Source organism: Natronincola peptidivorans (assembly GCF_900111615.1).
Taxonomy (GTDB): Bacteria; Bacillota; Clostridia; order Peptostreptococcales; family Natronincolaceae; genus Natronincola_A; species Natronincola_A peptidivorans.
The window spans coordinates 115,344-161,808 of sequence record NZ_FOHU01000008.1; the positions used below are offsets into that span (position 1 = coordinate 115,344).

Below are 46,465 nucleotides of genomic sequence, written 5' to 3' on the forward strand. Positions count from 1 at the left end.
GGGCTGTGCCGCTGATTTCGATTCTACTGTTACTCTCCCTAATATAAACACCACTCCCGAATGTGCCAAAAGCTACTCCCATGGCACTGATGGTGCCGCCGCTGATGCTAACTGTGCTGCCGTTGCTAACATGAACACCTTGACCTCCACTTCCAGTGGATTCAATGACACCGCCGCTGATGGTGGCTGTGCCACCTAAAGAACGAACACCTATACCATTCATTCCCATTGCTATGATGTTGCCACCGGTGATTTCCGCTGTACCACCGCTTCTAACATCAACACCAGCACCAGTTAATTCCTTCGCTTTAATATTACCACCACTGATGTTGACTGTCCCGCCGTCTTGAACCTGAACACCAATACCTCCACTTCCAATCGCTTCAATGACACCACCGCTAATGTTGGCTGTGCCACTGCCTGAAACATCAAGAGCTCGTATTCTCGCTTCAATGATACCGCCACTGATGGTGGCTGTACCTCCCCCTTCAATAACAACACTCCATCCAGCAGGTCCCGTTGCTTCAATGGCACCACCATTGATTTTGAGAGTGCCTCCATCCACTTTGACGATTGGACTAGTTTGGCCACCTCTGCCGGTCACCTTGATATCTCCACTGATGGTGACATTCCCGTCATTGTCTATGATGATGGAATGATTGTCTACATTGATGGCAGAAGCTGTAGTTGAGGTGATTTCTACTTTTCTGTCAATGGTTACATTGTTTGTCAGGTCAAAATCACCAGCGACGTTTATGATGTCAACAGTTGGATTTCCAATGGCCGATGTAAACTCTGCCTCATCATAAACGGAAGCGGTGACGGTTTCATCCGCCGCCAGAGCTGTACTCCCTACAAAACACATCATGCCAAGGACTACAATCATTCCTGCCATCAGCATTAGAATTTTCTTGCTTATTTTCATAATTTTTTACCTCCTTTTTTTCTCCAACAGTATATTTGATGCTATTTCTTTCCAAAGCTACCACCAAAGGAAAGCATTGTATAGATGTCATCATTCATTATAGCAAAGGATTCTAACAGGATTCTGACAAATTCCATGTTTTTCTTTGTCCATCTATCAATTTTGTGTTTCTTTAGGAAAAAGGACCCCAAAATAGTTCTGGAGTCCTATAGCTTCAGTTGTTTTTATTTTTCTATACTAATCTCCCTCGTTGCTTCATCATACTCCACTGTTGCTCCCAACACCTCACTGACAAATCGTAGGGGTACAAAGGTTCTGCCCGGTGGCATAATTCTTGGCTCTGTATCGATCAAGATGATTTCTCCATTCACCAGTACCTCTTTAGAGCCGATGGTCAACAGGATTTCTGTATCTCCTTCTGTAATCAGCACCTGTCTTGTCTCAGATAGCCATTTCACATCTGCTCCTAAAGCTTGGCTGATAAATTTCAATGGTACTAGGGTTCTGTTGGTTTCTCCATCAATAAAAGGCATGGCATCCAGCTGTTGGGTTTCATCATCTAGCGTGATATCGGGTTTTCCTATGGTGAGTCGTATTTTCTTTTTAGGAGGACTTGTTTCTTGTGTGCCTTCCCAGCCTTCTATTTCTTCAGTTTCTTCTATTTCCTCTGTCTCCTCTTGTTCTTCTTGACTATCTCCTGATGTAGGTCTGCTGGAGCCTCCACCGCCTCCACCTGAGCTACCGCCGCTTGAGCCGCCATTGGTGGCCGCTGCTCTGGTAATCACGATGTTATAAACCTTTTCTGTAGCATCCTCTGCTGTCACCTTCACCTCTATGGGATTGGTACCTACCGCTAGACTTTTGGTACCGATTCCTGTCACCTCTGCCTTAGCATCCTCCGCCTCTGCTGTCACAACGATGCTATTTACTTGGTTTTCTACTGCTGCTGTATAGCTTAAGGTATCTTTGTTAAAGGCTGGGGTTAAGGTGCCTTGGCTGAGGCTCAAACTCTTTAAATTAGCGTTATTTGATATAGGTACTACGGCTACTTTTCTTGTGATGGTTATGATGTAGATCTTTTCTGTAGTACCATCCTCCGCTGTGGCGGTTACTTCTATGGTGTTTTCTCCTAGCCCCAAAGCCTTTGTACCGATTCCTACTACCTCTGCCTTGTCATCCTCCGCCTCCGCTGTCACAACAATGCTATTTACTTGGTTTTCCACTTCTGCTGTATAGCTTAGGTTTTCTTTATTAAAGGCAGGGGTTAAGGTACCTTGGCTGAGGCTCAAACTCTTTAAATTAGCGTTATTTGATATAGGTACTATGGCTACTTTTCTTGTGATGGTTATGATGTAGATCTTTTCTGTAGTACCATCCTCCGCCGTGGCGGTTACTTCTACGGTGTTTTCTCCTAGCCCCAAAGCCTTTGTACCGATTCCTACTACCTGTGCCTTGTCATCCTCCGCCTCCGCTGTCACAACAATGCTATTTACTTGGTTTTCCACTTCTGCTGTATAGCTTAGGTTTTCTTTATTAAAGGCAGGGGTTAAGGTACCTTCACTGATGCTTAAGCTTTTTAAATCTGCATTGCTTGATTGATTAGCTGGTGGTTCCTTTCCGAATACCAATTCTCCTGAAATATATGCCGTCACTTTGTCCCAGTCCACATAAGTAGTTGCAGATGGATTAAAGGAATAGTCATTTGTTTGTGTATAATTGCTCCAATCAGCTTTTGCTATCCTAGATTGTATCTCAAGAGCACTATTTGGTGCAAGCTGGCCTGGGTTGTCTCTAAATCCTATTTCCAAATAATAATCTGCTGTAGCCATTAATTCTGATATCTTAACAAAATTACCATAGACTTTACTTGTAACAGATGTGTAAGTAGGACTCACGATTATTGCATGATCACACCAAAATTGCTGTGGTTTTTCACCATCAATTGTGTAATAATATCTAAGCTTCACATCTGCAAGATTAATACTCTCACCCCCTGTATTGGTTATTTTAAATCTTGGATCAAGGGCATTTACACTTTCAGATCTACTATCATTAAACATTTCCAAACTTAGTCTTGTGTTTGCAAAGGAAGCTTCTGCAGCATATAATGTGAAAAATAAAACAGTTAGTACCAATAAAAGAAACGTCGCCTTTCTCATCCTATCACCTCATATCAATTTTTTTTATATTTCTCACAGTTTTTTTAAAAATACAAAATATTTTATTGTTTATATTATACTAAAGTCCTCTGACAGGATTCTGACAAATAGTGACTATAGATTGACAAAATATTTATTCTTCCCTTATAAAAACCTATTTCCTTAATAGGAGGAGTGTAGTTCTTGTTGTAGGGCCTTTATCCTTTGTGAGGGGGCTGTATCATATTCCTCAAGTAATGTTTTTTCCAGCCATTGATAGTGGTTAAAGGCGGCTATATTGTTTTTTGTCTTTTGATAAATCTCCATCAGCATATAGTTGAAGCTTTCCTCAAAGGGAGCTAGTTTTGTGATGGCCTTCAACAGTCTTATGGTTTCCTCTTTACGGTTTTTCTCTCTATAGGTCTTCATGATTTCTATTAGGGCTTCCAGTAGTTTTTCTCTTAGTTGTTGGTCCTTTTCCATGCTCCATAGGTAGCCTTCTTCTGTCAAAAATCCATTGCCGAAGACTATACTGGCCTTCTCAACTGCATCATAGGTGGAGGGGTCCTCTTTTTTATAGTTGGATAAAACTGCCTCCACCTGAAAATAGTCGCATTCTCCCTCTTCTATAATAAGGCAGTACCCGTTGCTGCTGTACTCCAGCCTTAGGATGTTTTTTATTTGGGAAAAAAGGTTTCTGATCTTGCATACGGAGGTTTGTAGAATTTGTAAAGCTTTTTCTGGTTCATACTCCGGCAACAGATTTTCTATAATCCTTTCTTTATGGACATAGCTGCCATGATGCATCAGCAGGTAGGCAAAAAGCTCCTTTGCCTTTATCCGCTGCCATTTTACAGGAAGCTCTCCAATGGTAACAGATAGTTCCTCAAAGGTTTTGATTTTTAGGGTTTCTGCTGTGTGTTGTTTTCTCATATTGATTTCATTTTTGATCCTTTCCACCATCCGGTTGAAGCGTTCCTCTTTGATTGGCTTTAGGATATAATCAATAGCGTTTAAGTCAAAGGCCTGTACTGCATATTGGTTGTAGCTGGTGATAAAAACAATCATCATGGCAGAATTCTGCTCTAATAATTTTTCTGCTAAAGTAATACCGTCCATCTCTGGCAGATCAATATCAATAAATGCCACCTGAGGTTGGATAGCTTTCACTGCCTCTAATGCCTTTAGGGGATTTTGATATTTTCCTGCCACCTGAAAGGAGCCAGTTTTATCAATAAGTTCACTGGTTTCTTCTAGGTTATACCATTCATCGTCTATCACTATCGCTTTGATCATCTTGGTCCTCACCTCCATCTATATCATCATCCATTATATCAAGGTCCGCTGACAGGATTCTGACAAATTATCCCGTCAATGTAGGAGATTGATATGGAATAGAAAATATGACGGATGTTCCCGCCGCTTCTTTGCTTTCTATCTTTAAGCCCTCTCCATAGTGCTTTAATAGCCTTCTATGTATATTATAGATTCCTATTCCTTGGTCTTCTTTTTCTTCCTTCGTTAAGCCTTGAAGTTTATCTCTAGGTATTCCCACCCCATCATCCTTTATTTCAAAAGAAATCTTCCTATCATCTTGAGAAATGGTTAACCACACATTTCCTCCCTCTGCCTTTCTTAATATACCATGCCGGATGGAGTTTTCTACTAGGGGCTGGAGAATCAGTCTTGGAATATGGACTTTGGGTGTATCTTTGCATACAATATGGAAATTTAGTCTATCTCCAAATCTTGTTTTTTCAATAGCCACATAGGTGTTTACTGCCTCAAGCTCATCCTCTAACAAAACCATAGGGTTGGTATGATCAAAGTAACAACTGTTGGTTAGGTATTCTCCTAGATTACCGATAAGCTCTCTAGCTCCATCGGGGTCTCTTTTAATCATGGCGCCAATAACGCTAAGGGTATTGTTAAGAAAATGCGGATTGATTTGTGCCTGTAAAAAGGATATCTCACTGGTTTCTGCTTTGTCTATGGCTGTAGATGCAATGTATTCTAAGGTTTTTTGATTTTCTACAAACAGGGTAATATCGGTGATGGTTAGGATTTTGCCAATCTCTAGGCTATCCTCTCCAGAAATTTTTGTGATTTGGGCTGAGTAATATCTTTCTTCTCCATTTTGCGGCAGTTTGAATTCAGTTATTGGATTTTCTTCTGAGATTCCCTTTAATTCAGGATGGGATTCTAAGAAGGAGGTAAAAGTATAGTCATAGGAAGGTGCCTTTAGGACAGGATAAAGCTTTGTGACGGCATCATTGACATCAATAATATGGTCCCTTAGATCTATCAGGATGATTCCTTCCCTTGATTGTTTAAATACAGTTTCTGTTGCAATGGGAATGGTATTGAAGATTCTGAAATAGAAAATTCCAAATACATATAAAAACCCTGATAGGACTGATACCACTGGAAAATAGTCAATGCCAAGGTAGCTGTTATTTGTAGCATTTAAGTACACTGTAATCCATGGGAAAATAGAGGCTATAATCATAATGAAGTAGCCGTATCTGTGGAATTTGGATGTCCTTAATAATCCTCGTATGTAAAAAAACATAGATATTATACCTAAGGATGTGCCTGAGGCAACCAACAAGAAAAATAATGGTTCCTTTGTTGATATGATTACAGAAAAGTATCCATTGCTTTCAAAGCTATAGGAAGAAATATAGAGATGATGGAGATGGTTGGTATAATATATTAGCATATATAAGATTGGATGATATAAGCCTGCATATTTGGCTATCTTTAAATGTTTTTTCGAGACTCTGGCATATTCTAAGCTCATCACCATCCATAGATAATGCTGGATGGGTATGGGGATATGCTGTAGATGAAACCAAAACATGGCGGTAGAAAAGTCATTTGCGTTGATTTCGCCGATATATGCACCGCTATATACAATGGCTGCCATTAACAGCATAATAAAGTAATTTGCCCCGGGCATCCCACGCCTTTTATAAGCATACAAAATCAGTGCAATGGCACAAAATATTGTCCCTAATAGCACCAAGGTAAATGTTAATTGAACCATATTCATGGGATCATCCTCCATTTTCTAGCTTTATGGGTCAATTTTATCATAATATTACAAAATATAACATTAGTATGCAAATAATTTCATGCATTTCAGCTTAGTTTTTTTACAGCTACAGGCTTAAATCTATTTCTTTATGAAAACATCCCTCAAAACTATAGTTTTGAGGGATGACAAAAGGGCATAGACTATGGAGATTTATTTTTTTATCTTCCTATTTACTATTCTCCATTAAAGGCTCTAGCAGCACTTTTGGTTGCAATCGTGATTGTGATAACGGAAGCAATGCTTCCTACAAGAAAGCCATATAGAATATATGCTGACCTCCAGCCTTCGATTAATAAAGCTCTCATGCCTTCAAATATATAAGTGGTAGGATTAATTATGGCTGCTATACGTAACCAGCCTGTTTCAATCAAGTCTAAAGGTACAAAGGTGGTACTCAAAAATAGCATGGGGAAAAAAATCATCGTGCTCATCTGTACTGCGTGAGAGCTTTTTGTCACTAGGGCTACAGTGGCTGCATAGCCAGTAAAGGCTAGTCCTAAGCCAGTAACCAGTACAAGAATGATGATGAACCCACCTATCCCCCTATAAATCCTAACCCCCATCAGTATTGCAACCATCGTCAATAGGATTGTTTGCACCACCAACTGCAGCATACCTGTGATAATTGGGCCCAATACAATGGCTAATCTAGAGGTGGGGGTAAGAAGTAATCTTGCAAAGTACCCACTTTCTAAGTCTTTGACTAGAGTTTGCACTGCACCTGTTGCGGCACCAATGGCGGCAGATACTACAGAAACTGGCAAGATAAAAGCTGTGTAGTTAACACCTTCTAGGGTTGGTAAATCTGTTACTGCCCCTATCCCAGCTGTATATACAAAGAGAAAAAATAAGCTTATGATGAAATTGGGGATATAGGCATAGGGATTTCGAATAGCTGCAATCAGACTTCGCTTTGTCAGTAGCATAATATCCTTGATTAATACTTTATTTTTCATGGTTATACACCTCTATTCTCGTTGGTGCTTTTTTTATCTCTGATAATCTGTAAAAACACATCATCCAAGGTGGGTGAAGCTATCTGAATATCTATTGGAAATACATGAACTGCTGCCAATTTGCCAAGAATCACTGGCAGATATTCTCGGTTTTTCTGTAGGTGGAGGATTATCTGATTGTCTAAGGATTCTAGGTTTGAGGTGATTTCCATCATAGCTTTTTGGGCCTTTTCCTTTTCTTGGATAGATCTAAAGAATAGCTTTATTTTATCCAGCATCAGGGAGCTTTTTAATGCTTCTGGCTTTTCCAAAGCTACAATTTCACCATCGTTAATAATACCTACCCTATCCGCCACTTCATCTGCTTCCTCTAAATATTGTGTGGTTAAAAATATGGTGGTGCCATATTCTTTGTTTAGCTTTTTAATTTCCTGCCACAGATCCATTCGACTGGCCGGATCTAGTCCCACAGTAGGTTCATCTAAAAAGAGGACCTTAGGGCGATGGACCAGTGTCATGGCTAGGTCCAGCCTTCTTTGCATCCCGCCGGAGTACTTTCCACATTGTTTATCGGCGTCTTTGGTTAATCCCACTAATTCCAGTAATTCCTTAGCTCTTTTTATAGCCTCTGCCTTTGAAAACCCAAAGAGTCGTCCTTGTAATATAATCAGCTCTCTTCCTGTTAAGGCTGGATCAATTGCTGTGTTTTGTAAAGCTACTCCGATTTGCAAACGTATTTTCTCCGGCTTCTGCAGCAAATCATATCCTGCAATTTTCCCCTCTCCAAAGGTGGGTTTCATTAGTGTTGTCAGCATTTTAATGGTGGTGGATTTTCCAGCTCCATTAGGGCCAAGAAAGGCAAAAAATTCTCCTTCCTTCACACTAAAGCTAATATTTTTAACTGCCTCTGTTCCTTCTTTATAGGTTTTGGAAAGCTGTGATACTTCTATAATCCTATTAGACATTATAAAGCCTCCTATCACTTAAGGTAGTATAGGTATACGCCTTTAACGCTAAATTTTAATATACACGGTCTACTGTTTCGCCCAAACCCATGGGCTGCAAATGTAGTCCTTAGTATATTAAAGTTTAGAGGCGTATGTCTGCAAAAAACCGTACTGATATCGCAGGGGATATCCTTATCCTTTCTTAGTATAAAGCTGGTGCTCTACTCTAGGGATGGATTTATAAGATGCCTTTTAAAAAATGGTTTGAGACTTTTTGGGCCATCTCTTCAACAGTGGTTTTATCGTCCCTAAAAAATATTTTTATATTACTTTCTCTACATTCTGCTTCTATTTGCTGGTTCATTGATTCATTGATGGATAAAAACTTCTTCCATTTATCCTGGGGACAGGGCAGTTGAAGAATCATTTCCTTCATTGGCTGTCTTTCTGGACTTTCCTCCCAGATTTTATTGCTAAGCTGGTTATCAATTTTGATGCAGCATATTTGTTGAGGAGACAGGACTTTTGCAAGTATGGCTGGGTTTGTTATACCTCCATCTACTAGTATGCTTTGATGCTGATCTGTTTTTTTAATGTCTTCACTAAATAGATGTAAGTGCTCTGCTGTTGCAGCAATATAAAAGTCATTATTTTCTTCCCATGTGGGGAAGGAAAGTGCCCAATCCATGGGATTATCTGCTGTAAACCAAGCTGTATTTGCTGGATACAATTCTTCTGAATACCTGCTGATATACTTGCCATAAATGTATTCATCCATGTCATAAAGTAATAGTCCATATTTTTCAGAAATCCTTTTGCTAATTGTACTTTTCCCTGCACAGCCACCACCAAGTATCCAATAGATGTTTTTTCGATTAGATAAGATCTCTCCAGCTTCAGTTAATAGGTATTCATTAAGATGGTATTTCATAAACATTCCTCTTTTCTTTTTGATTTTTTAAAACTATTAAAAAGGCTAATAGTTTTATGGATATCTTATTATACCTTTCAATGAAACTCTGGTGGTATACTGGAGGGTTGTGATATAAAAAAATCCCCTAGATTTTCTCTAGAGGACTTTAATATACACTTCTATTTTTATCTAAAATCTTTTAAAACACTGATTAAAAATTGTTTTTTCCATCAACACACTCAATATGGGTGGTTATAGGATAGTTCAATTATTTCCCTTGTCCCGTGGCTTGGATTGTCCTGGGGCTGTTTCCTGACCTGGTGGTGTGGATTGTCCTGGGGCTGTTTCCTGACCTGGTGGTGTGGATTGCCCTGGGGCCGTCTCCTGACCTGGCGGTGTGGATTGTCCTGGGGCTGTTTCCTGACCTGGCGGTGTGGATTGCCCTGGGGCCGTCTCCTGACCTGGCGGTGTGGATTGCCCTGGGGCCGTCTCCTGACCTGGCGGTGTGGATGGTTTTTGCATTCCAGCATCAGATGGCAGTCGATGTTGAATATTTTTCACAGAATTATCCTTAGTGTCATTAGCCTTCTTTTGCTGTTCTGTGGCTTTTTCCAGTGCCTCATCCAGAGAATCAGTGATGTAATCTGGAAGTGTTTCCGGCTGTTCTTCATCAAAGTCTTTCAACCGTTGAAGAAGTGCAACCTCAATTCCATCCAAAGTCAACTGGGATTTAGATGCCAAAATCTTTTCATAATCATCCCCTTCATGGAATCGACTTTGCTGCATTGGTTCCAGTATAAAGCTAGTCTGTTTTTGGCGATTTTCAATCGTAGATGAAGCTTCATCTCTCTTGTTTATTACATTCACCTCCACTAGACCTGCTAGCACACGTACATTGGTTTCCCCGTCTCGATACTGTGTAAAGTATTCCGTTCCTCTTGCCCCCATAATGGCTGTAGGTGTCTTGATTTCAAAACGGGAATTTCTGGTAAGGCGTTCTCTGATAATACTACCTAAACCACCAGCTTCCAGCGATACAGATGTTTGGTGATCTTTACCCATTTTTTTCAGTTCAGAAAAAAAGATTCGGGTGTTTTCCGCTACAATAACAACACGATCATCACCTATCTGAATGCTGGCTTTACCATTTGGACCCGTGATAACACCATCACCTTCTGTAATACGCATATTGATAAATGCATCAAAGGACTTTTCACCCCCTGAGCGTATGACCTGTACGCTACCCTCCAGACTAATGATTCGGGCAGTTTCCGATATTCCTTCAACCCTTGCTATTGGAAGTAAAAGACTAAACATCAATACCAAAACCAAAACGGAATAGAGCTTGGTTTTTACTGTTTGACTCATTAACATACCGCCACCTCCTTTTTTTACATGATTACTTTAATTTAAAAAATTCACTGTGTTTATTATAAAGTCTCAATGATTACTGTATTTATATGGTCAATCCATTGTATGGAAAAGTCCAGCTTATCTTCCAAGGTATGAAGCTTTACCATAGCCTGATTATCATGAAGTGTGAAGTCACCTTGGTCTTCAAAAAACGCTATCTTTTTTCCTTCCCGACATACTATTACAGCTCGCTCCTCCGCATCCCATAAAACCAGAGAGTTCCACGATTCTGTAATGCCTCGTAGAGGCACAAGCACATAATTTTCCTCCATGAATGGTTGTATTTTAGAAAAGTCGATTTTAACCCCATCAAGAAAAACTACAATATCAGGCTCTGCTTTTATATGTCTTACATTCAAATCCCTATATTCATTGTCATCAGGGATCGCCACAATTCTGTTATTCTTTTGATCTGTCACAAACCAATAATTATTTGCATACACAATACTAGTAGGGATCTCAAACATAATAATCTTATCCTGATCCCATTCATGCCCAGCTGTACCTGTGCCAGCCACGGTAGACACATTTCCATCTGATGAAATCATGCGAAGAACGTGGTTCCATGAATCAGCTACAAAGATGTTTCCTTCTTTATTAACCTCTATACCTCCTGGAAAATTGAATCGTGCCTCCTGGATAATACCGTCTACAAAGTCACCCTTACTGTAATACATATCCCTTTCATGTTTTCCCGGTTGACCTGCAATAGCACCAATATGACCACTTTTTATGAATTTGATTTGATGGCTAGCACTGTCACTGACATACAGCCCATCATTTCCATCAATACTCAATCCTTTCGGCTCATTGAGGATACTATCATCTCCAGGCTTGCCAGCAAAAGTGGTGACTTTACCTGCTGTATCTATTTTTCGGATGGTATGATTGCGTGTGTCGCTGACTAGAAGATTGCCTACAGTGTCTATTACTATATCTGTCGGATTCCAAAACTGTGCATTTATAGCTATATCATCCTTAAATCCTGGCTCGCCAGTACCTGCAACCGTATAAACCTGTCCTTCGTAAATCATCCTAATCATATGGTTGCCAGTATCTGCAACAAGTACAGCACCATTGGGTGCTACTGCCAAGCCTCTAGGCTCATTAAACATGGCAGTTTTTAGCTCTCCATCTGCATAGCCTCCAGCAGGAAAACCAAAGCGATCTTGTCTATCAGAACTACCTGCTAAAGTAGTCACAGAAAAATCTTTTAAATCAATCTGTCGAATGCGATGGTTATATAATTCTGTAACTAGAAGTGAGTTTGTTGATTTATCATGGGTTATCCCATAAGGAAATCTAAATTCTGCTTCGTTATATTTACCGTCAAAATATCCAAACTTTCCATTGCCAATGATGAACGGTAATGGTTCATCCTGAGCATTTACTTCCAATGGAAATACCAGAAATATACCTCCTACCAATAGTAAAAACAGCAAAGCTTTCATTTTTCTCCATATAGGTATTCTGCAGTTTAGCTTTGTACTTTTCATGCACTCCCCCCTCATTTCAAAGTATTTGCAAATCTTTATCAAGTGCTTGTTTTAGGGTTTAAAAAAACTCTCTCTTCGGTAGCTGGCTGCCATGTTAAAGGCCCTTTAGCTTTGCGTCCTTGCGTTTCCACAAGTTTGCTATTATCGGTTAAAAGTTATTTCCTCTTTTCCAGATTCAATTGTTAATATCTATGATTTATCACGCAATTTGCAAATAAAAACCTTATAGCTTTTATTTTAAAATAATAAACTATGACGTTTATACTATGCTTGTCCGTCTTTTATAATGGCTACAAAAGAGTCAAAGTTGTCAAGGAAAAGCTGTGTCATATGAGGGTCAAAGTGTTCTCCTTTTTCCTTTTCAAATAGGCTGAATACCTGTTGGAGACTCCAAGCCGGTTTATAGCATCTCTCACTAATGAGGGCATCAAATACATCTGCAATAGCACAAATTCGTCCAAAAGGATGAATCTCTTCGCCCTTTAATCCCCTTGGATATCCTTTCCCATTCCATTTTTCATGGTGCTGATGCGCAATGATGGCAGATGCCTTGAGAATTTTTCGTGGTGAATTCTTCAGTAGTTGGTAACCAATAACCGTGTGTTTTTGCACTGTTGCATACTCTTCTTCAGTTAACTTGCCAGGTTTGTTTAGGATTGTATCAGGGATAGCTATTTTCCCTATATCGTGCATAGGAGAAGCCATCTTGATGAGTTCTACCTCTTCCTGACTCATACCATAAAGCGTTGCCATCAGCTTAGAGACTTCTGTTACCCGTCTAATATGCTCAGCAGTTTCTTTAGAACGGCTTTCACCGATTTGTCCCATCAGAAAAACAATTTCCTTCTGAGTTTTCTCAATTTCTTCCATCAGCATGGCGTTGATTAAAGCGTTTGCTGAATAGGAGGCTGCCAGCATCAAATGCTCAATGTCTTTTGATGTAAAGGCTCCTTCTGTTGTGATTTTATTTACTGCCTGGTAAACACCGATAACCTCTCCTTCGTTATCAAACAAAGGAAGAGCCAGCAGAGACTTTGATCGATAGCAGGTTTTCTGATCCACCCTCGGGTTAAAGTATTGATCTTCATAGGTATTGTTTGTTAGATATGGTTCTCGAGTTTTAACAACATGACCAACCACACCAAGATCAGCAGGTATACGGATTGCTTCAATACCATGGGCTACTCTTGCCCATAATTCATTTGCTTCTTTATCATAAATCCAAAGAGTACATCTGTCAGCTACTACCAAATCTCGTCCCAGATCTGCCATCAGCTTCAAAAGTAAGTCAAGTTTGGTTTCATTGGCAATTTTTCCGGCATAGTGAACAAATAGCTTCAGTTTTTCTTCTGGTGTTGATTCCTGCCGAAAGGATTCAGTTTTCAAATATGTAGTGCTGCTATTTTTTATCATTAGTAAATCCTCTCAATAAAAAAATTTGGTTATCTAAACAAGTAGCAATTTTGTATAGTTACTACCATGTAAAAAAATCTAATTACAGAGTACGGTAATATTAATTCCATAATATCATATTTTGGACATTTTTGCCATAATGTTGACATAAAAATCGAATTAAGCATATGCATTGATTGTATAGGATAAATCATTTTTGGTGGCTATATCAGCAAGTCCTTTCTTTAATTAGATTAAGAGTTCCTTTGGTCATTTGAAGAGCTTCTATCCACATTAACAGTTGACTAGAAAATTTATTAAAATCATGCCTGTCATAATCCATGATAATGTCAGCATGCTGGCTGAGACTTTGGAAATATTGAGATAGCACCCTATTTGTGATATAATTACCACAATATGGTCATTAAAGCGCTATTACATAATCAAGTAAATGGGCGTATACTAATAGAATCATTTCCATATCTACACTAAAGGGGGTAAGAACAATGGGTCACACCAAGGATCATATGTTGGAGATTACTTTTTGGGGGGTAAGGGGTTCTCGGCCCACACCAGGACCTGAAACCACTCATTATGGTGGAAATACTTCATGTGTACATGTGAGATCAACAAATCACTCAATTATCTTTGATGGTGGAACGGGGCTGGCAGCGCTTGGTCAGTATATGACTGAGCAGCAGTCTCACATGTCAGAAAAGCAAGAGAGTTTAAAGGTAGACCTGTTCTTTTCTCATCAGCATTGGGACCATATCCAGGGATTGCCATTCTTTAAACCATTGTATCAAACAGGTAATATTTTTCATCTGTATGGAGAAACCAAAGATAGTATTTCATTGGAAAGAACAATTAAAATGCAGATGCAGCCTCCTCATTTTCCAATTTCCATAGAGAGTATAAAGTCCACCCTTTATTTTCACTCTATAACAGGTGGACAAACCATTGATTTGGGATATGGTCTAGAAATAACCAGCTTCTCCCTTAACCACCCTAATGGAGCCTTGGCTTACCGATTAAACCTTGGAGATAATGCTATTGTTTATTGTACCGATACTGAGCCTTTAGCAGACTCAGATGCGCAGCAGTTCCTCTCATTCATACAGGGTGTTGATGTCCTCATCTATGACAGCCACTATACTGATGATGAGTATTGTGGCATGGTTGGTGGCATTCCCAAAACTGGGTGGGGGCATTCCACTTGGCAGGAGGGTGTACGAATTAGCCAACAAGCTCATGTTAGATCTTTGGTTTTGTTTCACCATAAAGAGGATCGTACAGATGATGAATTGAAAAGCATTGAAAAATTAGCTCAAGATTTATTTAGAAGCACAATAGTTGCCCGAGAGGGCGTTAAAATCATTGTGGGAGGTGGGTCAACTGAAAAAGTTGTCATTCATTATCCATAGCAGCCTTGTGATAATTTTTTGTGTGTTCCTATTTTTTAATACACTTTCTATTTTAGATAATCAAATCCAGGACAGGCTTTACCATGATACACGTCCCATCCATGGAGATATTGTTATCATTGCCATAGATGAGGAGAGCCTCCAGACTCTAGGTAGATGGCCATGGCCCCGTGATTATCATGGTGAACTCTTAAGTGTCCTTTCAGAGGCACCCCCAGCTGTTATCGGTTATGATATTATTTTTGCTGAACCATCATTTGTTCCAGCTGATGATACTTATCTCATTGAGATGTTGAATAAAATGGACCATGTTGTGGTACCTGTCGTGGGGCATTTTGAAAATACATCAGCTGGCGGTCTTCTTCAAGCTAAAGAATTAACTCGGGCTTTCCCTGCCTTGGCGCTAGTTACTGACAGTGGTCATATTAATACACTCCTTGATTCTGACGGTATTTTGCGTCATACTCTTTTGCAGATTGGCTATAATGATCAAGAAATTCCTAGTTTTGCTTGGCAGATTTATGCCTCTTACATGGCTCATCTAGGAAAGGAGCCCATTGCCATACAAGATATCCCCACAGATCCGTGGAAGCAGACTTACATCAAATTTGCTGGTGAGCCCTTCAGCATGGAAAGAGTCTCTTTCCATTTAGTGATGAATGGTGCAATTCCTGCTGAGTACTTTAGAGATAAGATTGTTTTGATTGGTCCCTTCGCACCAGGAATTGTGGATGATTATTATTTTACTTCGATAGCCCCACCGGTTCCCATGTATGGAATCGAAGTCCACGCCAATGTTATACAGCAGCTTATTGAGAAACGTTTTATACAAGATTTACCGTTGACACTTGAACTGCTTATTCTTATTGCCCTGGGAGCTCTTTGTTACTGGTTGTTTTATCGCTTTCGGCCTGGTGTATCTGCATTGATATTCTTGGTCTTGTCTTGCTTATATTGGTTTATTGCAGTAAAAATCAGCCACCAAGGATATGCCTTTAGTTTGATCTATCCTGTTGGTCTCATGGGAACCCAATATATTGCTGCATTAGGTCATCAATTTATTTCTGAACAATTGGAAAAGAATCGAATTACATCCTATTTCGGAAAATATGTGGCGCCACAGGTGGTTAGCAAGATAATAGACGAAGGCGAAGATGCACTAAAACCTGGAGGGGTCCTTCGTGAAATCACGGTTTTTTTTGTGGATATTCGCGGATTTACCTCTCTATCTGAAGCAGCGCCGCCAGATGAAGTGGTTGCTATACTAAACGAGTACCTGACATTATGTGCCCAATCTATATTTGATTATGGTGGTACTCTAGATAAGTTTATCGGCGACGCCACCATGGCTCTCTTTAATGCTCCCTTGGATTTAGAAAACCACCAACTAAAAGCTGTACAAACTGCTTGGGCCATGTCACAGGGAGCCGAAAAACTGCAGATAAAACTAGAAGAAAAATATGGCAAGTCGGTACAGTTTGGTATTGGTATACATTGCGGACCGGCCATTGTTGGAAATATTGGTGCTGCTTGGCGGATGGATTATACTGCTATAGGTGATACCGTTAATATTGCTTCTCGTATAGAAAATCAGACAAAGCCAGGTGAAATCCTGATTAGCCATGATGTATATGAACATGTGAAAAATCATATAGAAGCCGTTGATATGGGGATTCATCAGTTGAAAGGAAAAAAGCAAGGGGTTCATGTTTTTCGAGTAGAATCAGTATCTATGGATCATCTTTCATGATAGTAAATAAGTAGGCGATAAATAAAATAATTATCTATCGCCTACTTATATCACCAAACAAGACTTATGTAAATTGAATAAATTATACTGATTCCTTTACCGATGGATTAGCATTCAGTAGGTATCATTATAAAATCATGTAGGTTGCAATTTCAATATTGTCTTCATTGGAATCCTTCTCTATATTTAGTGTCCTATGAAAGATAGAGTTGTTGTGCATCTAGACAATTTCTAGAAAGCAGAGGAATATTCCCATGTCAATAGAATTGTAATAAGGAAGCTTGTTTTTAGGTATGAAGGATTTGATTAAAGTATGACGATAAACTTTAATACAATTATTGTCACTGACAACCCTCCATGGCTGTGTATTACAAGCACTAGGAGCGTACCTAACCGTATCTGCTACAGTATGGTTAAATTCACCATGCCATATAGTTTTGAGATCCTTTCGATTACATTTTGAAATGTTTTTCCGAAAATCCTCTGGGCGACTTTTGCCAAAGGCTATCATAATAACATAATCAAGACCATCATGCTGCAGCTCCTCAGTTTTAGCTAAAGCATACCAGCAAGCGCCGATATCTAACGAAGCAAAAAACAAGTCCATCTGCTGAAGCATATATCCTGCATTTAAAAGGTAATGAGGCTTTCAAGCTTCTGCTTTATTTCCTGCATTTCTTTTTCAGAAACCAATAGTTCTTCATCAAATCTTCTAACGGATTTTCTCTTAAAAATCATATCATATAATTCTTTCATTATATTTTTCCCTCCATATTCAAATGTGAGGGTTGCGCAACCTCGTATATTTAGTGTAATCTGAATATTTTAAACTGTCAAAAGAAATTTTAAAATTGTTTTGTTCATTAGATTGAATATGAATTGATAAGCCTATCTATACTAAACTAGCATACCGAATACAGCCAAACCTATAACAGCTTCCCATTACTGGTGGTTAGAAGTCTATTGAAGGACAATGACCTTTTTTATAACCAAGCAAGTCCCTGTCCCTTGTTCATTTGTCTCAGCACAAAAAACACAGGTGCCAGAGTTTTCTGATCTTACCTGTGTTTTTTAAATTGATTATATTATTTCTCTCTACTAGCTATTTTTCCTTTTGACCAACCTTAATATTTCTTATCTATTTTTTATAAATTTCTTTAAAATGGTCGCTACCTCGGCTCTAGTGGCCTGGCCCTGAGGATCTAGAATGCCTCCGCCTTTGCCGCTGATTAGGCGAGAGCCTACCGCCCAGCTCATGGCTTCAGTCGCCCATGGTGATACATCCCCACCATCAATGAACTGTACAAGATTGCCAGAGGCTGATATGTCGTAGCCGAAGCTTTCCCCATATTTCCGGAGGATGGTTGCCATTTGTTGACGGGTCACAGGGTCATTTGGGCCAAAGCGATCGTCGCTGTAGCAGCTGATAATACCTTTTGCCGACGCCCAGGTTACTGCATTGGTGTACCAGACATTGTCGGGGACATCGCTGAAGGGGTTTTGCCCTTCAATATCAATGGACTCTGACATACGATGTAGTACTGTCACCAGCATAGCTCGAGTCATGGGCATGCTAGGGCTGAAGGTATCGGCACTGGTACCTGAAAAGAGCCGATTTTCTACTGCAAATGCCACATTATTATAAAACCAGTCACTCTCTTTTACATCGCTGAATGGGTTAACCCATGAAGTTATCCCATTTGTTGACTCCTGAAGAAGCTTCTGATATCCTACCACATAATAGGAAAGGTGGTCAAGAACAAAGCTAACGGTTCCTGTCTCTTTGCTGTACTGACAGGATATTTCTGTGAGGTTCCCTGCATCGTTAAGATACCAAACAGAGACCCCCTCTGGTGAATCACCTGATGCCAAAGTATAGGGTAGGGTCACGGTAAGACTGCCGTTAAAGCTGGAGATATTTTGTCTACCACTGATAATTGAAATATCATAGACTGTGTTACTGCCTGCCGCCTCTCTTTGTTGAGAGGTGAGGCTTCTGGAATCAACTGTATCCAGTAAGATTGTGACATTTGTTCCTGTGGCCTGAGCAGCAATTGAGACCAGAGCCTCTGGACTGATGCTTAAGTTGCCAGCAGGAAGGTTAAATTTCACACTAAGGCCAGCCTTACCCAGTGTCTCCAAAGCTGTGGCAGGAAGGATAACCGTCTTAGCTTCAGAAATATTGCTAACATCAACTACTGCCGTGGTATCGCTGTTTCGGATAATTTGAGCCACCTTGGCATCTGTGAGGGAAAGGGTCACATTGCCATCCCTCTGGGTATAGCCAACAGATGTGGTTCCTACATTCATGTTGAGGGATGGGATGCTTCCACCGCCTCCGCCTCCTCCACCGACTCCACCGCCGCCAGAGCTACTTTGGGTCCAGTTTCCATATACTACAATGTTTTCCTTTACCACAGTACTGGATGTAAACCGGGTACCTGTACCATTTATGCCGGTGTACCAGCCTTCAAAGGTATAACCGGATCTCATGGGATTGGCAGGCCAGTTTCCATCACCAATAGCGGTGTCATCCTGTACTGTTGCAGTTGTATAGATTTCACCGTCACTTAAAAATATGACCGTGTGGGTCACCTCCGAAGATGATGAAGCAGTTGCGGGGAAAATGGCTGTTATGATGCCTGAGTTTGTATTATTTGTTACTAAAGCGGCACCTTCTATGGTAAAGAAGTTTCCAGACACTCCGTTTAAGGTATAGCCTTCCTTTGCAGTTAAGGTAATGGTTGCCTTATACACAGTATTTCCATTAAAGGGATTGTCTTCAGGCTTCCATACTACAGTTCCAGTGTATTGATCTGTTTCACTAATGCTGGATACTGGAATCTCACCGGTTTGTGGAATTGACACTCCAGTAATTTCTCCAATGTTTATTGTGGTAGCTGGGGGGCCTTCCAGTGTGAAGTTTACTGTATAGGTATTTCTTTCAACCATATCCTCAGCAGTCACCAGAATAGTGGCGGTGCCAGGCAGCTGAGAAGCCTGCGTTATACTCACCAGTGCCTTGGGGTCGTCAGTTATTGCTCCAATCGTTGCTGCTGGACTACCGGGTTGGCTTCCATAGGGCAGTAACACATCATATTCATAGGTATTGTATACAAAACCAGTTACTGTAACGCCGCCTACCGTCAGATTGCTTAAAGCAGCGTTGCTGCTGGGGATATAGCTGTCCACAGCATTTACCATCAAAGTAACGGGATTCCCAGCATTAAAAGAGATATCAAACGCTAATGTATCCCCTTCTGATAAATTCAAAGTAGATAGATAATCATCACGAATGGTCAGGGTATCTCCACTGACTGTATAATCCAGGTCCTGCTGTAAGCCCACCCCTCCATAGACTACACCTGTAACTGTTTCAGCACCGCTCCAGGTAATGATGGTGTTGACATCCGTTGGATTAGCAAGGTCATAGCTGACAACAGTGGGGCTGATGGAAGGCTGAGGTGGGGTGCTGTCTACAATGTTTACCCACACATTACCATAAAAAAGAGGCAAGCCGTCAACATCTTTAGGGTCAAAAACAATGGCAAACCTTAAAACTGTAGAAGGCGAAAAACCAGACAGGAATTCTTTTTTTATAGTGAAGATGTCTTCAATAATAGTGTGGTAAGTGCTTGATTCGGTATAATTTCCGTTGACGAAAATATGAACCCCATCAACAGAACTTGCCTCTCGCCAGAAAATGGTTGCATTCACATCGGAGGGATTAGCAAGATCATAGGTGACTGATGTGGGGTTAATACCTGGTGGCTGTCCTGTTGTATCCAAAATCTCTATGGTTAGAGTTGCCGGGGCGCCTGTGTTAAACTCTATCGTCAATACAAGCGTGCCTGCTGGCAAAGTATGTAGATATCCTTGATGAATTTTCAAGGTATCGTCACTGACAGTATAATTTTCTGCTTCTATAGAGCTGTCTCCAGACTTCACATCTACAACATCGTTTGCAGTATTCCAGGTAATTTCTGTTTCTACATCCATCGGTTTATATTTGTCAAAGCTTGCTGATATCGGGCTAATGGCTGCAGGTTCACATATCTCTATGCTTAGTGTTGCTGGGTCACCATTGTCAAACGCTATCGTCAACTGAAGCGAACCGTTTGGCTGTAGAGTTAGATATTCTTTATGAATTTTCAAGGTATTTTCCGTGACAGTAAAATTATCTGCTCCTATAGAGCTGCCCTCAGACTTCACATCTGTAACAACGTTTGCAGTATTCCAGGTAATCTCTGTTTCTACATGGTCTGAGCTATATTTTTCAAAGCTTGCGGTTGTTGGGTTAATGACTGCTGGCACTGTATTTATGGTTAGAGGGATCTCTATCGGCTGGGTAATATAGTCAGTATAATAATCGCCTGCTGTCTGTTCGTAAAAAAGCTTGATGGTATAGCTGCCGTCGGGAATATCCTCAGGTATTGTGATATTCACCTCATCTGAGTGGGCAGGGGTGCTATACTCCAATGAATGCAATCTTCCATAATATTCTATCTTATTGTCATCATCAACAATAAGACCGGATACATACCTTTCACCACTTCCACGGCCGAATACACCATAGTCTCTAGATATAGTATCCCCCGGAACGGCTTTCACTGCTTGGCTATCGATATCAAATAAAGGCAGGTCGTTGCCCAATAGGGTCAGTGTCAGATCACCGGTGGGCTCCTCAATAGCCCTCAATGAGCCTACAGCTCCGGATTTGCCTGAGACTGAAGATATCAAAAAAGCAGATGACGGGTCCAACTTAAAGGTAGGGCGAATCCCTTGATTATAACTATCCACTTTAGACCACGCGTAACCACGCCCTATGAAATCTCCTGCTTCATCAATTAAACCTGCAAACTCATAATATTGTGGAGGACCCGAAGTTCCACTTGGAGTACGAAGCCACCACATAGGGTTAGGGTCGTTAGGGTCATTAGGGTCTTTAGGGGCAAGCTTTCTATCATCTTTACTCATTCCCCATGTTCCGTCCATTACTTCAGAAATTGAGGGAAGAACGATGGTTTGATTGGGAGTAATCGTAATATAGTATCTTTCTTCTGCCGTTGTACTATACTGTGGCTGCATTAATGACCGTTCTGCCTGACTGAAGGCAGTGGGAAGAAACCCGTTGTCTCCGTAGCTACCTGTACCGTTTAACCAATGGCATATATCAGAGCCACTCCAATTTGCATGATTATTGATGGTGTTATATTTCCGAAAAGCCACAGCTGAGTTGCTCATTAGGGTTAATATGCCATTCTCATTTGCCATAACACGCCACCGAATAGGTTCATCCCCATTTTTACCGAAATAGATAGCTGTGTCATTGCCGCTTACATCGGGGACTATCTCTGTTTCCGGTCCTCCAATCTGGACCATATCCTGAGCTTGTACCTTCACCGGCAGCATGGCAAACGTCATGACCATGACCATCAGTATAGACAGCAGCTTATTTTTTTGTTTGTTATTCATCACTCCATTCACTCCTTTCTGGTTTTTTAAAAAAAAGCTTTACTTTCATGTGGTTTTACTAAAAGTGTACAAGCTCTATCCTTATTATAATGGCATAGCTACCACCAAAACTGCCACCAATCGACAACTTTTTTTAAAATTCAGAAAAATTGTAAGGTGAAATTTAGCAAAAAAAACACAGGTGCCAGATTATTCTGATCCTGCCTGTGTTTTTTACATTCATTTTATGCAGTTATTTCTTGTCTTGTCTCTCCTTCGCCATAGGGTAGCTGTGACTATGGTAGCTAAGTGACTTGCAGCGCCGAAGGAGCTCCATGGTTTTTTCCCGTTGTCCTAAAGCTCTGTAGTTTTCCAGAAAAATCTCTGCTGCTTCAAGAAAGTTGTCCTCACAGCGAAGCCTGGTGCTTTCAGACCACAGGGCTTCCATATCATCCAGATACCTTCCAGTGTATCCATCTACAACCGCTTGGGCCTTTTCCAGTGTAGGCTGTTTTTTAAATTCGTCGGTTGCCTGTTGGAAGACATCATAATCCCATATAATTTCTTCCATATTCAAGCGATATAACCCCTTTTCATAGAGGATAGGATTGCCTGCCCCCAGGCTCTCAAAGGCCCGCCGAATTTCTCCCCTTCGTGTGTGGAAGAGACTGGTGACATTGGCCTCGCTGTCTCTCCACAGGTCGGCACAGATTTGCTCTTTGGTAACACCTTCACGATGTTCCAAAAGGTAGGCCAACAGTTCTCTGGATTTTTTAGTCCGGATTTTGACAGCGTTTTCCCTTTCATGGGGGGAGGAGATATAAAAGCGGCCGAAGGTATTGATATAAACTCGCTTTGCCGTATAGCCTCCATAGACAAGAATTTCACGGGTAAATTCCGGAGTGATGCCCTCCTCTGCCGCCAGCTTTAAGACAGGTTCAAAAAGTGGCTTGAAGCGAAGATAATAGCGGTAGTCATATTGTCGAGAAAGCTTTAAAAAAGAATGGGTATATTCCACGGCCTTTTCTTTATCGCCTTCCTTCAGGTAGATAGCTGCCAGCCTTCCATAGGAAGGTGTAGCATAGGTATAGCTGCCGATGTCTTCACCGATTTTAATTGAGCGTTTGAAGTATTCTCTGCACTCCTGAGGACTCTGACCTAAAGTATCCAAAGCATTCGCTATACGACCGTAAGTTAGGGACTGAGTAAAGGGGGTAGTATCCTCCACCAAGGCAAGTGATTTTTCAATATTCTCACGGGCTTTATCCGGCTGTTGCAAGAGTCCCGCACAAAGCTTCCAGATTTTTGCCAACAAAGCGTGGTCACGGGTGCTGCGGTTCAAGACAGCATATTCCTCCGCCATCGCCAGATATCGATTGGCTTCTGAAAAATCAGCTCTTTTTCCTAAATATAGTTTTAATAGCTCCTCAGCATGAAGGATATCGGAATGAATGATATAGATTAGACTAAGCTCTTCATAAAGACCCAGCTGGTGCATCCTTGCTAACTCCTCTTGAAGAAGGGGCTGGACCTTTTCCTCCTGACCTGAAACTTGGTAAGCCTTGGCTGCATAGGCACCCACTGAGTGGCGCATCAACCAGTCCTGCTCCTCCTTTGAAATAGTCAGAGTTTTTTCATAAACCTTTAAACAGTTTTTATAATCTCCCATGTAAAAATATATCGCCGTCAGATAACGTTCAAGCCAGAGCTTTACTCCAGCATTTCCTGCGACCAAAGATTTTTCCATCATATTCAGGGTCAGGTCTAGGGCCGCTGACAGTTGGGAGGTAAGGGTTAGGTTATGTATTTTCTCGATCATCACCATATACTGAAGCTGCATAGGTGTGTCTTCTGACAAGGGGAGCAAATTGTCGATGCAGTTGGTGCTTTCCTGAAAGGAGACCCGGTTCCGCAACACTCTGGCCTGATGAACCATAGCATGCAAATATAAATGCTTGTCTTCACTATCTAGATGGGGAATGGCTCCCCTTAAAAATTTTTCCGCTTCGCTGAATTCTCCCTGTTCCGATAAATACATGCCTCTAGCAAGAAGAACCCGTGGAGGTAGCCCTACAGAAATGGGCTGTAGAAAATCAAAGTATTTTTTAAAGCTGCGGAGTCTGCCTCCTTCAAAGGGTTTGTCTAAAAGACCACTGATACAATCCTTTATCATCCCTTCATCACCAAGTAGCAGGGCATAATCAGCGGCTTCCTGAAAATCTCCTCCTTCATAGGATAGTGTCATTGCCTTCCCTAGGGTTATTCTCCCCAAGCTGTCGTCAATTTTCTGTAAAAAGTAGGAAAATAAGGTATGGTATCGATAAGTAAACTGAGAAATATGTAGCGTAAAGATATTCCTGCGAAGAAGCTCCTCTAGAATTTTTTGTGAATTGTTAATGCCCAGCAGGCTGTTGCATATATGAACATCTAGAACAGGGAGATAGGAGGTTGCTTTGAGAAAATGTTGCATTTCTGCTGGAAGACTCATAAACATTTCATTCATCAGATAACGGAAAAGCTCCCGATTGGTATAAAGAGTTGATCTAGAAAGCTTCCTATTGCCTTCTGCTGCTATCCGGTAGGATTGTATAGCTAAAATCCAACCCTCAGTGGCAGAGTAAGCATCCTGATCAAAAAAACCCCACAATTTTTCGGTTTCCTCCCGACTAAAGGACAGATCTTTTTTTGTTAACTCAACAATTCTGCCTTCTATCTTTAGTCTAAAAAGTCCGCTCCACAGTTCATGACGACTTGCCATGATAAGGGTTATATTTTGAGGACAATTCTTTACCCATTGTATAAAAAGGTCTGTAACTCTTTCATTATCAACGATATGGACGTCGTCAATAATAATGGTCAATTCTCTTGTTCCTATGGCCTCCAGCAGTCCAGAGAGTACTGTAGGGATAAAGCTCTTGTCATGGACAAAGGGTATGTAGTCCGTGGAATAGAAATCAAATTTATGCAGATTGTTTCGAATGCACTTCTCTAAATGGCGCAGAAAGTATACCTCATCCCTATCTTTGTCATCAAGAGAGATCCATACTACATCGTTAAGGCCCTTTGCGTACTGAGCCAGCAATGTTGTTTTACCATAGCCTGCATCGGCATGTATGTATGTAAGTTTACTGCCTGGGGGAGCAATTTTCTCAATTAAACTGAGGCGAAAAATAGTATTTTCCTGAACACAGCTTTCTTTTGTGGTTATGCACTTCAAAACCCTCCCCCCTTTTCTCTTCAAATATTTCAAATTTTTCTTAAATATTACTTTTTTTTTATTATAGTCGAAATTTGGAACGATATCAATGAAGAAGGGGTTGATTAGAAAATAAATATTGTCTTTTCTAGGGCTGATGGAAACAAGCATAATCTATGACAGACGGGATGATACCTCCCTAGTCAGTGTCCAGCTATCACCAGGATTCATGAAGTGATAACTGGACACTATTGTATTTTGTAATGTTCCTTATCTGTATGCCGCATAGAAAGCAAAGCATTGAAATCCAGTTCAGCAACAATAATACTGACCAATAGTATGGTGGCACCTATATAGCCCCTCAAGCTTAATGTTTCACCAATGAAAATATAAGCAAATACTGCAGAAAAAACAGGTTCTAATGCAAAAATCAATCCTGTATGTGTAGCAGTGGTGTACTGTTGTGCTGTTGTTTGAACGATGAAGGCAATAGCAGTACAAAAGACACTGAGAAAGATAACAGCAAACCAAGTGATAGAAGAACTGGGTAACTTCACTGTCTCAATAGAAAGAGAGAATGCAATACTAAATAGCCCAACAAAGCCAAGCTGGATTACTCCAAGAGAAACAGAATCCACATCAGCAGTCAGAAGACCTGTTGTGATAATATGTAATGCATATAGCAAAGCACACATTATACAGAGTATATCACCTTTATTTATCCTTAATTCTTCATTTAATGTCAGTAGTATAATTCCTACAAACGCCAAACAAATGGCAATGACAACCTTTTTCTCAGGTTTTTGTTTTAAAAAAAGTGAGGATATTATAGGAACTAATACTACTGTTAAGCTTATAAGAAATCCCGCATTTGAAACTGTTGTATACTTGACACCAAAGGTAGCAGTAATAAAAACGCTAAAGAGGATTACAGCTAAGAAAAAGGCATATTTTATTGTTTTGAAATCTGCTGTTGCTAGCCTTTTGTAAAATACTACTGCTGCCAATAAAAAAGCTAGAATAAAACGTAGAGCAATTAAATTAAATACCTGTATTTCCTCTAACCCCACCTTGGTAAGTATATAGGATCCTCCCCAAAACAAGGCAACCAAAATCAACATTAAATCTGCTTTCAATTGCTTTTTCATGCTACACCCCCAAATTTTATGCCAATTATTCTTTTTTTCACTATTGACTGATATAATTATATACAAAAGCTGTACCATATGTAAGGTGCAGTTTAGATATTTTTTATGGTGACAGATTAAGGTATTGATAGTGACAATTTAAGTAAAATCATTACCACCTATTATTCCTATCATGCATAATAGTCTAAAGTATATAATATAATAATAGGTTATGCATTTTGTTTGCAGTGGTCCTATGATTAATGGAATATTGAAGATTTAAAGAATTGTATAAAATGAAAGATAGAAATTATGAGTAAGAAAAGTGAAATACTTAGAATAAAGTATCTATAATAATATCACACAATGAATTAGACACAAGGATAGTCTCCCTGTGTCTATAGTAGAGTTTCATATTATTGTTAACAACAGTCCTTGAAAACTGCTTGTGCCTCCAGGTTGTGTAGACATTTTCCTATCGGTGACAGCTCCAATAATGATTATATTCTCATCAGCTGGTTTAAGAGATAGGAGATTATAACAGTAGATTCATGTGGGAGAGTATTGCTATAATCTGTAGACAAGCCCCTGTTTTCCTGTCTATTTATACTCTATCTGGAAAATAAGCTTTAACAATCTACCTCAAACCCCTGCTGACGGATCACCCTCAGCATCTCCTGTCGATTAGGCATGGAGGTGGTTAGTTTCGCTACCACTTGATCACTAAAGGAATCCACTCTCTTGTTTGCATTCCTTAAGTCATAGTAGGTTGTCATCTCTTCATCATAATCCTTTATTTCTTTTAAGTAATTATCAAAAATCCTATAGCTGTTTTCAAAAACTCGAAGTCTATTTTCAAATCTAGGCTTGAGCTGTGGATTTTGATTAGGATATCCTATACCTAATCCTACTACTGGGAATGTTAGCTTAGGTAGGTTTAGAATCTCACAAATTTGTGCTGAATCATTTAAAATGCTGCCTAAATACACGGCTCCTAAGTCCATTGCTTCTGCCCCGTTCACAACATTTTGAGCTGCTAAGCATGCATCTGTAAAGCCTTGAAAAAATCTATCCATATCTGACGCATTCTCGGTTGTAGATCCTTTTTCCTTTGTAATGTGATTATTTCTAAATTGATCTACTATAAATACCAAAAGCTCTGGTGCCCTTGCCACATATTCTTGGTTGCAGATCTCAGCAATTTCCTTCTTAATTACAGAATCTGTTATACGTATGATTGAATAGGATTGCATTCCATTGGAAGTAGCAGTTCGTCTGGCTATTTCCATCAATGTGTGAAATATCTCCTTTGGTATTTTCATATCCTTAAACTCACGAATTGTACGATGCTGAAGTTGTCTTTCAATCATGTCATCGATCTGATTCATCAAAAATCCCTCCCAATAATATATCATTCTATTAGTATAAGTCTATGATACCCTTAAAGGAAAAATAAAAACCAATCCCTGCCTTACTCCCTTGTCTTATTCTATATTAAAGCTCCACCCAAACGCTTTCCTCACTAGACTTTCTTAAGGCATCAAGAATCTTCATATTTCCATAACTCTCCTCTAAAGAAACTTCTACTTCTCGATCCTGTTGAATAGCTTCTGCAAAGTCTTCGAACTCTAACTGATATTGATAAACTGGATCAAAGGTAACAACCCTTTCCCCTAATGCATTATTAACAATCAATTCCCCCTCTACATCATTAAAGTCATTAAACGGAATCTTTATTGTAATAGAACCACTGGTTCCATAAATTTTAACATCTTGTTGTGGAAAGCTGCTGGTGGAAGTAGTAAACAAACAACGGGCATTGCTGTAATCAAGGATCCCGGAGGAAATAGCATCTGTATCAAAATTTGGATGCTTTTCCATTAGAGACACAACTCTTTTAGGAAATTCATCTAAAAGATAGCATGCTGTAGAAACTGCATAACAGCCAATATCCATCAATGCACCCCCACCGCATTCCTTTCTATTTCTAATATTATTAGGATCAGAATTGGTATAATTAAAAGTGGTATGAATAGCCGTAACCTTTCCTACTTCTCCGTATTTTATTAGTTCCTTAGCTCTCTTCCATTTTGGATGAAATCTATACATAAAGGCTTCCATTACTTTTATATTCTTATCCTTGACATAGTTTATAACTTCTAAAGCTTCTTCTACATTCATGGTTAGGGGTTTTTCACAGATAATATGCTTTTTAGCATCAGCTGATTTTTTAATCCACTTAAGATGCTCATGATTCGGTAATGGTATGTAAACTGCATCAATAACTTCATCATTAAGTAAATCTTCATAAGAGCTGTAATGCTTTGGTATACCCCATTTTTCAGATGCTGCCTTCGCCTTTTCTGCTGTTCTAGATGCAACACCATACAGCTCTACTTTATTAGATTTTGATAAAGGAAGTATAATTCTTTTAACAAAATGGTCAGAAACACCTAGAACACCTAACTTTAATTTTTTCATAGTCACAGCAACTCCTTTATGATTTATTAAAACTAATTAATTCACAGTTTTCTGAAAACTAATTAGTCTTGAGGTTTTCTATATAGCTCTACCCTAGCCCCTAGAACCTTTATTTTCTATTTGTTCAGCAAATATACTTAAGATTTTTGCCAAGAAGGCTACCTCCTTTTTTAGTATTTAAATTTCTTTTTACTCTCTGGATTATTCTTTAAAGCTTTCTTGATTCTCCATCATGTGGTTTAGGTTGATGGCTAAATAGAAAAGGATATGTAGATGAGAATTATAATAATTTAATAACGATTCAATTATATCAAACAATTTTACATATTTCAATGCATTAAGAAGTCAAAGGATTTTCTTGATCCTCCATTTAAATTGCAAAAAACAAAACGTAGATTATATTCATCAATTGAAAAAAATAGTGTTATGCTATACAATTTAGTTAAAATACTCTTTAAGAGGAGATACTGTTTAAATATATTATTGAAAAACGGTAACTTCAGGATCAAGAAAGGGAGGACACTACCTCAGATGGAAAAACGAACACTTGTAGATAAAGCTGCAAATGAACTGATGCAGCTGATTCGAGAACATGGCTACGGTCCAGGAGAAAAGCTGCCAAATGAATATGAGCTTTCATCACAGCTTGGTGTAAGCCGAAATACGGTGCGTGAAGCAGTACGGACCCTTGCTTCTCGAAATGTACTGTATATAAGGCAGGGCGCAGGTACCTTTATCTCAGAAAAAAAAGGTGTGGCTGACGATCCACTGGGCTTTTCCTTTATGGATGACCGTAGAAAGCTTGTAGAGGATTTGATGCAAATTCGATGCATCATCGAACCACAGATCGCTGCCCTTGCAGCACAAAATGCAACCCCTCAGGATATTGCAGTTCTCAGCAGCCTGTGTGATGAAATAGAAGTACTCATTGTCAATCGTCAGGATTTTACACAAAAGGATATAGATTTTCACGTTCAGCTTGCCACCTGTAGCCAAAACATAGTAATATCTAACCTTATTCCATTGATTTGCGAAGGCATCAGGGTTTTTTCTTCGACAGTATTGGAGCAGGAGTTTGAACAGACTGCCAAATCCCACCGTGAAATTTTAGAAGCTGTAGGCGAAAGGCGTGCAACAGATGCACAGCAGGCCATGCTATTCCACTTGCTATACAATCGTAATCGTTTTATTCAAGAAAAAGATTTATAAAGCTATCAACCCATATATTCTATTCCCTATAGACTATGTGGGTTTTTATATTATAAATTCATAGGATGATTTTTCCTTGTGCATGAATCTTCATTGAGTAAAATTATGTATTTTTATAAATAATCTTGTTTAAATTAAAAATTAATGCTATAATCTCTTTAAATTCATTGGATGACTTAAAAGGGGGCTGGATGTATGAAACAGAAATACGATGTAATAGTAATTGGTGCAGGGGTAGTTGGAAGTGCTGTCGCCCGCGAATTGGCAAGATATAAACTTAAAATAGGAGTTTTAGAAAAAAATGGCGACGTTTGCTTTGAAGCCAGCGGAAGAAACTCCGCTGTAATCCATGGGGGATTTGCCTATGATCTTGGTACCCTTAAGGCTGCATGCTGTGTAGAGGGATGTTTAGAGTTTGATCAGCTAGCAAGAGAATTAGATATTCCCTTCAAACGTACAGGTAAAGTTCTTGTAGGGAACACCGAAGAAGACTATGAAAGCCTTAAACGTACCATTAAAAATGGTAAAATCAATGGCAGTGTCGGCCTTGAAATGATAGATGAAAAACGTCTTAAGGAGCTGGTTCCTGCGGTAATTGGGAAATTTGCCATGTTTTCCCCTCTCAGCGGTATTGTAGATCCATTTCAGTACACAATTGCCTTGGCAGAAAATGCAGCTATGAACGGTGTTGATTTTTATTTTAATAATGAAGTAATCGATATCCATCGGGAAGCAAACGGTACCTATCATATTAAAACAATTCAAAATAATTTTAATACTCGCTGGGTTGTAAATTGTGCTGGATTGGGCAGTGTTAAAATCTCTGAGATGCTGGGCATTCACGGTTATCGCTTCGGTGGTACGAAAGGTGATTATATTGTTTTAGATAAACGGGTGGGTCCTTTACTCCCTATGCCCGTCTATCCTGTACCTAGCACCACTTATATGGGGATTCATGTAACACCTACAATGGATGGCAACGTAACTGTTGGTCCTAATGCCGATTATGTAGAGGATTTCGCCTATTACGGTGTACCTCAAAGGAATATGGATTATCTGGCAGAAGATGCCTCAACGCTATGGCCCCACATCCATAAATCCGACTATATTAGCAATTATTCAGGTATCCAGCCTAAGTGGTTGGAGGGCAATGATGCAATAAAGGACTTTGTGATTGAAGCACGGGATGAAGCCCCAAATACCATCAATCTTGTTGGTATCGAATCCCCCGGCCTAACTTCTGCAGTGCCGATCGCACGTCGTGCTGTTAGATTACTGGCTGATGCTGAAAGACTGCATCCTAACAAAGATTTTAATCCAATTCGCAAAGGCATTCTTCGTTTCTCTGAGCAAAGTGATGAAGAAAAAGCTAGATTGATTGCTAAAAACCCTGATTATGGGGAGATTATCTGCCGCTGTGAAACAGTAACAAAAGCCGAAATTCTACAGGCAGTACATAATCCTTTGGGGGTTGATACCATGATGAGCATTAAGTACCGAACCCGCTCAATGATGGGCCGATGTCAGGGAGGCTACTGTCAGATGCGTATTGCAGAAATTATTCAAGAGGAGCTGGATCTGAATGCCAACGAGGTGCTGTATGGCCGCAGCGGTTCCAATATGTTTACAGGGAAGGTGAGAGGATGAATTTTGTTAACAAAGAAGTAGTTATTATCGGCGGTGGGCCTGCAGGACTTGCGGCAGCTCTGGAGCTTTATAAAAAAGGAATTCATGATATTTTGATTATAGAACGTGAAAAAAACCTGGGAGGAATCCTCCGGCAGTGTATCCATGACGGTTTTGGTCTTACACGTTTCAAGGAGTCCTTAAGTGGACCAGAATATGCACAACGATTTATAGATGAGATAGAAAAACTTAAGATTCCATATATAACCAATACTACCGTTCTTTCTGTGACAAAGGATAAAAAAATCACTGCCGCTTCCAAAGCCGGCTTCATGACTTGGCAAGCAAAAGCCGTGATCCTTACAATGGGATGTCGTGAACGTACCCGTGGTGCCCTTGGGATTCCTGGCGAACGCCCTGCTGGAGTCTTCACCGCAGGTGTAGCCCAATCCTATATAAATCTTTACAACACTATGGTAGGAAAAAATGTTGTTATTCTTGGTTCAGGGGATATCGGACTCATTATGGCACGTCGTATGACCCTTGAGGGAGCAAATGTAAAGGCTGTATTTGAAATCTTGCCTTACGCAAGCGGTCTTTCACGTAATATTCAGCAGTGCCTGAATGATTACAGCATTCCACTTTACTTAAGCCATACTGTTACCAATATTCACGGCAGCTCTAGATTAACTGGAGTTACAGTTTCTGAGGTGGACCATGATCTCAAGCCCATCCCTGGAACTGAAAAGAAATATGATTGTGACACACTGATTCTCTCAGTAGGACTGATCCCCGAAAATGAGCTTTCCCTTTCAGCTGGGGTTGAGCTAGACCAACGTACAAAGGGTGCTATCGTGGATGAAAACTACCAAACATCCGTTGACGGTATATTTGCTGCAGGTAATGTGCTGCACGTACACGACCTCGTAGACTTTGTATCATTAGAAGCAGAAAGGCTTTCGGATTCTGTTTCAATATATTTACAGAATAAAAATCTGCCTCCATCTAATGTCAAAATTATCACTAGTCCTGAAATCACCTACACCATTCCACAGTATGTGAGTGGTACAAAAAATTTTAATCTTTCAATCCGTGCAAAAGAACCATTGAAAGACTGTAAAATTGAAATTCTACAGGATGGTTCAGTGATAAAATCTGTTGATATGAAAACAGTGATCCCAGCAGAAATGATTAATATGCCCGTTAATTATAAGTTGATACAATCTGAAAAAGATTTGGAGGTGATGGTCAAATGCTAAAGGAATATACCTGCATACTCTGCCCAAATGGATGTGATATTACAGCAGAAATTGCGGATAAAAAAATTCTTTCAACAAAGGGGGCCCTATGCCAGCAAGGGTGGGAATATGTCCATCAGGAGATAACAGATCCTCATCGCAGCATTGCTTCTTCTATTTTATTGGAGGGGGGCGTACTTCCTTTGGTAAGCGTACGACTATCCAATCCTATCCCTAAAGACAAAATTTTTGATGTGATGTCAGTTATCAAAAAAACCCGTATAAATGCACCCGTTTTCGTAGGACAGGTGGTAATTAAAAACATACTTGGACTGAATAGTGATGTAGTTATAACTAAAAACGTACTGGCAAAATAACCAGTAGATTTCCTATTGAGATCTAAAGCGCGGAAGAGTTAAATTTCTTGCAGAATTTCTAATTTCATAGTTGTTTTTCTATTTTGGGGCAGGAAATCTTATCTCCTGCCCCCTGTAAATCCAAATCTCCTATAAGTAAACAGTCTGTATAAACGATGAGATTTGAATTTTATTAAGAAATGATATTTTCATATCTCTGAAATCGTAGTATCGGTGTCCATTGCTTTATCTTGCTTTATTTTAATGACTGATTTTGAGTCTTCTTCGATGTATCGTAACCTAATTCATAATACTTGTTATTGTTGAACTCAAAAGTTTTAATGACATCAAGTCCAAGTTTATCAGTATGTGCTTTATAGGATCTAGGATTTATTTGATTGATAAAAGTAATTAAGATGGGGTACCTTTTAGCCATTTGCCTTCGTGAAAACTCAAAAAGATTCGTAAGAACTTCAGTTCCACGATAATCCCGATGAATACAAATCGGTCCATACTGATAAGAATTTCCCATTGAAAGTGTTTGGCCTAGATACTCTGTGTTTGGCAAATCTTTAATCATATGTTGAAAGAGGGGCCATGCTGACCAATACTGCCAAGATGCTGCCATTGCATAGGCCACAACTTTCTTGCCATCACATGCAATCGCAAGTCCACTTTCTTTTTCTATTAGTTCTTTAAATTGTTCTTTTGTGAATAAAGTTGTCACGAATCCATTGGGTCTGTCCTCATCGCTTATTGTTGACACATGATATTTTTGCTGTAATTCTGAAATACTTGGGATGTCCTTTAATGTTGCATTTCTATAATGCATTATATCCACTCCTTAAAATTCATTGAATTCTCTTCATAAACCATGGCAATCCCTGAGATAATTCTTGGGGTTTATGTTTTAATACAGTAAAATACCTCTGTTGTTTCAAGTCTTCATAGACTATTTCATTATTCATTATATAATATTCGTAAAGCATATATCCACTTTTTACTTTATATGCTTCATGTTTTTTTAAACCTATTATTACTATATATCTTCATTTATTTCCTATCAATCCACAAAATCCTTTTCTTTTTACGTATTTGTTTAATTTTTCCTTTAAAATACCTCATAAAAGGCAAATCCCAAATACTTTCAGTTAGAGACGAGACTGCTTGGATCTTCTATGGCTCTAAACACCTATTTAAAACATAAAGCATATAATATAAAAAAACATGAAAGGAATGAGCAAAGTGTACAATGACTATAGACCATACCCATACCCCGCCAGTCCTAATACACCAATGTATAATCCCTACAATATGTATAATGGTTATAGAATGTATCCATATCCTTACTGGGGTACACCACCAACGTATCCCTCGTATCCTCCTAAACAGCCTATTAAGTTAAAGGATTACGGGCCGTGCCCCTATGTAGTTAATATTGAAGAGGCTACTACACAAAATGACTATTACCGTATCGCCTTATGGACAGGAGAATATTTGCAGCTTACCTTGATGAGTATCAATTCTGGGGATGACATAGGTTTAGAAATACATGAAGATCATGATCAATTTATTCGTATTGAAGAAGGTCAGGGAATGGTTATGATGGGAGATAAAAAAGATCAGTTGGATTTTAGAGCAGAAGTCTATGATGATTATGCAATATTTATCCCTGCTGGTAAATGGCATAATCTGATTAATACGGGATGTACACCGTTGAAATTGTACTCTATTTATGCACCACCCGAGCATCCACATGGTACACTTCACAGAACGAAAGCAGATGCTGAAAAACACTACTAATGCTAAATATTAGGAGAATTTTGTCCCTATAAAAATTTAAAAGTGTAGAGTCTTATGGCGTTTCATGCTCATTCTCTGCACTTTTTCTTATTCTTCTATTTATATTTGTAGATGCACTCAGCAATCTTATAGGTCCTACATTAGATAATTACTTAAGTTTACTGATTTTTTCTTCGTCTAAGCTTTCTCACATTTCTGCAATTTCTGGATTAACTCCATTGAATATTATAGGCACCCTTTTTATAATACCAACTATGCTAAATGCTTTTTTTCTTCGATTCCATAGTTCAATTCATTTCCTCCTTTTATTGATAATTGAAAGGTCATTGGTGTATAAGCTTTTAATGATTTGCTATTATTTTTGGCTTCCGAAGGGGTTATTCCTTGCAAAACTTGAAACGCCCTTGTAAAAGAATCTGCTGGGCCATACCCGTATTTTATGGCAACATCGATCACTCTCATGTTACAATTATTTAGTTCAAACGCAGCAAGAGTTCGCCGCCTACGACGAATGTATTCTGAGGATAATCCTATCCTTGCAACTTCTTTTATGTCAATATCATTTGTAAGGTTTTCTTCAATATAACTAAGTGCTTCGTTCATTCTTTTAAAATATTGCATGATTTATGTCAAGGCTTATACTTTCAAAGTTGCATCAAATAGAACTTTAAAGCTCTTGTTCATTTAACAAGGATATCAAAAACACAACTGAAATGAAACTGATCAGTAAGGTAGCTGCCAGCATCGTCCAATGCACTTCAACTTTGTTAAGAATCATACCATACACTAATGCCCCAAAGGGCATACCTCCCTTAGTAATCATTCCCACAATCGAAAACACTCGAGACATATATTCGTTAGGGGTTGCTCTCTGAATATAGGTCTGTACAGGAACATTTATAAACATAATAGCAATGCTTAGAAAACAAAGAACTGCTGCCAATGAAATAAAATATGCAAATGTACCTTGTCCCAATAACAATATACTGTGGGGAAACAACAAAGTCACAAAGGCTAGCATCATCCCCATAAGTAAACTCAAACCCATCACAAGGGGTTTTGTGACCTTTTTATCTTTACTAAACAGTATGCCTACTAAAATACTTCCAAGCAGGGCTCCTAATATAATGAATATTTGAAGATAACCATATTGAGTATCCGAATATTCCAATCTAGTTTTGAAAAACAAAGGTAACACTACAGTAAAGATCGGCTGAATTAAGGCATATATTATTAAGAAAAACATACATAATCTGCGAATCATTTTGTTATCAAAAATAAAACTAGCACCTTCAGACAAATCCGATATAAATCCTGTTTTGCCAGTTATTGATTCTCGTTTGACGTGCTTATACTTAATCAGCATTTCACTGCACCCTGATAGTAAAAATGATATTCCATTAATGAAAAAGACCACTGTAATACCAAGGCTTGCATACAGCATCGTCCCAATGACAGGACCCAATAGACCCGCCAGTGTTCTCAAGCCCGCCACAGCGGAGTTGGCTCGAGACAACTCATTTTCATTAACCAACTGTGGCAGCATCCCTTTCGTGGCAGGATCAAATAAACCGTTCAACAGCGATACAATTACCTGTATCGACAGTAAGAAAGGTAGGCTCATTCTATCGGAATATGCACTTAAAGCCAAACCCAGTATAACTACAGCACTGGCAAGGTCTGTTGCTACCATGATGATTTTCCTGTTCAATCGATCTCCTAACACGCCGGCAATGGGATAAACAATTAGCGCTGGCACTAAAGATAGGAAGGCAAATAGACCGACAGTAGCTGCCGAACCACCGACATCAATAATATACAGTGGCATAATTACCATTTGCAAACTGTTCCCCGTGTCGGAAACAAATCGCCCAAGTAGTAATAATAGAAGATTTTTATTCAAAGTTTTTTTATCTTTTTCCATGAATATACTACCTCAATTCTTTTCTGTCTGAGAAAGCCACCTGAACTAGCGGCTTTCAATCTTTACATTTTGTATAAAAAGAAATGTTTACCTTCTCTAGTCCAAAATTTCTATATATCCTTCATTTCCATTTATCCTAATTCTCTGTCCATCTTTGATCAGCTTAGTCGCATTATCTACACCTGCCACTGCTGGCATGCCGTATTCCCTCGCAACAACTGCACCATGGGTCATCATACCACCTATTTCCGTTACAAGTCCACTGACTGAAACAAAGAGGGGTGTCCAGCTGGGGTCAGTATAAGTCGCTACTAAAATATCTCCTTTTTCAATGTGGGCATCGTCAATTTTAGTTAAAACCCGGGCTCGACCTTCAATTATTCCTGAGGACACTGCTACACCTGCTAAGGCATCTTTTGGTATATTCCCTTTGGTATATTCCCCAAATATCACTTCACCTTCAGAGGTGATTACCCTAGGTGGACTTAGTTTTTCATTGTAAGCATGTTCCTCTTTTCGCTTACTAATCCTATCATAATCAACTCCACCACTTTGAACGGCTTCCTTGAATTCGTCGTAGGTTAAAAAGTAGATATCTTCCCGATCTTGTATACTGCCCTGCTTTACAAGCTTGTCGGCTTCTCGAAGAAAACTCTGCTTAATAATCCAGAAATACCAGACTAACATATATTTGTTGTACTCACGGTATCCTGCAAAGTTACGTAGTACGCTGATCATCTTCTCAATCTTCTGAGTTTTTTTCTTGCCGCCAGGAAGATTCTCTAAACGAGACAGTAGATTCTCTGCCATTCCCTGTGCCTCTGCAAAATCTTTTTCGAATTTACGCTTGTGCTCACCAGTCTGAAAGTTTTTGACATATCCCATAATCGCTGCAATGAGGGTGGTGGGCTTCTCATTCCAACGAGGTCGAGAAATATCCGTCTCTCCAGTGCAACGCATACCGTATTTTTTTAAGTATGACTCCATAACCTCGCTAACTTCTTTGCCACCCATCAACTTGGACAAATCTTGAAAAAATGTCTCATCATTGGCATGAGTGAAATACTCCATGACCTCTGGATATTGACGTGCCACATCAGCAACATCTAAAAGCTCCAGTCCCATTTCGGATGTGACATTATTTTTTACAGATTGGGAAAGAGTGTCTGCAACATTTTTTTCACCCAACCATTTCTCCATACGTTTATTCAGCCAGTCTGAGGCATACATGGCTACAAAGTATGCCCCATAACCATTGGTAACCGCTTTCTTGAACTCATCCATGTCCTTATCGATAAAGTCAAATAAATCACTTCCTGAGAGATGACTCATTATTTCCTCTCGCTTGTGCAGACGGTCTTCACTTTTAGCGATTAAGTTGGTCACAATGCTGGGATCATTCTTGCTATAGAATTTAATCGCATCCATCAAACCACCTCCGATGCCACTTCCTGCACTCATCATTGATTTTCCACTGGGTAAAGATTTGATAAAATCTTTACGCTTCATCACATTACGAAGGGCGTTTTCCATCAATATATCCACCTTTGCAATGCTTCCAAGAAGAATCTTAGCTTTTATTTGAGACCTTAGTTCATGAGACACATCCATAAACATTCTACCCCCTGCTTCCTCAACCACCACACCTCCAAATCTTCTGAAAAACATTTGAAAAAATGTCAGTCCCAGTGGCTTCATAGCATCCGTCATCATTTGTCGGTGACCATAAGAAATATAAACATGGTTTTTTCCGTCCTTCACTTCTGGAATCGGGTAAATGGTTGTAATAGGCCTACTTTGAACAATATAGAACTCACCTTCATAAAGACACCACTCGATGTCCTGTGGATATCCAAAATGTGCCTCAATCTTTCTACCCATCTGTTCAAGTTCTAAAATTTGATCATCCGTTAGTGTCTGCTTATTTTGTTGATCACCTACAATTTCCCTTTCTTCCGTACCACCTTCTTTTAAGGCATAAATCCCCAGCTTCTTGGTAGGTATCTTTTTATCAATAATACTTCCCTCTCTCACCTTATAGATATCTGCATTCACTATGCCAGAGACCAAGGCTTCACCAATCCCAAAGCTTGCATCAATAGACAGTACTTTTCGGTTTGAGTTGACAGGATCAGCCGTAAACAGTATTCCTGCAGCTTCAGGTAAAATCATCCTTTGAATCACTACAGACAAATAAACCTTACGGTGGTCAAAGTCATTTTGAATTCGGTAGGTGATAGCACGCTCCGTAAACAGCGATGCCCAACATTTACTAACATGCTGTAAAATGGCTTCTTTCCCGATAATATTCAAATAGGTATCCTGCTGGCCTGCAAAGGAGGCTGTGGGAAGGTCCTCCGCTGTAGCACTAGATCGTACCGCGTAGGCATTTTCTTCCCCAAGTGTCGAAACATAACCAGTTATCACTAACGCTATTTCTTCTGGAATGACTATCTCCTCTATCACTTTTCGAATCTTTCCACTGATTTCAGCAATTTTTCCTCTGTCTTCCAGCTTTAGAACCGATAATTGATCCAGTAATGCATTAAATTCTTCATTGTTGTCTATGATTCTTTTATAAGCCTCTGTTGTAATACAAAATCCCTCTGGCACACGTATCCCTTCAATTCTTGATAATTCTCCTAGATTAGCACCTTTCCCCCCAACTATCATGAGTTTGTTTTTATCCAGCTCTTGAAAACCCAGCACATATGATTTCATATGGATTCCCCCTTCTATCATTTAGCTAACCCCATCCAGCAATCATATTTTCAATCCTTAAATACTTGTAATACCTTCCTTGATTATTTTGATACCATTGTTTAATTTCTTAGAAAACATATCTTCATTCATTCCGTTCATGAACAACTGTTTCCAAATCAAGGTGTAAATCATATCCACCACTAAATCAGCATCAGTTTCTGGCTTTACAAGGCCCCGTTCTTTATCCCTCTCAACCATTCCTCGCAAATCCTCCAGTAAACTGTCACGGAGCTTAGTAATGAATTCACTATTGTCAATCTCCATCAATACACTTATCTGATTATATTGAGGTTTTAGTTTGCTCCATTCAAATGTAGCTTTAGTTGATTGTATCAGTGCTTCAAAAAAATCAATGTCCGGATCCAATGTTTCCTTGTGACGGAGAACTGCTCGTTTTTCCCTTGTAATCTCTTCCCACACATAACTATAGATGTCTTCTTTATCAGTAAAATACTGATAAAAGCTTCCCCTAGGTATTCCTGCAAACTTTATAATCTGATTAATAGATGCCTCACTGAAACGCTTGGTTGAAAACTCCTGTACAGCGGCGTCAAATATTTTTTGTTTTTTATCCTCGCTTAAATTATAAAAGGTTTCTTTTGGCATGTTATTCCCTCCTCCTTAAAACAGAATAACATAAATTTATCCATATGACAAGTGTGTCATATGACAATGTTGTCATTTTTAATGGAATCTGTTTTAGAATTTACATAATAGTATAACCTTTGAAGTATTCAACACTAATGAAATTTAGATTTCATCTACTTTTAAAGTGTCTTTCTCCATCTGCTCATATTTCACAAGCCTAGATATAATTTCAAATTCATCAATATCTAAAACATCTCGTCCAGTATACTCCACACAGATATTTTTTCCTTTTTATTAATAATTCCTTCCAGCTGTCTAATACTAGCTTCTGTTAGTTTGGATTATCAACATCAATTTGCTTCTGTATATTTTCCTATTCCTTGGTCTACAAGCCTTACCTATGTGTTAAATCACCTCTATTTTTCCTGTCTCTCCATTCATCCTGACAATTTGGTCGTCCTTAAGTGCGGTTGTGGCATCTTTCACTCCGATTATTGCTGGAATTCCGTATTCTCTAGCTACAACTGGCCCATGGGACATTGGGGCACCGGTCTCCATGATTAACCCGCCAATTCTCAAGAAAAGTGGTGTCCAGGCAGGATTGGTTGACGCTGTCACAAGAATGTCACCCTTGCTTAGCTTATGGCCTTCCTCAGGTCGTTTCAGTATTTTAACCTGACTTTCCCAAACCCCTGGTGATGCTGGAATACCCCTATATCCATCACCGCTTTCTTCCTCCACAGCAGAGTAGATGGTTTCTCCAGTACTTGTGATTACTCTAGGGGCAAAGGTTCTTAATTGCTCTCTTTGAAACTCTTCACGATTTTTCCAAACTTTTTCTTGTAGCTTTAAGCCTGATCTTATATCTTCAAAAGTTACATAAAATACATCATTCTTGTCATCTAACCTACCTTCAGCTTCTAGTTCCTCACCAATCTCTACCAAAACCTCCCTCAGGATGCCAATTCCTTTGACAAGAATGGACTTAGGCAGCTCTCTATAACCGAACATTTCCCGATGCAGTCTAAGTAGATTTTCCACCTTTTTGGCATCTCTATAGGCTCCTTTATCTTTTAATCCAGTAACAATCTTGGTTAATGCCTCCTCAGCTTCTTCTCTGTCAAGGTAGAACCTCTGGATTCCTTCTTGGTAGGCTTTATGCTCTATATAGGAACGAATTAAGTTAATCACATAGATAGGATCTTCATTCCATCTGGGCAATCCTATATCAATTTCTTCTGTACCTCTATGGCCATATTTCAGCAAGAATCTCTGTAGCTCTGGGTGCTCTGGTGATGGTTCTTCCCCAGTCTCATCCAGTTTCTTTGCTATTTGCAGCATTTCCATCCCCATCTCCGTTGTCACACAGTTATGCACCGCTCTTTTAACCTTCTCAAGGTCAGTTATCCCCTCTCCTTTTTCTGAGCTGGTATCCATGTGTTTATCAATGATTTTTATAGCCTCAGCTAAAGCATTAATTGGTGGAAACAGCCAGAAGATCATTCCATATCCAATACCAAAAAACACGGTGGCTGCTTCCTGTTCCACAAAGGCTAGCTTTTCTTCAGCTGTTTGTAGCCGTTTTTTTCCTTCTTTCAAAGCAGCAATTTTATTGTGACCAAATTTAGTTGCTTTGTATACGGCTCTTCGTGGAGACATTTTACTATAAAGTTCCCTAAATCTCCCAAACATCTTCATCTTGATGATACCGAATCCTAAACTAGCTATTATCCCTAACAATAAGCTTGTTACCGATTTTCGGGATTTCTTTAACTCAGCATGATATCTATCTCCAACTTGTGATAATGCCTTGAATGTTATAGGTTCAGAATCAAAGAGGGCAGGTATTTTATTCTCCCGCAATCTAGAAAGCACTTCTTCGAATTTCAAGGCCTCGGTTATGTCAATAAAAATCCTGCCTCCGGATCTTTTCAGCCATCTAACTTGAGGGCGCCGCTTTTTTTTCACAATTACATTCTTTACTGCTGTGCTAAAAAAATCCACACCCATAGGAGTGATGGGATCACTCATTCCCTGTCTCCACATTAAAAGATTCATATAAATCCGTAACTCCTCACCTGTATCCTTGGGCTCAGGTATGGGATATAGGGTAGTAATAGGCCTTGTTTGGACTAGATAGAATTTTTTATTTTCATAGGCCCACTCTATATCCTGAGGAGCCCCATAATGCTCTTCTACCTTTATAGCTAAATCCAATAGTTCTCTTCTTTCACTTTCATTTAGAGTAACTTCTTCTTGCTTTTTCTCCTCTACCCTCACCAGATCTATTCCCTGTTGTCTTCTTACGGTCATTACTTTTTTCACAGCTATATGCTCACTGACTATCCTCCCAGTTTTTTTATGAATAATCCACTGGTCGGGGTCCACTTCCCCACTTACGATTGCTTCCCCCAGACCCCATGATGAATTTAGCGATATTTCATCCCTTCTACCATTGACTGGATTTGCTGTAAAGAGTATTCCAGATTTTTCTGAGTTAATTAGCCTTTGGACAACAACTCCGTGGCTTATATCCTCATTGCTAATATTATGTTTCCCTCGGTAAAACACCGCTCTATCATTCCACAATGAGGCCCAGCATTTTTTTATCGCTGCATATAATTCCTCCTTGCCCTTTATGTTTAAAAAAGTGCTATACTGTCCAGCGAAGGATGCCCCTGGCAAATCCTCTGCCGTTGCAGATGAGCGTACTGCTACATGGGGCTCACCTATTTCCCTGTAGATTTCATCAATTTCTTTTTTTATAATCTTAGGTATTTCTCCCTTTTCAAATAAGGACTTGACTTTAATGCTTGCTTTTTCTAAGTCAGCTGTATAGTCATCACCTATGGTGCTAAGGAGGTTTTCTATATCCTTTTCCAAGTTATTGGCTTCAACAAATTTTTCGTATGCATTTACCAGTAATACAAAACCATCTGGAACAGGAAAACCAGCCTTAATCATCTCACCTAGATTTGCACCTTTCCCGCCTGCTAAGGGAATATCTCCTTTGCCTACGTCTTCTAATGGCCTCACAAAATAATAGCTTTTCATGATATACCACCCACTCTCCTCTTTTATTCATTCATAATGATTAGAGATAGAATCATTCATACCTACCGAAGGTATGTTCGTGATAAAAAAATATAATCCTTTGTGTTGATTACAAGTTTCATTAACCAAGGACCCTTTTTTACCTCATATAACAATATACTGTGATTGTTAAGTAGGGAGCTGATTTTACTCCCCACCCTTAACCCTAAGGAAATATGGTGTTATCAGGTCAAATTCACCTTCCTGCAACTGAAAAATTCTTTTCAGCATAACCTCATGGAATCGCAGCTTAGTCTCTAATTTGTTTAAAATGCTTTGGTAGTCGGATTTTTTTTCCTTGTCGTATAACTCCTTTTCCAGTTTATCCACTTCTACATTCAAGCTAAAAATAGTGTTTAGAAAGAACTCTGCTAGTTCACTGGAGTTGACAGGATCTCCAAAGACGCCTTCCTTAACACCCATATCAATAAGTTCCTCATAGAGTCCGCTAACCTCCATCTTCAAAGAATTAGTTACTATATGCTGCAGTTTCAGATTTTCATCTGTTTCTATTGCAGTTTTAAATTTTAATCTCCATTCCCTTTCTCTAATCTTATATTCATTCACGGACACAAGTGCCTTGTTAAATTTTTCTACTGTAGTCAAATCGTCTCGTTTAAATACTTCATTAATTATCTTTGTGCCTCTTTCTGTGAATGCCTTACCTAAAGCAATAATCACATCTTCTTTTGAGTCAAAATAATGATAGAAGGCCCCTTTGGTTACATCCATCTTTTCACATATATCGGTGATTTTTGTATGCTCATACCCTTTTTGGTAGAATAATTCAAGGGCAGTCTGCAAAAAAGCTTTTTTTCTGTCATCACTACCAGTTGATTTAATCATTTTATCCACTCCAATAAATTAATTTTCCATGCCTGCAGTAAGTATGCTAATCATATAATACTAATGTTTTTCTTTGTCAACTATTCCTATATGATAGGATTCGTAAATGTAGTTTGAAATTCTAATAGGCTTTGCTTCTAGATGTTATGTTCTAGATACTTCTCACTATCAACCCCCAAACTTATCAAGAGCATAACCATAAAGAATAGGGCTCCACTCAAGTAGGGATAATATATATTCATGTCAAGTATATACCCGGCCCATAAAGGGCCCATCACCCTGCCGAGGCTCAAGTAAGCTTCTGCTATCCCCATAGCTGTTCATGATATACCACCCGCTCACCTCTTTTATTCATTCATAATTCTACTATGCAACCTAACATACCTACCAAAGGTATGTTAGGTCTAAAAAAATATAGTTCTCTTTATGTTGAATCTATTGATTTTTCAATCAAGGGTACCTTCTTAGACTTGGAATATTTTCTTTATATTAACCAACATACTTTGGGTATGTTAATCATATCATGCTGTCACTTTTTTTGTCAATCCTTTTTTCTAAAATTTACCATAAATATCTTATTGATATATGATAATGTTTCGATATTATTAGAATGTGGAAAGGGGCATGAGGACGTCAGCCTGTGTGAAAACTATTATTCTACTAATTTTCCGCACCATATATAGCTCAGGCAAACTTCTTGATGACTACATATTGTATGGGAAGTTTCATAAAAGGGATTCTTTACGCAGTCTGACGTCCCAAGTCTTTTAACTATCTTCATTGTTAGAAAGCATTTCATCGGCTGTTTTGTGATGGTTGTTATGACTATTTGGAATAGTGAAATGAGCAGCTGATAAACCTTTAAATACATGTTTTGCAGTCACACCAGTAAGAACACCAGTAATAATAGCTGAGATCAGCAGAATCGGCATATAGAATAGTAATCCTTTTGTTTGTACAACCATACTAGCAACTAGCAATTGTCCAACATTATGAAATACGGCACCAATGATACTAACCCCTACAATACTTGTATCTACAAATTTTTTCATCACTATCATCATAACTATGCTTAACAAGCCTCCTGCAAAACTATATATCATACCACTTACGCCTGCAAACAAGATCCCACTCATCACAACCTTGATTAGCATGAGACCAAAGGCACTTTTGGTATTCATTAAGTATAAGGCATAAAGTAAAACCGTGTTGGCAAGTCCTAATTTAACGCCTGGCAGTCCATGGGCAATGGGAATGAATCTTTCAAAGTAGCCTAGCACCAGAGCAACTGATGCTAATAATCCAAATCTTGTTATTGTTTTTGTATTCATTTGTCTGCTCCCTTCACCAACTCAACGGACACATGGTTGGGCAAACAAATAATCCATCCACCTAGAGGGCGTGTATTTATATTGTCCAAAGTAACTTCTCCCTGCTCCAAGCAATCTTGATTTGAACAGCTAGCCTTCTGCATCACAACACCATCCGTATTAATTTTAATCTCGTTATATTTCCCTTCAACGTCAATTGTCACAACCTGTGTTTCATTTAGTGTTACTCTTTCATATTCGCTGCCTTCTACATAAATATTTACGTAACTCTCTATACTATCGCTTTGCAGCATTACTCTGCTAGCCACAAGACCTCCTATAGCCAAAACAATAATAATGCCAATCAATTGTATATCTCTTTTATTCATTGCTTATCTGCCTCCTAATGACGAATTATATTCTGCTGTATTTATAACTTTTATTATACACTATTTTTTCTCTAGGATTTTTTTGTTTGGGGATGGTTTTCATATGTTTTATTTTTTAATATATTCTATTTATTAATATGTTCTATCTTTATACATGAAATCCTTCACTACAACCTAAAGTTTATTGTTTTTTTAACAATGCATGTTGGACGACACGCGACGACATGGGGACGCTCCACGCGACGACATGGGGACGTCAGGCCGCGCCAAAAATCCAATAAATGGATAAGGTAATCTTGATATAGCATGCATAGAATCGCCCATAATAGTAGTAAGGAGGGTGATAGTATGAGATATATAGAAGGCATTCATAGAAAAAGCAAGATTGCCTTACCAGAATATGTAGATGACTATGTTACAGAAGATAATCCTGTAAGGATCATAGATACTTTCGTAGAAACAATAGATCTAGGTGAACTAGGATTTAAGAATGCAACCCCAAAAGAGAGGGGGAGACCTGGGTATAACCCCAAAGACCTACTTAAGCTATACATTTATGGATATATGAACAAAATTACTTCATCAAGAAAATTAGAAAAACAAACCCA

General features: G+C 39.2%; 34 protein-coding genes and 1 riboswitch (1 of these 35 running past the window's edge). Of the genes, 8 read left to right on the forward strand and 26 right to left on the reverse strand.

Going from position 1 to position 46,465, the window contains the following annotated elements; translation table 11 throughout:
- The 10 genes from BMX10_RS10315 to BMX10_RS10360 all read right to left on the reverse strand — a co-directional run.
- On the reverse strand, positions 1–925 hold the start of the coding sequence (locus BMX10_RS10315; RefSeq protein ID WP_090443459.1) for a copper amine oxidase N-terminal domain-containing protein. Its footprint begins 1,205 nt before the window's first position; only the first 925 of its 2,130 coding nucleotides appear in the window; it begins with the start codon at positions 923–925; the stop codon falls past the left edge of the window.
- Between the two features lie 224 nt (positions 926–1,149).
- Entirely contained in the window at positions 1,150–3,084 is a 1,935-nt protein-coding gene (locus BMX10_RS10320) for a cadherin-like beta sandwich domain-containing protein (protein ID WP_090443461.1), read from the reverse strand.
- A 162-nt stretch (positions 3,085–3,246) separates the two neighbouring features.
- Complete coding sequence (locus BMX10_RS10325) at positions 3,247–4,359, reverse strand: response regulator (protein ID WP_090443464.1); 1,113 nt, start codon at positions 4,357–4,359, stop codon at positions 3,247–3,249.
- 67 nt (positions 4,360–4,426) lie between these two features.
- The gene (locus tag BMX10_RS10330; protein WP_090443467.1) at positions 4,427–6,118 is read right to left on the reverse strand and encodes a sensor histidine kinase; all 1,692 of its coding nucleotides are present in this window, start codon (positions 6,116–6,118) and stop codon (positions 4,427–4,429) included.
- Positions 6,119–6,336: 218 nt separating this feature from the next.
- A complete protein-coding gene (locus tag BMX10_RS10335; protein WP_090443470.1) occupies positions 6,337–7,119 on the reverse strand; it encodes an ABC transporter permease in 783 nt (260 codons plus the stop codon).
- A 2-nt stretch (positions 7,120–7,121) separates the two neighbouring features.
- Complete coding sequence (locus BMX10_RS10340; protein ID WP_208976138.1) at positions 7,122–8,084, reverse strand: ABC transporter ATP-binding protein; 963 nt, start codon at positions 8,082–8,084, stop codon at positions 7,122–7,124.
- Positions 8,085–8,304: 220 nt separating this feature from the next.
- Complete coding sequence (locus BMX10_RS10345; RefSeq protein WP_090443473.1) at positions 8,305–8,997, reverse strand: hypothetical protein; 693 nt, start codon at positions 8,995–8,997, stop codon at positions 8,305–8,307.
- Positions 8,998–9,243: 246 nt separating this feature from the next.
- A complete protein-coding gene (locus BMX10_RS10350) occupies positions 9,244–10,353 on the reverse strand; it encodes a FecR family protein (protein WP_090443476.1) in 1,110 nt (369 codons plus the stop codon).
- Positions 10,354–10,409: 56 nt separating this feature from the next.
- Positions 10,410–11,888, reverse strand: coding sequence for a stalk domain-containing protein (locus BMX10_RS10355; RefSeq protein ID WP_170834772.1), 1,479 nt, complete (start codon positions 11,886–11,888; stop codon positions 10,410–10,412).
- Between the two features lie 74 nt (positions 11,889–11,962).
- Positions 11,963–12,038, reverse strand: a riboswitch (cyclic di-GMP riboswitch).
- A 114-nt stretch (positions 12,039–12,152) separates the two neighbouring features.
- A complete protein-coding gene (locus BMX10_RS10360; RefSeq protein WP_090443482.1) occupies positions 12,153–13,301 on the reverse strand; it encodes an HD domain-containing phosphohydrolase in 1,149 nt (382 codons plus the stop codon).
- 485 nt (positions 13,302–13,786) lie between these two features.
- On the opposite strand from BMX10_RS10360, the gene BMX10_RS10365 reads away from it, so the two are divergent.
- Positions 13,787–14,704: an MBL fold metallo-hydrolase gene (locus tag BMX10_RS10365; RefSeq protein WP_090443485.1), complete on the forward strand. Its 918-nt coding sequence runs from the start codon at positions 13,787–13,789 to the stop codon at positions 14,702–14,704.
- Positions 14,685–16,454 (forward strand): CHASE2 domain-containing protein, encoded by a 1,770-nt coding sequence (locus BMX10_RS10370; RefSeq protein WP_208976139.1) that lies wholly within the window; start codon positions 14,685–14,687, stop codon positions 16,452–16,454. Before BMX10_RS10365 ends, BMX10_RS10370 begins: the two co-directional genes overlap by 20 nt.
- Before the next feature lie 220 nt (positions 16,455–16,674).
- Here BMX10_RS10370 and BMX10_RS18310 read toward each other — a convergent pair whose 3' ends face one another.
- From BMX10_RS18310 to BMX10_RS10400, 7 genes are all read right to left on the reverse strand, one after another.
- Positions 16,675–17,073 carry a nitroreductase family protein gene (locus tag BMX10_RS18310; protein ID WP_244272692.1) on the reverse strand — a complete coding sequence of 133 codons (399 nt, stop codon included), beginning with the start codon at positions 17,071–17,073 and terminating at the stop codon, positions 16,675–16,677.
- An 11-nt stretch (positions 17,074–17,084) separates the two neighbouring features.
- On the reverse strand, positions 17,085–17,210 hold the full coding sequence (locus BMX10_RS18460) for a hypothetical protein (RefSeq protein WP_280140767.1): 126 nt from the start codon (positions 17,208–17,210) through the stop codon (positions 17,085–17,087).
- A 378-nt stretch (positions 17,211–17,588) separates the two neighbouring features.
- The gene (locus BMX10_RS10380) at positions 17,589–21,929 is read right to left on the reverse strand and encodes a X2-like carbohydrate binding domain-containing protein (protein WP_090443491.1); all 4,341 of its coding nucleotides are present in this window, start codon (positions 21,927–21,929) and stop codon (positions 17,589–17,591) included.
- A 232-nt stretch (positions 21,930–22,161) separates the two neighbouring features.
- Complete coding sequence (locus BMX10_RS18175; RefSeq protein ID WP_208976140.1) at positions 22,162–25,125, reverse strand: AfsR/SARP family transcriptional regulator; 2,964 nt, start codon at positions 25,123–25,125, stop codon at positions 22,162–22,164.
- 227 nt (positions 25,126–25,352) lie between these two features.
- Positions 25,353–26,252 (reverse strand): DMT family transporter, encoded by a 900-nt coding sequence (locus tag BMX10_RS10390; protein ID WP_090443495.1) that lies wholly within the window; start codon positions 26,250–26,252, stop codon positions 25,353–25,355.
- A 608-nt stretch (positions 26,253–26,860) separates the two neighbouring features.
- The gene (locus BMX10_RS10395) at positions 26,861–27,619 is read right to left on the reverse strand and encodes an NADPH-dependent oxidoreductase (protein WP_244272693.1); all 759 of its coding nucleotides are present in this window, start codon (positions 27,617–27,619) and stop codon (positions 26,861–26,863) included.
- A 106-nt stretch (positions 27,620–27,725) separates the two neighbouring features.
- Entirely contained in the window at positions 27,726–28,712 is a 987-nt protein-coding gene (locus BMX10_RS10400; RefSeq protein ID WP_090443498.1) for a Gfo/Idh/MocA family protein, read from the reverse strand.
- Positions 28,713–29,243: 531 nt separating this feature from the next.
- On the opposite strand from BMX10_RS10400, the gene BMX10_RS10405 reads away from it, so the two are divergent.
- From BMX10_RS10405 to BMX10_RS10420, 4 genes are all read left to right on the forward strand, one after another.
- A complete protein-coding gene (locus tag BMX10_RS10405; protein ID WP_090443501.1) occupies positions 29,244–29,921 on the forward strand; it encodes a FadR/GntR family transcriptional regulator in 678 nt (225 codons plus the stop codon).
- 195 nt (positions 29,922–30,116) lie between these two features.
- Positions 30,117–31,568: an NAD(P)/FAD-dependent oxidoreductase gene (locus BMX10_RS10410; protein WP_090443504.1), complete on the forward strand. Its 1,452-nt coding sequence runs from the start codon at positions 30,117–30,119 to the stop codon at positions 31,566–31,568.
- Positions 31,565–32,806 carry an NAD(P)/FAD-dependent oxidoreductase gene (locus BMX10_RS10415; protein WP_090443508.1) on the forward strand — a complete coding sequence of 414 codons (1,242 nt, stop codon included), beginning with the start codon at positions 31,565–31,567 and terminating at the stop codon, positions 32,804–32,806. Before BMX10_RS10410 ends, BMX10_RS10415 begins: the two co-directional genes overlap by 4 nt.
- On the forward strand, positions 32,800–33,162 hold the full coding sequence (locus BMX10_RS10420) for a DUF1667 domain-containing protein (RefSeq protein ID WP_090443511.1): 363 nt from the start codon (positions 32,800–32,802) through the stop codon (positions 33,160–33,162). The genes BMX10_RS10415 and BMX10_RS10420 overlap by 7 nt, the downstream gene beginning before the upstream one ends.
- Positions 33,163–33,397: 235 nt before the next feature.
- On the opposite strand, the gene BMX10_RS10425 is transcribed toward BMX10_RS10420, so the two are convergent.
- Positions 33,398–33,973, reverse strand: a complete 576-nt coding sequence (locus BMX10_RS10425) for a GNAT family N-acetyltransferase (protein WP_090443514.1) — start codon at positions 33,971–33,973, stop codon at positions 33,398–33,400.
- A 404-nt stretch (positions 33,974–34,377) separates the two neighbouring features.
- Here BMX10_RS10425 and BMX10_RS10430 point away from each other — a divergent pair, with 404 nt between their 5' ends.
- Positions 34,378–34,944: a cupin domain-containing protein gene (locus BMX10_RS10430; RefSeq protein WP_244272694.1), complete on the forward strand. Its 567-nt coding sequence runs from the start codon at positions 34,378–34,380 to the stop codon at positions 34,942–34,944.
- Between the two features lie 252 nt (positions 34,945–35,196).
- Here BMX10_RS10430 and BMX10_RS18535 read toward each other — a convergent pair whose 3' ends face one another.
- The 8 genes from BMX10_RS18535 to BMX10_RS10470 form a co-directional block, all read right to left on the reverse strand.
- Positions 35,197–35,547 (reverse strand): AraC family transcriptional regulator, encoded by a 351-nt coding sequence (locus BMX10_RS18535; protein ID WP_330387883.1) that lies wholly within the window; start codon positions 35,545–35,547, stop codon positions 35,197–35,199.
- Positions 35,548–35,611: 64 nt separating this feature from the next.
- Positions 35,612–36,868: an MFS transporter gene (locus BMX10_RS10440; RefSeq protein ID WP_090443520.1), complete on the reverse strand. Its 1,257-nt coding sequence runs from the start codon at positions 36,866–36,868 to the stop codon at positions 35,612–35,614.
- 96 nt (positions 36,869–36,964) lie between these two features.
- Positions 36,965–39,589, reverse strand: a complete 2,625-nt coding sequence (gene ppsA / locus BMX10_RS10445; RefSeq protein ID WP_090443522.1) for a phosphoenolpyruvate synthase — start codon at positions 39,587–39,589, stop codon at positions 36,965–36,967.
- Positions 39,590–39,646: 57 nt separating this feature from the next.
- Entirely contained in the window at positions 39,647–40,237 is a 591-nt protein-coding gene (locus tag BMX10_RS10450; protein WP_090443526.1) for a TetR/AcrR family transcriptional regulator, read from the reverse strand.
- 387 nt (positions 40,238–40,624) lie between these two features.
- Positions 40,625–43,273, reverse strand: a complete 2,649-nt coding sequence (locus tag BMX10_RS10455; RefSeq protein WP_090443529.1) for a PEP/pyruvate-binding domain-containing protein — start codon at positions 43,271–43,273, stop codon at positions 40,625–40,627.
- A 186-nt stretch (positions 43,274–43,459) separates the two neighbouring features.
- Positions 43,460–44,158, reverse strand: a complete 699-nt coding sequence (locus tag BMX10_RS10460; protein WP_090443532.1) for a TetR/AcrR family transcriptional regulator — start codon at positions 44,156–44,158, stop codon at positions 43,460–43,462.
- Positions 44,159–44,925: 767 nt separating this feature from the next.
- Positions 44,926–45,489: a Gx transporter family protein gene (locus tag BMX10_RS10465; protein ID WP_090443533.1), complete on the reverse strand. Its 564-nt coding sequence runs from the start codon at positions 45,487–45,489 to the stop codon at positions 44,926–44,928.
- Positions 45,486–45,857 carry a NusG domain II-containing protein gene (locus BMX10_RS10470; protein ID WP_090443536.1) on the reverse strand — a complete coding sequence of 124 codons (372 nt, stop codon included), beginning with the start codon at positions 45,855–45,857 and terminating at the stop codon, positions 45,486–45,488. The genes BMX10_RS10465 and BMX10_RS10470 overlap by 4 nt, the downstream gene beginning before the upstream one ends.
- Positions 45,858–46,205: 348 nt before the next feature.
- Here BMX10_RS10470 and BMX10_RS10475 point away from each other — a divergent pair.
- On the forward strand, positions 46,206–46,465 hold a 260-nt coding region (locus BMX10_RS10475), incomplete at its 3' end, for a transposase (RefSeq protein WP_170834743.1).

Excerpts from the sequence above, each read along its gene's own strand:
- BMX10_RS10440 (WP_090443520.1), bottom strand. The coding sequence starts at position 36,868 with ATGGAAAAAGATAAAAAAACTTTGAATAAAAATCTTCTATTATTACTA.
- BMX10_RS10355 (WP_170834772.1), bottom strand. The coding sequence starts at position 11,888 with ATGAAAAGTACAAAGCTAAACTGCAGAATACCTATATGGAGAAAAATG.
- BMX10_RS10325 (WP_090443464.1), bottom strand. The coding sequence starts at position 4,359 with ATGATCAAAGCGATAGTGATAGACGATGAATGGTATAACCTAGAAGAA.
- BMX10_RS18310 (WP_244272692.1), bottom strand. The coding sequence starts at position 17,073 with ATGCTTCAGCAGATGGACTTGTTTTTTGCTTCGTTAGATATCGGCGCT.
- BMX10_RS10395 (WP_244272693.1), bottom strand. The coding sequence starts at position 27,619 with ATGAATCAGATCGATGACATGATTGAAAGACAACTTCAGCATCGTACA.
- BMX10_RS10450 (WP_090443526.1), bottom strand. The coding sequence starts at position 40,237 with ATGCCAAAAGAAACCTTTTATAATTTAAGCGAGGATAAAAAACAAAAA.
- BMX10_RS10390 (WP_090443495.1), bottom strand. The coding sequence starts at position 26,252 with ATGAAAAAGCAATTGAAAGCAGATTTAATGTTGATTTTGGTTGCCTTG.
- BMX10_RS10455 (WP_090443529.1), bottom strand. The coding sequence starts at position 43,273 with ATGAAAAGCTATTATTTTGTGAGGCCATTAGAAGACGTAGGCAAAGGA.
- BMX10_RS10430 (WP_244272694.1), top strand. The coding sequence starts at position 34,378 with ATGAGCAAAGTGTACAATGACTATAGACCATACCCATACCCCGCCAGT.
- BMX10_RS10410 (WP_090443504.1), top strand. The coding sequence starts at position 30,117 with ATGAAACAGAAATACGATGTAATAGTAATTGGTGCAGGGGTAGTTGGA.
- BMX10_RS10380 (WP_090443491.1), bottom strand. The coding sequence starts at position 21,929 with ATGAATAACAAACAAAAAAATAAGCTGCTGTCTATACTGATGGTCATG.
- BMX10_RS10405 (WP_090443501.1), top strand. The coding sequence starts at position 29,244 with ATGGAAAAACGAACACTTGTAGATAAAGCTGCAAATGAACTGATGCAG.
- BMX10_RS10400 (WP_090443498.1), bottom strand. The coding sequence starts at position 28,712 with ATGAAAAAATTAAAGTTAGGTGTTCTAGGTGTTTCTGACCATTTTGTT.
- BMX10_RS18460 (WP_280140767.1), bottom strand. The coding sequence starts at position 17,210 with ATGAAAGAATTATATGATATGATTTTTAAGAGAAAATCCGTTAGAAGA.
- ppsA (WP_090443522.1), bottom strand. The coding sequence starts at position 39,589 with ATGAAATCATATGTGCTGGGTTTTCAAGAGCTGGATAAAAACAAACTC.
- BMX10_RS10360 (WP_090443482.1), bottom strand. The coding sequence starts at position 13,301 with ATGATAAAAAATAGCAGCACTACATATTTGAAAACTGAATCCTTTCGG.
- BMX10_RS10460 (WP_090443532.1), bottom strand. The coding sequence starts at position 44,158 with ATGATTAAATCAACTGGTAGTGATGACAGAAAAAAAGCTTTTTTGCAG.
- BMX10_RS10335 (WP_090443470.1), bottom strand. The coding sequence starts at position 7,119 with ATGAAAAATAAAGTATTAATCAAGGATATTATGCTACTGACAAAGCGA.
- BMX10_RS10425 (WP_090443514.1), bottom strand. The coding sequence starts at position 33,973 with ATGCATTATAGAAATGCAACATTAAAGGACATCCCAAGTATTTCAGAA.
- BMX10_RS10465 (WP_090443533.1), bottom strand. The coding sequence starts at position 45,489 with ATGAATACAAAAACAATAACAAGATTTGGATTATTAGCATCAGTTGCT.
- BMX10_RS10350 (WP_090443476.1), bottom strand. The coding sequence starts at position 10,353 with ATGTTAATGAGTCAAACAGTAAAAACCAAGCTCTATTCCGTTTTGGTT.
- BMX10_RS10365 (WP_090443485.1), top strand. The coding sequence starts at position 13,787 with ATGGGTCACACCAAGGATCATATGTTGGAGATTACTTTTTGGGGGGTA.
- BMX10_RS10340 (WP_208976138.1), bottom strand. The coding sequence starts at position 8,084 with ATGTCTAATAGGATTATAGAAGTATCACAGCTTTCCAAAACCTATAAA.
- BMX10_RS10470 (WP_090443536.1), bottom strand. The coding sequence starts at position 45,857 with ATGAATAAAAGAGATATACAATTGATTGGCATTATTATTGTTTTGGCT.
- BMX10_RS10420 (WP_090443511.1), top strand. The coding sequence starts at position 32,800 with ATGCTAAAGGAATATACCTGCATACTCTGCCCAAATGGATGTGATATT.
- BMX10_RS18535 (WP_330387883.1), bottom strand. The coding sequence starts at position 35,547 with ATGAACGAAGCACTTAGTTATATTGAAGAAAACCTTACAAATGATATT.
- BMX10_RS10320 (WP_090443461.1), bottom strand. The coding sequence starts at position 3,084 with ATGAGAAAGGCGACGTTTCTTTTATTGGTACTAACTGTTTTATTTTTC.
- BMX10_RS10415 (WP_090443508.1), top strand. The coding sequence starts at position 31,565 with ATGAATTTTGTTAACAAAGAAGTAGTTATTATCGGCGGTGGGCCTGCA.
- BMX10_RS10330 (WP_090443467.1), bottom strand. The coding sequence starts at position 6,118 with ATGAATATGGTTCAATTAACATTTACCTTGGTGCTATTAGGGACAATA.
- BMX10_RS10345 (WP_090443473.1), bottom strand. The coding sequence starts at position 8,997 with ATGAAATACCATCTTAATGAATACCTATTAACTGAAGCTGGAGAGATC.